The following is a 57,671-nucleotide window of genomic DNA, read 5'->3' as shown; positions in this document are numbered from 1 at the left end:
AGGTATGATTTAATGAAACGCTACTTTGATTTTTGGCACAAAAACCCCCTTCCTTTAACCCTTATTTTTTATCGTTTTTATGCTCGTAGTTAGCGTTGCATTGATTGGCTTGGTTTTGGCTATTTTTTTGACAACTTTCGTTGTTTTGATTTTTAGCATCACCTTTTTGATTGTGGTTTTGATTGTTGCAACTGTTACTCATTTTGTCTCCCTTAAATTAAAATAAAAACTAGATGCATTTTCGCATCTAGGTTTCCATTCTATACCTTTTTCCCTAAAAAAAGCTTAAATGGATTCTATTTGCAACGACTTCTTATCCTCACCGGCTTGCTGTGTTTTTAGGCGTAAAGTGGCGACCACAATGCATGCCGGTATGGTTACCCTATAAGCCGGCCCTGCAATATCAATCGCCGTCCATACGCCTGTAATGATCCAGCCAACAGGGCCTGTTAAAAAGCTCAGAGTTCTTGTAAGTGCTTGATTGCCCGCAAGCGATAAACCACGTCCTAGAATGGTTTTTGCGACCGCATCCGCAACAATGACAGCTAATTGATAAGATTTAAAGCCTCCCATTTTAAACAGCGTTAAAGCCGCTGCGCTTAAGGCTTGTCTGTTTAAATTGTCAGTGTTTTTTATGGACAATTCATCGCACATTTCTTTCACTTCTTCATCATCCATTTCTTCTAAGCTTCTTTCTAAGATTTTAGAAAGCATGTTTTGTTCAATTAAAGTCGTTTCAGTTTTCTTGTTGTAATTAACCTTTAATTTATCGCACACATCGCACAGGATCTCTTTGTATAAGACTCCTTCACCTTTAATGAAACTCGCAAAACTATTGCTCCCATAGTATTGCAACTCTTCAGCAATTCTTTCTGCGTATTTAGCGTAATCATCGCCATGCCTTTTGTATTCTATTGAACTCGTCAGTTTTTCATTGTGTCTCTTTTCGCCGTCTTTACCAAAAACAAGCACCTCAAACAAATCCAATAAGTCACTAGATTCCAATTGCTTTAAAAATTCCAAGTCTCTATCATATTTGTATGCCATATTATCCCTTTATATTGTTTTATCACTTGTTAAAAACGAACGACTTTTCGCACTCCATCGCTGTTTTTCTAAAGTGATTACTGATTTTAATATCATTTGTCTAAAACTATACTTAATATTCTAAAAAAGCTTAAACTCAAAAGCCCAACGCTCTTAGCTCTATAGATTTCATGCTTTAAAGCATCAATTCTTTTAAACACTAAAAGGGGGATTTTTATCCCCATTTTTTCTAACCTTTACTTTTTGCTCTTATACTCAAAGATTAATTAGGGTTAAGCGGTTTGGAGCGGTTGCTATCATTTTTTGTAATTCTTGTGGCTAGGATTTTTAGCATCAATTCTTTGGTTATTGCTTAATTGGTACCTCCTTTTCTAAGAAAAACAGCTAATAAAATAATGGCCGCAAAGAAAATAACTACACAAACAAAAATGCGAGTTGTACTAGCTTCATTAGAATTTGCTTTAGCGGTTTCATTAATAGATTGTTTCATATCATTAGCTTCATTTGTTTGTTGTGTTTCTTGGTGTAAAGATTTATCAGAATTTGTTTTAATAATGACATTGATAAGTTGTTCCATGTCTTTTTGTCTCTGATTCTCATGTATGACCAAACAACACCAAGTAGTCAATACTACCCATAAAAAATGACTCTAAAAGCAAATAAATACTGAATATAACTCCACCTTCTGGAAAAACAATAGCAAAAATATTATAACCAAGAATGATCCAAAGAATAAAGCTGAATACAACCGAAAAAATCCCACCTCTCAAGGAAAAGGCTACCCTATGGAAGAAACACAGCTAATGCATAAATCACAACTTACTCCTTTAGTTTTATTTCTACCGATCGCTCAAATTCCACCAAACCACTTTTTAGTGATTAGCGACTAGTGATTATTATCATTTTTTAAAATCATTAAATATAAAACACCCTCAATTCAGGGGTTTTTGAGCGAGTTTCTTGCTCAAAGAATCCAAGATAGCGTTTAAAAATTTAGGGGTGTTAGGCTCAGCATAGAGTTTGCCAAGCTCTATGCATTCATTGATGATGATGGGGTTTTGCGTGGGCGTGAAGCCAATTTCATACGCTCCTAAGCGTAAAATCGCCTTTTCCATGCTCCCCAATCGTTTGAAATCCCAGTCTTTTAAATGCGGTTCAATGAGAGCGTCGATTTCATTGATTTTTTCTAACACGCCGTTAAAAAGGCTTAAAGCGAAAGCAAGCTGGTTGTTTTTAATCTTTTTTTCTTCTAACATGCTGGAAGCGATTTTTTTAATTTCTTCATTACCGCTCTCAAACGCATACAACAATTCAACCACAGCCCCCCTGGCTTGAGTTCGTGTCGCCATTTTAACCCTTGAGAGTTTGGCACAAGCTCAATAATTCAATGAGGGTGCTCATCGCTTCAAAGCCCTTATTGCCGGCTTTACTGCCCGCTCTTTCAATCGCTTGCTCAATGTTGTCCGTGGTCAGCACGCCAAAGCTTACAGGCATGCTGTATTTTAGCATCGCGTTGGCAATGCCCTTAGTCGCTTCCGCGCTCACATAGTCAAAATGCGGAGTCCCCCCCCTAATAATTGCCCCTAAAACGCACACGCCATCGTATTTTTCGCTCTCTAACAACCTCTCTAAAATGAAAGGCAATTCATAAGCCCCAGGCACCAGTACGATGTCTAAAAGATCCTCATCGCCCCCATGCCTCTTAAAGCAGTCAATCGCTCCTTCTTGCAATCTGTCTGTGATGATGTGATTGAAGCGCGATGTTAAAATAGCGATTCTTTCATTCCCTTGTAATTGCAATTTCCCTTCTATGATTCGCATGAAATTCCTTTAAAATAAGTTTTGGATTTTTAACATGTCGGTTACTAAATGCTCTAGCTCGCCAGGTTTTAGCATGTTCGCCCCATCACTTAGGGCGTTTTTAGGATCAATATGCGTTTCGGCGAACAACCCATCAATCCCCACCGCAGCCGCAGCTCTGGCTAAAATAGGGGCAAAAGAGCTGTCTCCTGAACTTTTCCCATTCGCTCCCCCTGGCATTTGCACGCTATGAGTAGCGTCAAAAATCACAGGGGCAAACTCTCGCATGATTTTTAAGGAGCGCATATCCACCACTAAATTCCCATACCCAAAGCTGCTCCCCCTTTCACACAGCCACACGCCATTTTTTAATGCTGTTTCATAAGTGGGGCTTTGAATGCTACTATCTCTCGTTTTAAGGGCTTTTAAGACAGAATATTGCATGTCTTTTGGGTTCATGAATTGCCCTTTTTTGATATTGACAATGGCGTTAGTTTGGCTCACTCCTACAATCAGATCCGTTTGGCGGCACAAAAACGCTGGGATTTGTAAAATATCGGCTACCTTGGCTGCTGCACTTGCTTGATAGCTCTCATGCACATCGGTTAAAATTTTATAGCCAAATTCATCTTTGATGGTTTGTAACATTTCTAAGCCTTTTTCTAAACCAGGTCCTCTGTAACTCTCTAAACTCGTGCGGTTAGCCTTATCAAAACTCGCTTTAAAATAAAAATCCAACCGCTCGTCGTTGGCTAGGGGTTGTAATTTAATAGCGATACTTCTTAGATTTTCTAAGCTCTCAATGACGCATGGCCCGGCGATTAAAACGGGTTTAGGGGTTTTTGTTTGAGAAGTTTTCATGACTTTTCCTTTGTTTAATGGTTTCTTCAATCGGCTCAAAAAAACGGCTTTCAAAATTATGATTATAAATCCTGCCTGTTTCTATGATATAGCGCCAACCAAAAATTTTTAATTCGTTATTCGTTACTTTTTCTTGAATAAAATCATAGCTTAAAAGGTTGTTGAGTTGCAAGCACGCATTCAAACGCTTTGTAAGCCATGAACGCTTGGCAAAATGGTTGCTGAATTGTGGGTGGTCTTTTAATTCTTCTTTAATAGGTTCTAAAAATTGTATCCAGTTTGCAATGTAAGGGGTTTTAGCTTTGGTGGTTTCATCATGGATCAAATGAATGCTCCCGCAAGCCCCACAATCGCTATACCCGCAAATAATTAAATTTTGAACGCCCGCATGCATAATAGCGTATTCAATTTCATTTTCTTGAAATTCTAACGCTCCTAAAAACGCTTCCACTCTTTAACCCTTAAATCTCATGTGATTAAAATTTGTTTGTTTTTAAAACGCTTATCATAGCTAAAATTCTTCCATTTCTTTTTGTTATAATGGCGTTATTTTACACTTTAAAGGGCTTTCATGCAATTATGTGTCGCATTGGATTTAGAAAAAAAAGAGGACAATCTTTCTTTATTGCAAGAATTAAAGGGCTTAGATTTATGGGCTAAAGTGGGGCTTAGATCTTTTATAAGAGATGGGGCTGTTTTTTTAGATGAAATCAGAAAGATTGATGGGAATTTTAAGATTTTTTTGGATTTGAAGCTCTATGATATTCCTTATACTATGGCAAATGCCGCGCTAGAGTGCGCGAAATTAGAAATTGATATGCTCACCGTGCATTTAAGCAGCGCTAAAAGCGCGCTAACCATTTTAATGCAACGCCTAAACGCTCTTAAAAAACGCCCCTTAATCATGGGCGTGAGCGCTTTAACCAGCTTTAGCGAAGAGGAATTTTTGAGCGTGTATAACGCCCCTTTAAAAACGCAAGCGATCGCATTAAGCGCTATGGGTAAAGAGAGCGGGATTGATGGGGTGGTGTGTTCGGTGTTTGAAAGTTTAGCGATTAAAGAGGCTTTAGGTAAGGGCTTTTTGACTTTAACCCCTGGCATAAGGCTGGATAAAAACGATAAAGAAGATCAAGAAAGGGTAGCGAACGCTAAAGAAGCCAAACAAAATTTAAGCGATTTTATCGTGGTGGGCCGCCCCATTTATCAAGCTAAAGAGCCTAGAGAAGTGGTTTTAGAGCTTTTAAAGGATTGTTAAATGCGAGTGTTAGAAACGATTGCTGCTTTAAGAGAGTATCGTAAAAATTTGAAAGAAAGCGTGGGGTTTGTGCCGACTATGGGGGCTTTACACAAAGGGCATCAAAGCTTGATAGAAAGGAGTTTGAAAGAAAATTCCCACACGATTGTAAGCGTTTTTGTCAATCCCACGCAATTTGGGGCTAACGAAGATTTTAGCGCTTACCCGCGCCCTTTAGAAAAGGATTTGGCTTTGTGTGAAGGATCAGGCGTTAGCGCAGTGTTTGCGCCTAAAATGAGCGAAATGTATCCCTATGAAGCCAAGCAACGCCTAAAACTCTGCGCCCCTATATTTTTATCCCGCTCTTTAGAGGGAGCAATGCGTAAGGGGCATTTTGATGGGGTTGTTCAGATCGTGTTAAGATTGTTCCATCTTGTTCATCCCACTAGAGCGTATTTTGGCAAAAAGGACGCCCAACAGCTTTTAATCATCCAGCATTTAGTCAAAGATTTGCTTTTAGACATTGAAATAGTGCCATGCGAGATCGTGCGCGATAGCGATAATCTGGCTTTAAGCTCTAGGAATGTGTATTTGGATGCAACACAAAGAAAACAAGCCCTAGCCATTCCAAAAGCTCTAGAAAATATCAAGCAGGCCGTGGATAAGGGCGAAAAAGCGTGCGAAAAACTTAAAAAACTAGGGCTTGAAATTTTAGAAACCTTGGAAGTGGATTATTTGGAATTTTGTAACCACAAGCTAGAGCCTTTAACAATCATAGAGCCAACTAACACGCTGGTTTTAGTGGCGGCTCGTGTGGGTAAAACCAGGCTTTTAGATAATTTATGGGTGTAGTTTGGAATTTTTGTGGCGACCCTTGAAAGATTTGAACTTCCGTTTCCACCGTGAAAGGGTGGTATCCTTGGCCACTAGATGAAAGGGTCATTTTTAACGATTGACTATTATATTGGAAATAAAGCGTAGGAAATGATTTAAAAAGCGCTTGGTGGCGGAGCGGACGGGACTCGAACCCGCGACCCCCTGCGTGACAGGCAGATATTCTAACCAGCTGAACTACCGCTCCCTATCCAAACTCCATAGCCTAAAAATGCATGCTTTAGTCATGGTGGTCGCTATAAGACTCGAACTTATGACATCTACCTTGTAAGGGTAGCGCTCTACCAACTGAGCTAAGCGACCAAAATATTGAGATAAAATCCAACTAAACCCGTATAAAAGAGTGGTGACTCCTAGGGGATTTGAACCCCTGTAACCACCGTGAAAGGGTGGTATCCTAACCACTAGATGAAGGAGCCACGATGCTCATGGTGACCCGTGTTGGATTTGAACCAACGGCCCATTCCTTAAAAGGGAATTGCTCTACCAGCTGAGCTAACGGGTCTCACAAAAAAAGATAATGATACAATTTTTTTTAACGCTTGTCAAGAATAATTGAAAAATATTGCGGTTTTCATAGAAATGACACGCTCTTAAAACGGCATGGGTAACAGCTTTTGCTTGAATAAAAAACTTGGTTGCGCTTAATGCTATAAGGATCACAACAGACGCCATGCGTTCTTGTTGTTGGTTAGTATTGTTTTTGGGGTCTTAAAAAAGCTCTGTTTCTATCAAGATCTAACAAATATTATTGGGATTTAATGCTTTTTTGTTTAAAAAATTTCATTTTTAAAAAATGGTATTTTGTTTTATTGTTTTAGATCTTATTTTGTTGTAAAACGCATTTTCTTAAGTTTTATTTTATTTTCTTAAAGGGATAGGAATTGCTTTGAAACCATTCTCTCCCCTACACTCACAACTAAAATCACCCCAAAAAAGTGCTTTTTTTAAAAGATTATCGCTTAACTTAGTGTCAAGCTTCTCACTAGCTAATATAAAAAATGCTAAAAAGGATTTTGCATCAAAACCCACACAAAAATAAAAACTTAAAGATTAAAAAGCGAAAGTAGTGGGGATCAGCAAAAAGAAAAAGATCAAACCCCCCAAAAAGAGAGTTTAAAAAAAGAAAGGCTTTAAAAAAGAAAGGCTTTAAAAGAAATCCCTTAAAAAGGGAGTTTCACAAAAGCTCAATACGCAAACACATAGTTGAGATACACGCTATAAAGCCTGCGGTATTGGAGTTGAGTGCCTAGCAAAGAATAGTAATTTGTGTTGATCGTGGGAATCTTCACACCTAATTCCACGCCATGCTGAGCCGCATGATCGCTTGCTTTTTTCTTATTCCTAGCGAGGTTCATTCTCAAGCCCAAGTTGAATAAGAATTGGAAATTCGCCACATTCATTTTAGCGCTATAGAAATTATTGAATGTCGCTAAATTCACATATTGAGAATTAAGCCACGAAGTGCCGGCTAAGGCGATACCCCCAAACACCCCAAAAGAAATCTTGCTGTTTTTGGTGGCTTTATCATTGATAAAGTTATAGAGGACATCTGTTCCTACCCCATAAGTGAACACATCAGAGGCTGAATTGAAAAAGCTGGATTTGATATAAGCATGGTTGTAATCAAAAAAGCCGTAATATCTAGCCCCCCATCGTTTCTTTTCACCAAAAAATTGTTTATACCCTATTTGCACACCGATCCCATTCATCGCACCGTTGTTGGTTTGAGAGCTGATTAATCCAATGCGTCTGAAAGGATTATGCCCTAATTCTTGCGTGGCGTTTAATAATTGTGAATAAGCGCTTTGGTTGAGTTGATAAACGGTCTTTAAACCCTCGGGGTTATTAGGGTTAGTGGATTGGCTTATCAAATTTTTAAGGAATGGGGAATTAGGCGTGTTTGAAGCGGTCGTGGTGATGCTGTTATAAGTGTTGTTTAAATTGCTAAGGCTGCCTCTAAAATCAAGTATAGTGCGTGCAAGCAACTCAGATTGCTTTATTTGCTCGGCTTGAGTGCCAAAATGCGCAAGGCTGTTGTTTAGAGCAGTTATGGTTTCTTCCACATAGGCGCAACCGGCTCCCCAAGTGTTAGAAGTAACCCCTTGATCAGGTAATGTTCCACCCCCATTTCTGCAAGCTGCCAAGTAATCTGTGATAAAATGTTTTGGGATAGTGGCAAGATCATTTTTCATTTGATTGGCCAGACTGAGCATCTTGGCTTGCGCTTGCGCGTGATTGAGCATGTTTTGAGCGAAAGCCCTATTAGAAGAGATGTAAGGATTGAAATCTTGTGGCGCATTTTGATTGTTTTGCTGGTTAGTGTTAAGGCTTTGAGCTTGCGTTACGATTTCTTGGGCGTTTTTGATCATGCTAGTAACGGCACTAAACTCAGCGCTAAAGATTTGGCACGCATTCCCACTTTTATTGATATGCCATGGGCTACCATTACCCGGAGCGTTTTCATCATGCGTAGATCGCACTAAAGGGCATTGCGTGTTAAGGACATTCATGATATCTGCTGCTTGAGCTAAAAGATTTTGAGCGTTAACGGTGAATGTAAAGCTTTGTGTTTGTGTTTGTGTTTTTGGGTGGTTGCTACTACTGCTACCATTTTCATTGCAGAATTTATTCACACCGCCGTTGATATTTGCTGCTGTTTGTTTGCATTCATATGTGTACCTTACGGTTATTCCTGTGCCGTTTTGGTCTAAAACAGGAAACCCCTTTTGTTCTTTTAAAGCTTGTTGGATAGCTTGATAGGCTTTATTGAGTTTCTTGAATTCATCAATAGACATGGATTTACCAGGACCAGTCGCTTCAAAGCGGTTGCAAGTAATGCTCGTTGTTCCGCTTCCTGGTTGGTTATTAAAGACCACGCTGCCAGGCCCACTCCCTGTGCCGTTCCCATTCCCGCACATGATCGCATAGCCGATGACATTCCACAGCCCCACCGTCGCATTGAGCGCCAAATACACCGCTTGATACGCCGGAGAATTGTCTTTTTTGCCAATCAAACCCTGCGTGTTTGCTTTTAAATTATCGATCGCAGCATTGATTTCTGAAGGGTTGCTCGCATTCGTTACCGCCTGATTGAGATTGTTAAAATTGTTTAAAAGATTGCTCAAATTTTCATAAGTGTCTGAAAGTCTTTTCAATTCGCCGGTGTTTTTCACCATTTGAGTGGCTTCACCGATTTGATAGCCGGCGCTTATAAAAAAGCCGTTGTCTTCAGCGTTTAAAAGCGATGAAGCGAGAGAGAGAGAGAGTTAAAAGGGTTTTTTTCATAAATATTTTCCTTGAAATTAAAATAGTCAGGTGAGTTCCGTAAAAGAGCGAAATCCTATCACCTATCACAAGATTTCGTTAATATAGCATGAATTGATAAGATTTTTGCACTAATTTAGCGTTTTGTTGTTTCAAAAAAAAAAAAAAGGTTTTTTGGTGTTTTGGAAACATTTTTTAATATTAAAAGGGGGGTTAAAATTAGGTTTTGTCTTTTTGTTGTGCGTTTTATTTTTAAAATGAGCGGTTTTGGTAAATAAAAAGCCCCCCAAAAAGAGAGCTTTTATTAAGAAAAGCAAAGGGGGCTTACATCATGCCGCCCATGCCTCCCATACCGCCCATGCCACCCATATCAGGCATTGCTGGGGTTGCTTTTTCTTCTTTGATTTCATGCACGGTGGCTTCTGTGGTTAAAAGCAGGCTTGAAACCGAAACCGCATTTTGTAAAGCGATCCTTTCTACTTTTAAGGGGTCAATAATGCCTTCTTTAAACATATCCACATACTTGCCATTGCTAGCGTTAAAGCCAAAATGCCCTTCGTGTTTTTGCACTTCATTCACGACCACGCCGCCATCATAACCGGCATTGATAGCGATTTGAGCTAATGGGGCTTTAATGGCGCGCATGATGATCTCATAGCCCACTTTTTCGTCATCGTGTAAATTCAAATGCACTTTTTGAGCCGCGCGAATGAGAGCCGCACCGCCGCCAATAACAATGCCTTCTTCAACAGCCGCTTTAGTCGCGCTCAACGCGTCATCAACCCGGTCTTTTTTCTCTTTCATTTCCACTTCACTCGCAGCGCCCACTTTAATCACAGCCACACCGCCAGAGAGTTTAGCCAATCTTTCTTGCAATTTTTCTTTGTCATAATCGCTTGTCGTGCTTGCAATTTGGGTTTTGATTTGCGCGACTCTGTCTTTAACATCATGGCTATGGCCTTTGCCATCTACGATCGTGGTGTTGTCTTTGTCAATCACAATCCTTCCGGCTTTGCCTAAAAACTCCACTTCAGCGTTTTCTAAAGTCAAGCCTAATTCTTCGCTAATAACTTGACCGCCGGTTAAAACAGCGATGTCTTTGAGCATTTCTTTTCTTCTGTCCCCAAAGCCTGGAGCTTTAACCGCTGCGATATTCAACACGCCTCTTAATTTATTCACCACCAGAGTCGTTAAAGCTTCGCCCTCAATGTCTTCAGCGATGATTAAAAGCGGTTTGCCCTCTTTCATGGTTTTTTCTAGTAGCGGGAGAATGTCTTTCATGCTAGAGATTTTTTTATCCGTTAAAAGGATGTAAGCGTTATCCAATTGAGCGGTCATTTTCTCAGCGTTTGTTACAAAGTAAGGGGAGAGGTAGCCTCTATCAAATTGCATGCCCTCTACGACATCCAATTCATCTTCAATGCCCTTAGCTTCTTCAACGGTGATCACGCCGTCTTTACCCACTTTTTCCATAGCGTCAGCGATGAGTTTCCCGATATTGTGATCGGAGTTTGCAGAAATGGTCGCTACTTGGGTGATTTCTTCTTTACCGCCTACTTTTTTGCTCGCTTTTTTAAGCTCATTAATAATCGCTTCAGCGGCTTTATCCATGCCTCGTTTCACTTCAATAGGGTTAGCCCCAGCTGTGATATTCCTCAAGCCTTCTTTAAAAATGCTATAAGCAAGCACGGTCGCTGTGGTCGTGCCATCGCCGGCAGCATCAGCGGTTTTGCTCGCCACTTCTTTAACGAGTTGAGCACCCATGTTAGCTACCGGGCAACTTAATTCAATCTCTTTAGCCACGCTCACGCCGTCTTTGGTGATGCTTGGAGCGCCATAGCTTTTTTGGATCAACACATTCCTGCCTCTTGGCCCCATGGTTACTTTGACAGCGTCATGGAGTTGTCTCACGCCTTCAAATAAAAGGTTTCTTGCGCTATCTGAAAATTTGATTTCTTTTGCCATTTTGTATCCTTAATAATGATGTTTTTAGTGTTTTTTGTGATCATGACAGCAAGATTCATGCTCTTTAGCATGTTTATGGTCATGACTATTTGTATGACAACAAGAGCCTGAGCCCACAATGCCTAGAATGTCTTCTAGTTCTAGCACCATGTATTCAGTGCCGTCTAAAACGATTTCTGCACCTTTGTATTTGCCAAAAGCGATCACATCGCCTTCTTTAACGCATTTGCAACCCTCACTGATTTTATGGCTAACCGCTTTGACTACGCCCATTAAAGGCTTTTCTTTAGCGTTATCAGGGATGATGATGCCTGAACTGGTTTTGTTCTCTTCTTCAAGTCTTTCTACTAAGACCCTTTCTCCTAGTGGCTGAAACTTCATATTAGTTCTCCTAAGTTTTGATAAATAAAATAGAAATTTAGCGCTTAGTATTCTTAAGCGACATAACTATAGCGCATTTTTAGGGATAAGTCAAGCCATAAAAACAAAGCTAATAATATAATTATAAGGATTATTAAGTCTATTTGTATAAAGTTTCATTAGTTTAAAAATATAAGTATTAGAAAAGAGAGCGTTATCAACAAATCTCTTTTAAGATTTTATTTATTGAGTATAATTCATTCAAACAGCTTAAAATAAAAAAGCAAGATAAAGAAAGCAAAAAATGATTCTTAAAAGTTCCATTGATCGCCTTTTACAAACGATAGATATTGTAGAAGTCATTAGCTCCTATGTGGATTTGAGGAAATCAGGTTCTAATTACATGGCTTGTTGCCCTTTTCATGAAGAAAGGAGCGCGAGTTTTAGCGTCAATCAAGTTAAAGGGTTTTACCATTGCTTTGGGTGTGGGGCGAGCGGGGATAGCATTAAATTTGTGATGGAGTTTGAAAAGCTTTCGTTTGTGGAAGCACTTGAGAAATTAGCCCGCCGATTCAATGTGGCTTTAGAGTATGACAAAGGCGCTTATTACGATCACAAAGAAGACTACCACCTTTTAGAAATGGTGAGCTCGTTGTATCAAGAAGAGCTTTTTAACGCCCCGTTTTTTTTGAATTATTTGCAAGAAAGAGGGCTTAGCATAGAGAGTATAAGAGCGTTTAAATTAGGCTTATGCACGAATAGAATTGCTTATAGCATTGAAAATAAAGGCTTGAATAAGGATAAGCTCATTGAATTAGGCGTGCTGGGCAAGAGCGATAAAAAGGATAAAACCTATTTGCGTTTTTTGGATCGCATCATGTTCCCTATTTATAGCCCTAGTGCTCAAGTGGTGGGCTTTGGAGGGCGCACCTTAAAAGAAAAAATGGCTAAGTATATCAATTCGCCCCAAAACAAGCTTTTTGATAAATCCAGTTTGCTCTATGGCTATCATTTGGCTAAAGAACACATCTACAAACAAAAGCAAGTCATTGTAACAGAGGGGTATTTGGATGTGATTTTATTGCACCAAGCGGGTTTTAAAAACGCCATAGCCACGCTTGGGACAGCTTTAACGCCATCGCATTTGCCCTTGCTTAAAAAAGGCGAGCCAGAAATTCTCTTAAGCTATGATGGGGATAAAGCAGGGCGAAACGCGGCTTATAAAGCGAGCTTGATGTTGGCTAAAGAGCAAAGGAAAGGGGGGGTGATCCTGTTTGAAAACAACCTGGATCCAGCGGATATGATCGCTAATAATCAGATTGAAACCTTAAAAAATTGGCTATCGCGCCCCATGGCTTTTATTGAATTTGTTTTAAGGCATATGGCGGGTTCTTATCTTTTAGACGATCCTTTAGAAAAAGATAAGGCCCTTAAAGAAATGTTAGGGTTTTTAAAAAACTTTTCCTTGCTTTTACAAAGCGAATACAAGCCCTTAATCGCTACGCTTTTGCAAGCACCTTTGCATGTTTTAGGGATTAGAGAGCCAGCCTCTTTTCAGCCTTTTTACCCCAAAACAGAAAAACCCAATCATGCTCAAAAGTTTGTTAATGCTTCTAACGCACTCAGTTTGGAATTTTTAGAAAAATTAGTGATCCGCTATCTTTTAGAAGACAGAAGCTTGTTGGATTTAGCGGTGGGTTATATCCATAGTGGGGTATTCTTGCATAAAAAACAAGAATTTGACGCTTTGTGTCAAGAAAAATTGGACGACCCTAAATTAGTTGCGTTATTATTAGATGCGGATTTGCCCCTAAAAAAAGGGGGTTTTGAAAAGGAATTGCGTTTGTTGATTTTGCGCTATTTTGAGCGCCAACTCAAAGAAATCCCTAAAAGCTCGCTCCCTTTTAGCGAAAAAATGATCTTTTTAAAAAAGGCTCGCCAGGCCATTATGAAATTAAAACAAGGAGAATTAGTCGCCATATGAAACCAATAAAAGCTTTAGCCTTATTTAGTGGGGGTTTGGATAGTTTGTTGTCTATGAAATTACTCATTGATCAGGGCATTGAAGTAACCGCTTTACACTTCAATATAGGGTTTGGGGGGAATAAAGATAAAAGAGAGTATTTTGAAAACGCCACCGCGCAAATCGGGGCTAAGCTCTTGGTGTGCGATATTAGAGAGCAGTTTTTTAACGATGTGTTGTTCAAGCCCAAATACGGCTATGGGAAATATTTCAACCCTTGCATTGATTGCCATGCCAATATGTTCAGGAACGCTTTTTATAAAATGCTTGAATTGAACGCGGATTTTGTTTTGAGCGGGGAAGTGTTGGGGCAACGCCCTAAATCCCAAAGGAAAGAAGCGCTAAATCAGGTGAGGAAATTAGTCAGAGAAGTGGGCGAAGAGGCGCGTTTTGATCCCGTTTTAGACAGAACGCAAGCAAGCGCTAAAAAACCGCAATTTTTAGATGAATTGCTCTTAAGACCCATGAGCGCTAAACTCTTAGAGCCTACTTTTATGGAAAAAAAGGGCTGGGTTGATAGAGAAAAACTTTTAGATGTGAGCGGCAGGGGGCGGAGCAGGCAATTGCAAATGATCAAAGATTACGGCTTGAAATATTATGAAAAGCCAGGTGGGGGGTGTTTGCTTACGGACATTCAAGTGAGTAATAAGATTAAGAATTTGAAAGAATACAGAGAAATGGTGTTTGAAGACAGCGTGATTGTCAAAAACGGGCGTTATTTTGTCTTACCCAATAACGCTCGTTTGGTGGTGGCAAGGAATGAAGAAGAAAACCATAAATTAGACATTCAACACCCCTTAATGGATAAGATTGAATTACTGAGCTGTAAAGGCCCTTTGAGTTTAGTGGATAAAAACGCCAGCAAAGAAGATAGAGAATTGGCCGGCCGTATCGCTTTGGGCTATGCTAAGACTTTAAAAAATCAAGCTTACCTCATTCAAATAGGGAATGAAAAGCGCGAGCTTTACCCTTTGGATAAAGAGAGTGCCAGAGAGTATTTGTTCGCTTGAAAGGGAGTTTTTTGAGGGTTTTAGGGGTTTTCTTTTATGCTATAATGAAAAAAGCTCTAACCAGCGTTAGGCTGTTTTTTAGGAGGTTTGCATGCAAGAGTTTTTAGGTTTTGGTGTGGTGGGGAATTTTGCAGGGCACTTGGAACAAGCAGGCGAGAGTCATAGTTTTATTAACATGAAAAGCGAAGAAAAGGACGCTCCTAAGGGGTTATTCCCTTTTTATGTCCCGTATGAGAATTGCTATTTGGGGCGTTGTTGCATTGATAACCATAAGATTATTTTGCCTAATGATCCAAATTTAAGGGTGCAAGCAGAGCCAGAAATCGCTTTAGAATGCGATGTTAAATACGATGAAAAACATTTCGTTACCAAGCTTGTGCCTAATTTTTTCATGGCGTTTAACGACACTTCTGTGCGCAATTTAGACGCCACAAAACTCTCCCAAAAAAAGAATTTTTCACCAGCTTCTAAAGGCATGGGGCAGAAATTGCCCATTGACAGGTTTATTTATGGGGGGGTGTGTAACAATTTCTCTATCGCATCTTTTTTGAAATACAATAATGTTTGGCACATTTATGGGGAAAACAGCAAATTGCTCAAATACGAGTTTTTTTATCAAAAGCTTTTAGACTGGATCAAAGACCAACTAAACCACCAACAAGATAGCGATTCTTTAGAGGCTATAAGACCTTTTTTAGAGCGCCATAATTTCCCCACTAAAATGATTTTTGCGATTGGGGCTACCCCTTATATGCCCTTTGCACAAGAGCATTTTTTGCAAAAAGGCGATGAGGTGGTGATTGTGGCTTACAACCATTTGCAATATAGCTTTGAAAAGATTCAAAATCTCTTAGAAGAGGACGCCCTACAAACCAAAGAGCACACCAACCTTTCTTATGTCTATCAAATCGTAGAATAGTAAGGCTTTTATCTCTTTAGCTTTGCTTTTTTACCCTTTCAAAGATTAAATACACCCTTTTTGACCCCCTTTTAGAGAGTTTTTATGGTTTTTTTGAGATAATAAAGCGTTATAAAGTTAATTAAAATTAAACAAAAGGGTTTTGATGTCCGCTCATTTTTTAAAAATCATTTTTTTAGTAGGCATGTGCGTTTCAAGTTTGTTCGCTGAAGGGTTAGAAGGGTTTTTTAACGCCCTAGAAGCCCAGCTCAAAAGCCCCATCGCTAAGGGGATTTTAATGGTGATTTTCATAGGGATCGCTATTTATGTGTGGAGGAATTTAGACCGGTGGAAAGAGATTTTATTCACGATCCTTGGCGTGGTGTTTGGGATTTTTTTATTCTTTAAAGCCCCGAGCTTAGCGAATTGGTTTATGGGAATTTTTTAATGATTATCCTGTCAGCGAGCGTGAAGAATTTGCGTGAAATTTCGGTTAAAGAAAAATTTTTATGGCTGAACGCCAAGTCTTATTTGATTTCTGTTTTTGTGCCTTTCATTTTGCTCCCTTGGATTGATTTGTTGAGCGCTTTTTTATTGTATTTAGGGTTTTTAGCGCTCTTTAGTGTGCTGGAATTTTTTGATGAAGATATTGCAGATATTATTATTGCCAAAAGCAAAATAAAGACTAAAACCAAATGTTATAGAGCGTAGAATGTTAGAAAAGCTTTTAAGCGCTATCAAACAAAAAGTTTCAAACTATTTTTTAGGGGTTTTGCCTAAAAGCTATTCTATGAGCGAAGAAAACAACATTTTAGGCTTGTATGATGAGCATTTTTTACTCACTAAAAACGAAAACTTAGTGGGCATCCTCCGTTTAGAAGGGGTTAGCTACACCCATTTAAGCACAGATCAATTGCAAGATCTTTTCACCGAGCGCCAAATGGCGTTGGATTCTTTAGAAAAAGTCGTGGCGCGCCTTGTGGTTAAAAGGCGTAAAATGGATTACCAACAAAACATTCAATCTGATTCTAAATACTTGCAAGCGATTTTGAATCAATTTGAAAACAAAGAAGTGTATGAAAATCAGTATTTTTTAGTTTTAGAAAGCGCTCACTCTTTACAGGGCGTTTTAGAGCATAAGAAAAAATCTCTCATGCATGCCAATAGGGAAAATTTTAAGGACATTCTCTCTTATAAGGCGCATTTTTTGCAAGAAACTTTAAAAAGCTTAGAAATCCAGCTCAAAAATTATGCTCCCAAACTCTTAAGCTCTCAAGAGGTTTTGAATTTTTATGCGGAATACGTTAACGGGTTCGATCTACCCTTAAAGCCTCTAGTAGGGGGGTATTTGAGCGATAGTTATATCGCTAGTTCTATCACTTTTGAAAAAGATTATTTCATTCAAGAAAGCTTTAATCAAAAAACCTATAACCGCTTGATTGGCATTAAAGCTTATGAGAGCGAAAGGATCACTTCTATAGCGATCGGAGTGCTTTTATACCAAGAGACGCCTTTAGACATTATCTTTTCTATAGAGCCTATGAGCGTCAATAAAACGCTGAGTTTTTTAAAAGAGAGAGCCAAATTTAGCATGTCCAATCTCGTTAAAAACGAGCTGCTAGAATACCAGGAATTAGTCAAAACCAAACGCCTATCCATGCAAAAATTCGCCTTAAATATTCTTATCAAAGCCCCTAGTTTAGAAGGTTTAGACACTCAAACAAGCTTAGTTTTAGGGCTTTTATTTAAAGAAAATTTGGTGGGCGTTATAGAAACTTTTGGCTTGAAAGGGGGGTATTTTTCCTTTTTTCCTGAACGCATCCACTTAAACCACCGCTTGCGTTTTTTAACTTCTAAAGCCCTAGCGTGTTTAATGGTGTTTGAAAGGCAAAATCTAGGTTTTAAGGCTAATTCATGGGGGAATAGCCCTTTGAGCGTGTTTAAAAATTTGGATTATTCCCCTTTTTTATTCAATTTCCACAACCAAGAAGTGAGCCACAACAACGCTAAAGAAACCGCCAGAGTGAATGGGCATACTCTAATCATAGGGGCTACCGGGAGTGGTAAAAGCACGCTGATTAGCTTTTTAATGATGAGCGCTTTGAAATACCAAAACATGCGCCTTTTAGCATTTGATAGGATGCAGGGGCTGTATTCTTTCACAAAATTTTTTAAAGGGCATTACCATGACGGCAAATCTTTTAGCATCAACCCCTTTTGTTTAGAGCCTAATTTGCAGAATTTAGAATTTTTGCAATCCTTCTTTTTGAGCATGTTTGATCTTACCCCTTCAAGGGATAAAGAAGCCTTGGAAGACATGAATGCGATTTTGAGCGCGATTAAGAGCCTTTATGAGACCTTATACCCTAAAGCTTTTAGTTTGTTGGACTTTAAAGAAACGCTTAAAAGAACCTCATCTAACCAATTGGGCTTGAGTTTAGAGCCGTATTTGAATAACCCCCTTTTTAACGCTTTGAATGACGCATTCAACTCCAACGCTTTTTTAAATGTGATAAACTTAGACGCTATCACCCAAAACCCTAAAGACTTAGGGCTTTTAGCCTATTATTTGTTTTATAAAATCTTAGAAGAATCTAGGAAAAACGACAGCGGTTTTTTGGTTTTTTTAGACGAGTTTAAATCCTATGTGGAAAACGATTTATTGAACGCTAAAATTAACGCTTTAATCACGCAAGCCAGAAAAGCTAATGGCGTGGTGGTGTTGGCTTTGCAAGATATTTACCAACTCAGTGGGGTTAAAAACGCCCATAGTTTTTTAAGCAACATGGGGACTCTTATTTTGTATCCGCAAAAAAACGCTAGGGAGTTGAAACACAACTTCAATGTGCCTTTGAGCGAAACTGAAATTTCTTTTTTAGAAAACACCCCTTTGTATGCCAGGCAGGTTTTAGTCAAAAATCTGGGTAACGGAAATTCTAACATGATTGATGTGAGTTTGGAAAGCTTAGGGCGTTATTTGAAAATTTTTAATTCGGATTCTAGCCATGTGAATAAAGTGAAAGCGTTACAAAAAGACTACCCTATAGAGTGGCGTGAGAAACTTCTGAAAAGCTAGTTTTAAAAAGTTAGTTTTGTTTTAAAAAGTCAGTTTCAATACCATTTTGAAACACTCCTATTCAGATGGCTAAGGCACACAAGAAATTAGGGGACTCTGCTGTATTCCTACCCTGAAGCGTTACCCTAAAATCCCATTGCATAGGTCCAAATAAGAGCTTGGGGATCATTTTAGCCATAAAAAGCTTATGTTTTCATTAAAAATGCTATGATACGCTCAAATTAGTCAAGTAAAAAATGCCAATTAAAAGGGTTAGATTGAAAATATTCGTTCTGTTGATGTCGGTAATTTTAGGAGTATCATTAACAGGTTGCATAGGCTATCGTATGGACTTAGAACATTTTAACACGCTCTATTATGAAGAAAGCCCTAAGAAAGCTTATGAATATTCCAAACAATTCACCAAGAAAAAAAAGAACGCTCTTTTATGGGACTTGCAAAACGGCTTGAGCGCTTTATACGCAAGAGATTACGAGACTTCTTTAGGGGTATTAGATCAAGCTGAGCAACGCTTTGATAAAACGCAAAGCGCTTTTACAAGAGGGGCTGGTTATGTGGGCGCTACCATGATTAATGATAATGTGCGCGCTTATGGGGGGAATATTTATGAGAGCGTTTTAATCAATTATTACAAAGCGATAGACTACATGCTTTTAAACGATAGCGCGAACGCTAGGGTGCAATTCAACCGCGCGAATGAACGCCAGCGCAGGGCTAAAGAATTTTATTATGAGGAAGTGCAAAAAGCCATTAAAGAGATCGATTCTAGCAAAAAGCACAATATTAATATGGAACGCTCTAGGGTAGAAGTGAGCGAGATTTTAAACAACACCTATTCTAATTTAGACAAATACGAAGCTTATCAAGGCTTGCTTAATCCGGCAGTTTCGTATCTTTCAGGGTTGTTTTACGCTTTAAATGGGGATAAAAATAAGGGGTTAGGCTATCTTAATGAAGCCTATGGGATCAGCCAAAGCCCTTTCGTGGCTAAAGACTTGGTTTTTTTTAAAAACCCTAATAGAAGCCATTTCACTTGGATCATTATTGAAGATGGCAAAGAGCCACAAAAAAGCGAATTTAAAATTGATGTGCCTATTTTTATGATCGATTCGGTTTATAATGTGAGTGTGGCCTTGCCCAAGTTAGAAAAAGGGGAAGCGTTTTATCAAAATTTCACTTTAAAAGATGGAGAAAAAGTAACACCCTTTGACACTTTAGCCTCAATAGATGCGGTGGTCGCTAGCGAGTTCAGGAAGCAATTGCCCTACATTATCACCAGAGCCATTTTATCGGCTACTTTTAAAGTGGGCATGCAAGCGGTGGCGAACTATTATTTGGGGTTTGTTGGAGGGCTAGTCACTTCGTTGTATTCAGGTGTGAGCACCTTTGCAGACACCAGAAACACGAGCATTTTTGCCCATAAAATCTATCTTATGCGTATCAAAAATAAAGCCTTTGAAAATTATGAAGTTCAAGCTGATTCGATTGACGCTTTTTCGTTTTCATTAAAGCCTTGTAAAAGATCGCTTGAAAACCCCAAAGTCATTGACGCTAGGGAATTGCTTTCAGGGTTTGTAACAGCCCCACAAATCTTTTGCTCTAACCGCCATAATATTTTATATGTGCGCAGTTTTAAAAACGGGTTTGTTTTGAATCGTTTAAAATGATTTAAAAAACCCCCAAAGATAGTTTTTAAGTGTCGTTGGCATTAAACACAAACACGATATAATTATAAAACGATACGAAAACCTAAATTAAGGGGAAGTCATGGCTGATAGTTTAGCAGGCATTGATCAAGTTACGAGTTTGCATAAAAATAACGAGTTGCAATTGTTGTGTTTCAGGCTGGGTAAAAACAAGGATTTGTATGCGGTCAATGTTTTTAAGATCCGTGAAGTGGTGAAATACCATGGCAATCTCACTATCATCAGCCACGAAAACAATTCGCTTGTTGAGGGTTTAATCATCATCAGAGAGCTCACCATTCCCTTGATTGATATGAAAAAATGGTTTTATTATGACAGCCAAAACAAAAACAAGGATTTACGCCCTTATAGGATAGAAAAAGAAAAAGGCGAAGATGATATTGTTATGATTTGTGAGTTTTCTCGCTGGACCATAGGGGTTAGGATCTATGAAGCGGATAGGATTTTGAGCAAGAAATGGACTGAAATGGAGCAAAGTGCTGGGCTAGGGGGATCTGCTGGGAATAACAAACTCGTGAGCCGCACGCGCTATTTTGACGGGCGCTTGGTGCAAGTGGTGGATATTGAAAAAATGCTTATAGATGTGTTCCCTTGGATTGAAGATGAAAAACACAGCGATTTAGAGACGCTTTCTAAAATCCATTCTAACCAATGCGTTTTGCTTGCTGATGACTCCCCAAGCGTTTTAAAAACCATGCAAATGATTTTAGACAAGCTAGGCGTCAAGCATATAGATTTTATCAATGGTAAAACCTTATTAGAGCATTTATTCAACCCAACAACCGATATGAGCAGCATTGGTCTTATCATTACCGATTTAGAAATGCCAGAAGCGAGCGGTTTTGAAGTGATCAAGCAGGTTAAAAACAATCCTTTGACTTCAAAAATCCCTATCGTGGTCAATTCTTCTATGAGCGGTAGTTCTAATGAAGACATGGCTAGGAGTTTAAAGGCCGATGATTTCATTTCCAAGTCTAACCCCAAAGACATACAGCGAGTGGTTAAGCAATTTTTGGAATTAGCATGAAAAAATACAGCGCTATCCCCACCCCTTGCTATGTGCTAGAGAGCGAACGCTTGGAAAAAAACGCCAAGATTTTAGAAATCGTGCGCCAACAAAGCGGGGCAAAAGTCTTGCTCGCTTTAAAGGGGTATGCGTTTTGGCGTGAGTTTGGAATTTTACGGCCAAAATTGAACGGGTGTTGCGCGAGCGGTCTTTATGAGGCTAAACTCGCTTTTGAAGAATTTGGGGGGCGAGAGAGCCATAAAGAAATTTGCGTTTATAGCCCGGCTTTCAAAGAGGCTGAAATGAGCGCAATTTTACCCCTAGCGACAAGCATTATCTTTAACTCTTTTTACCAATATGCTACCTATAAAGACAGGATTTTAGACAAAAACAAGCAATTAGAAAACTTGGGCTTAAGCCCCATTAAAATGGGTTTGAGGATCAACCCTCTCTATAGCGAAGTAACTCCAGCGATCTATAACCCATGCTCTAAAGTGAGCCGGTTAGGGATTACGCCTAGCGAGTTTGAAAAAGGGGTTAAAGAGCATGGGTTAGAGGGGGTGAGCGGGTTGCATTTCCATACGCATTGCGAGCAAAACGCTGACGCTTTGTGCCGGACTTTAGAGCATGTAGAAAGGCATTTCAAGCCTCATTTAGAAAATATGGCGTGGGTGAATTTTGGTGGGGGGCATCATATCACTAGGAGCGATTATGATGTGAATTTGCTCATTCAAACGATTAAAGATTTTAAAGAGCGTTATCATAATATAGAAGTGATTTTAGAGCCTGGGGAAGCCATAGGGTGGCAATGCGGGTTTTTAATCGCAAGCGTGATAGACATCGTTAAAAACGATCAAGAAATTGCTATTTTAGACGCTTCTTTTAGCGCTCACATGCCCGATTGTTTAGAAATGCCTTATCGCCCTAGCATCCTTAAAATCTCTGTAGAAAATGATGAAGAGCTTATTGAAGTTGAAAAGGGCGAAAATCAAGGGGCGTTTTCTTATTTTTTAGGCGGTCCTACTTGCTTAGCGGGGGATTTTATGGGGAGCTTTAGCTTTGAGACGCCTTTAAAAAGGGGTGATAAAATCGTGTTTCAAGACATGCTCCATTATACGATTGTCAAAAACAACTTGTTTAATGGCGTGCCACTGCCAAGCCTGGCTAAACTGGATCAACAAGGGTTTAAAATCCTTAAAAACTTTTCTTATGAAGATTATAAAAACAGAAATTAAAGCTTTTGATTAAGGCTTTTTAGGGCTTGTAAAAAGACTTACGCACAACATTCCAATGCCAAGTCCGGCCAACACTGCGCCAATGGTGTGCATGTCTAAATAAATGCGAGCGAGCATGGTTAAAGGGACCAGGGGCAAGAGCCACAAGTATTTTTTAAAAGAATAACGGCACATTAAAAACGCTACCGCCAAACCCACCATAGACGAATGCCCGCTTGGCATGTTGAAATTACCCCCATAAGGGCGCTCGCCCAAACGCTGATTGTTGATCGTTACATTGTTTAAGGCTCTTTTGGTGGTGTGCGTGAGAAGGGTTGTAGCGATAGAGGCGTTAGCGACTTGGAAAAGCCCTATCGCATCTCTTTGAATTAAAGGGATAGCCACAGATAAAATCGTAGGGATAAAGCGCGCGTAATGCTCGGTGAAATGAAACACTAAAGGCACGCTTTTGTGTTTAGGGACTTTAGGGAAAGGCGCAAAAATGCCTGATAAAATCAAGCCCAAACTGAGTGTTAACAAAGTTTTAGAAAAGCTTTTAGGAAGGCTTTCACAAAATTTTTGTTTAAATAAGAATCTTTTCATGCGTGTTATTTTACTCTTTTTTGTGTTTAAATAAATCTAAAGAAGGGCGATAAACAGTGCTAGGGGTTTTAAAATCTTCAAACACCCCTAAAATGCTATGGAAAATAACATTTTGATTGATTGGGGTTTGGGTTTGAATCATGGAATGCGTCTTTTTAAAAAGATCGTTGGCATAAATAATAAAGGGGATCTCGTATTGTTCTTTGGGGGCGATGCTTTTAGGAATGCCATGCAAATAGAACGATCCTTCGCCCAAGCTTTCGCCATGATCGCTTAAATAGATCATTAAGGCGGGCTGCTTGGCGTTTTCAAGCATGCTAATGATTTTGTCTAACAGATAGTCGTTGTAAAAAATGGTGTTGTCATAGGCGTTAATCAAGCTTTCTTTGGAGCAAGAAGACAAATCAGCGCTTGAGCAATAGGGCTTAAACACTCTAAAATTTAAAGGCACTTTATTGTCATAGTTTGGGCCATGCGAGCCTGCAAGGTGTAAGATGAGCAAGACATTTTCATTAGAGTGTTCTTTTAAAAGATTAGGCAAATTATAGAGTAAGGATTCATCATAAGGAGCGATCGCTTCACAATTGGGGCATTTTTGGATCAATTCATAGTTTTTAAGATAGCTTGTAACCTTAACATTCTTTTCGCCATCGTTCGCGCTATACCAAAAGACTTTGATACCGGCTTTAGTCAGGTAAGTTGGCAAGTTTTCATAAGCGTTCAAGCTGTTTTTAAAAGAAGAATCTAAAATGCATTCCAAACTCGCTGTCGTGTAAGTGGCGCAAGAAGTGGCGTTAAAAAGAGTGAGTTCATTATCAGTTAAACGCTTGCTTAATCTTGGGGTGGTGGGTTTTTTATAACCATAAAGGGCGTAATTATGCTTCCTGGCACTTTCGCCAATGACTAGCACCACAAACGAATGAGAATGATTGGGTGAAAAAAGAGGGAGCGGCTTGATAGTGGGGGCGAAAAATTTAAGAGCACTCACTCTAAAAGCGTTCACGCTATAAGCGAAGGGCAAAATTAAGCCCCCTATGAATTTCGCATGCTTGTCAAACCATAGCCAATTTTTAGCGTTCATTAAAGCGCTAGCGATAAAGACAAACACTAACGCCAAGATCGCTAAAAAGGGCGCTTTTTTAGAAGAATTTTTAAGGGGGATCTTATAGATAACATAGCCAGGCAACACCCCAAAAACAACGATAAAAATAAATAATTTAACGCTCAAAAAGCCTAAAAGCTCATGCGTATTGGTGTTTAAGACATTGCCCATCATGCTCTTATTTAAAAACACCTTATAAGTGCTAATGAAATAGAAAGCGATGGAATTGAGCAGACTAAAAACAATCGCACTCAAGCGCATCAAATAAGCAGAGATCAAGCCTAATGCCAAAAAAAGAGTGCCATTAACGCAAAAAAGTGCAACAACCATCATGGCTATAAAACTAACATGGTTGCTTTCTTTATAAATATAAGCAAACAAAGGGGAATGGTACAAAACGCCAAAAATAAGGCTATAAAGCAAACCGGCTTGCAAACAACTCAGGGGCTTTAAAAACTTCAGATGGAATAATGATGCCAAACACACCCCTTAAAATCAATCTTGAGATTATATCGTAGGTATGGGGATTTTATGGTTTATTTTGCTTAAGAATAAAATCAAAAAACTTTGTTTGGTAAAAAAGGAGAGATTAAAAAAGTAAGATGAGAAAAGACCCCCACAGGGGGGGGGGAGTTAGTTTGCCTCCTCCTTATTTGCCTTCTCCTTTCTATCTAACTCGGCTAAATAATCATCAACCTCTTTAGTTGTCGCTAGACCTAAAGACAGCTCAATGTCTTTTAGTAAATTTTCACCAAGACCCGCACAGCTTAAGCCGTATTTATTGATACCGCCATCGCATAAGAGTTGTGCTATAAAATACGCCTCGTTTTTGTTTCTAGGTAGAATGTTAGCCCACACTCCACTAGGAGATAAGTCCCCAAGTTCATCACTATATTCGCCCTGTCTTAAAGCATACTTATGGATTACATGACAGAATAAAGTAGTCCCTACCCTATCCATCCAAAGTCTCACAATCGCCAGCTGTCTCACTACGATTATCAATCAAAGCGCGCCACTCCGCATCGCTATGTCTGTTTAAGTTTTTCGCATGAGCAAGAGCGGTAATAATGATAGCGGTCATTTGACTACCTGCACCATTAAAAAACATCGGCGACATTAAAATACCAAGTCTGGCTTTTCTCTCCGCTAGTGTGTAGTTTTCAATTAAAGCCTCACAGCTAGTAATTCCACTCTCTCTAAAACCGAAAGCGAGTTTAAACTTGTCCTCTTTTGGCTCTTTTGGAGCAGAAGTCCTTTCCTTGACACTCGGTCCGCTAGTAACGATTTTAAGCCTTTTAAAAGGTCATCTGCGCTTTTTTCAGCCGATTTTACAGCGTCCAAAGGCACTTTATTGAACCATTTTAAGAACTTTTTGCTATTGAAAGCGTATGAGGCTTCGTTGCCTTTTTCGCTTCTTAAGGTTACACGATTAAACCCAATACTAATGACTTTAGCCTCCACCACTTTGTCGTTGATCGTGGCTTTGACTAACGCGCCTACTTTTAACTCATTTTCATTTTGAAAACCCATCAAATACTCCTTAGATAAAAATTTTTAAAATCCGCTATAACCATCCGTTTAATATTCTTTATCTTTTTAGCATGGCGTTGTTTCTCCTTGTTGTGGTTTAAAAACAGACCCTTTATTTTTGAGTAATCGCATCATTTAATGTCTTTTAAAAGAGCGTTTTTAAAAGCTTTAATCGCGCTTCCACCCACTAATTCAGCGATACGATAGTGTGCGATTAAAAAGTCTAATAATTTTTCACTCCTTTTTTGAATCTCTACAAGCCCAAAAGATGCGCTTTTAGCCACTTCTTTTTCACTATAAGAGCCTTTGAGGTATGCCTTTCTTTTTTCATCAAAAGGTTTGTTGCTTAAAGAGCTGTTAGCGTTTTTAGGGATTAAGAGCAAGTTCCCTAAAGCATGCACGATATGGGGATTTTTAGCCCAATCTTTTTCTTTAGCGCTATAGCCTTGATCGGGTTTTTGGGGTAGGATATGCTCAATGCTTTCTATACTGCCATCAAAATTCAGAGTCGTTTCAGGGTCATGGCGCAACTCGTATTCATAAAGCAAGTAATTCAGCGCCTTGCCCCACCTATACCATTTTTCCGTATTCTTTTTAGAATGGATGCTCTCTTCAAGCCATTCTAAAGCGCTGTTTTTTGTCTGTTGAAAAAACTCTTTTCTAGCGCTGGAAGATCTCTAATAGCGATATTTTCTTCCCCATTTCTATACGCTTTAAACGCTAATCCAATCCATTCATTTTTAGCCGTATTTTTGCCAGCAACCCCATAGATTAAAAACCCGAAACGCTCTAAATATTCCAATAAGCCCTCTAATTCTTTGGTGGTATAAGGTGGTTTGTTAGCGCTTCTTCCAACAAGCTGTATGGTTAAAAGAGAAAGCAATAAGGACAGAAAAGCGTTATCATTCAAGGCGTTTAAGCGCCGCATTTTGTCTAACAAGCCGCGCATTTTAGGCGTGATTTCAATCTCAAGCTTTTTATTGTCATCAAAAATAAGAGCGATAGATTCTTCATCAAGCGTGTGCAAGAAATTCCAAACTTGAGAAGAATAAGAAAGATAAAACAACAACTCACCTGTTTTGTCGTATTCGTCATTAAAGTTGGTGTTGTCGGTGTATCTTGTATGAGCGCTAAACTCCATCTCCAACAGCCTTTCTTTAAACTTACCGCTATTCTCGCCATAATAATACGCCACAAAATGCTTTAAAAAACCCTCTCAATGAGCGTCTTCAAATTGCCTCAAATGGTAATAAATCCTAGTGTAGGTGTCATTGATTTCTTGTTGGAGCTTTTCTGATTTTTTCCTGTTACAAATCTTGTGCGCTACAAAATGCAAGCGGTTTTTAAACAATTCCAGAGTGGATAGATCTTTACCACGATTGTTGATCGTTTCAAAAGAGCTGAATGGATCGATTCTGTTATCGTTCAATTCCACCACACTAAAAAGCATTTTCTTTATAAGGGCGTCAAACATCCCTTCAAGCGTTTCAACAGGCGTATCGCTGATTTTGTCTTTAAAAAACGCATAAGCGTCAATCAGATTTTTCGCATAAAAAGAAGTTTGAAACCTTTCTAAATCCTTTTCTTCTTCAGCGATCGCTCTGAAAGCTTCGCTCAAACCATAATATTTATAGGACAGAACGGGTTCAAGGTTGATTAAAGAATACTTCGGGTCTTTGTGTTGAGTGGTTTTTGCTAAAAGACCCAGTAAAATCAGGCTTGTAGCCAATCGTTGCTAGCCGTCTATGATTTCAAAAGCGCTGTTTTCAAACTCATTTTCAGACTCTCTTAAGGTTAAGCTATGCATGTAATGGAATTTATCCCCCAGTTTGGACACATGCTCTAAATCGTTCCAAAAATCCTTTAATTGCCTTTTTTGCCATGCATACCCCCTTTGATAGCTGGGGATTCCAAACACGCCTTTTTCAATCACTCCCTCTAAATCCAATAATTCCATTAAAGTCCTTTCTTAATGATGGGTTTATGGGTAAAAATCCATACCCCTTAATTTTTGCGCTCAATCAATTTTGGTTGTCCAAGTCGGGTGCTGCGCGTGAAATGCCAAGTGTTTTTATTGACTAATTCCTCGTATTCCTGGCTCCCTTTTTGAGCGCAAACGCTCTCAACCTTTAACGCTCCCCCTTCATCAACCCCGATAGTGTCATGGTCAATCTTTAGGGCAAAAACACTCCGTTGGACTTCAGCCCCTCTAGTCGTTGAATCCTCATTCACAATGCCAATGATATAATCCGCTTTACGCATGAGTTCAAAATGCTTGTGCTGGGCTGCTTTGTTTCTTCGCGAGCGGAAATAGCCCAAAGTGCATTCATCGCACCACTCTTTAAAATCCTCATTTCCTGGAATGGTTCCTCTGTAGGCTTCTGAAACCATGCACAACAACAAATTGTATTTTTCATGCGCTTTTAAATCTTCTAACTGAGCCATCATTTCTCCTTTGAATTGAACTCGGTAAGCCCCACTGATTTAAAAATGGGGCTTATGGAATCCAATGGTTTAAAGATGTTATGCGGGTTATTGCACGGGTTAATGGAAGGGGGAATGATAAAAAGCAGGGGATTTTTAAGTCGGTTTTGGTAAAAGTTATAAGAATAGGGTAGCGTTGCTTGATGGCTTGGATGGTTGGATGCCATTTCTACCCCTTTTTAAAAAAAAGATGACATGGGGTGTTGTGTCTAGCGGTATTTAATCAATGGTTAATGATGCACTTTATCTTATAATGCGTTTATCTTAAAGCTTTATTTCTACCCCCCCATTCCAATCATTTCCAATAACTTTTACCCATTTCTTTCAAATCCTAAAAACTTTAAGCAAACTTTAAGCATTGCATGTCTATAATTACATTTCGTTTTTAAAGACAAGCTTTAAAAAGTTCTTTAATTTGAAACAACTCAAACAAGTTATATATAGAAGCCAAAAAGCTTTTAAAAGATAAAAAGCCCATTAGCTGATACAACTTGGCGGTTAAAAAAGATTAGGAATCAAGCATTTTCAGTCTTCTTTAAAGGGTTTAACATCAAGAACGATTATAGCAAGTTTTTAAAGAAAAACGAAGTTATTTGATTTAACATTGTTAATAGCCTATGTAAAAGTAAAGTAAAACTACAATAACTCTGTCTTATATTCATTAAGGCAGTGGTAGCGCTGAAGAATATTCGTGCAATTGTCGTTATTCATTATAAAAGGGCGGGTTTTAAAGGATATTTTAAAATTTAAAACAAGCTTTTAAGAGCAGATGGCGGATGCCTTGCCAAAGAGAGGCGATGAAGGACGTACTAGACTGCGATAAGCTATGCGGAGCTGTCAAGGAGCTTTGATGCGTAGATGTCCGAATGGGGCAACCCAACTAATAGAGATATTAGTTACTCTTTAAACAGAGAGCGAACCTAGTGAAGTGAAACATCTCAGTAACTAGAGGAAAAGAAATCAACGAGATTCCCTAAGTAGTGGCGAGCGAACGGGGAAAAGGGCAAACCGAGTGCTTGCATTCGGGGTTGAGGACTGCAACATCCAAGAAAACGCTTTAGCAAAATTACCTGGAAAGGTAAGCCATAGAAAGTGATAGCCTTGTATGCGACAAGGCGTTTTTAGGTAGCAGTATCCAGAGTAGGCCAGGACACGAGAAATCTAGGTTGAAGCCGGGGAGACCACTCTCCAACCCTAAATACTACTCTTTGAGCGATAGCGAACCAGTACCGTGAGGGAAAGGTGAAAAGAACCGCAGTGAGCGGAGTGAAATAGAACCTGAAACCATCTGCTTACAATCATTCAGAGCCCTATGATTTATCAGGGTGATGGACTGCCTTTTGCATAATGATCCTGCGAGTTGTGGTATCTGGCAAGGTTAAGCGGATGCGAAGCCGTAGCGAAAGCGAGTCTTAATAGGGCGAATAAGTCAGATGCTGCAGACCCGAAGCTAAGTGATCTATCCATGGCCAAGTTGAAACGCGTGTAATAGCGCGTGGAGGACTGAACTCGTACCCATTGAAACGGGTTGGGATGAGCTGTGGATAGGGGTGAAAGGCCAAACAAACTTAGTGATAGCTGGTTCTCTTCGAAATATATTTAGGTATAGCCTCAAGTGATAATAAAAGGGGGTAGAGCGCTGATTGGGCTAGGGCTGCTCGCCGCGGTACCAAACCCTATCAAACTCCGAATACCTTTTATCGTATCTTGGGAGTCAGGCGGTGGGTGATAAAATCAATCGTCAAAAGGGGAACAACCCAGACTACCAAATAAGGTCCCTAAGTTCTATTCTGAGTGGAAAAAGATGTGTGGCTACTCAAACAACCAGGAGGTTGGCTTAGAAGCAGCCATCCTTTAAAGAAAGCGTAACAGCTCACTGGTCTAGTGGTCATGCGCTGAAAATATAACGGGGCTAAGATAGACACCGAATTTGTAGATTGTGTTTGACACAGTGGTAGAAGAGCGTTCATACCAGCGTTGAAGGTATACCGGTAAGGAGTGCTGGAGCGGTATGAAGTGAGCATGCAGGAATGAGTAACGATAAGATATATGAGAATTGTATCCGCCGTAAATCTAAGGTTTCCTACGCGATGGTCGTCATCGTAGGGTTAGTCGGGTCCTAAGCCGAGTCCGAAAGGGGTAGGTGATGGCAAATTGGTTAATATTCCAATACCGACTGTGGAGCGTGATGGGGGGACGCATAGGGTTAAGCGAGCTAGCTGATGGAAGCGCTAGTCTAAGGGCGTAGATTGGAGGGAAGGCAAATCCACCTCTGTATTTGAAACCCAAACAGGCTCTTTGAGTCCTTTCAGGACAAAGGGAGAATCGCTGATACCGTCGTGCCAAGAAAAGCCTCTAAGCATATCCACAGTCGTCCGTACCGCAAACCGACACAGGTAGATGAGATGAGTATTCTAAGGCGCGTGAAAGAACTCTGGTTAAGGAACTCTGCAAACTAGCACCGTAAGTTCGCGATAAGGTGTGCCACAGCGATGTGGTCTCAGCAAAGAGTCCCTCCCGACTGTTTACCAAAAACACAGCACTTTGCCAACTCGTAAGAGGAAGTATAAGGTGTGACGCCTGCCCGGTGCTCGAAGGTTAAGAGGATGCGTCAGTCGCAAGATGAAGCGTTGAATTGAAGCCCGAGTAAACGGCGGCCGTAACTATAACGGTCCTAAGGTAGCGAAATTCCTTGTCGGTTAAATACCGACCTGCATGAATGGCGTAACGAGATGGGAGCTGTCTCAACCAGAGATTCAGTGAAATTGTAGTGGAGGTGAAAATTCCTCCTACCCGCGGCAAGACGGAAAGACCCCGTGGACCTTTACTACAACTTAGCACTGCTAACGGGAATATCATGCGCAGGATAGGTGGGAGGCTTTGAAGTGAGGGCTTTGGCTCTTATGGAGCCATCCTTGAGATACCACCCTTGATGTTTCTGCTAGCTAACTGGCCTGTGTTATCCACAGGCAGGACAATGCTTGGTGGGTAGTTTGACTGGGGCGGTCGCCTCCTAAAAAGTAACGGAGGCTTGCAAAGGTTGGCTCATTGCGGTTGGAAATCGCAAGTTGAGTGTAATGGCACAAGCCAGCCTGACTGTAAGACATACAAGTCAAGCAGAGACGAAAGTCGGTCATAGTGATCCGGTGGTTCTGTGTGGAAGGGCCATCGCTCAAAGGATAAAAGGTACCCCGGGGATAACAGGCTGATCTCCCCCAAGAGCTCACATCGACGGGGAGGTTTGGCACCTCGATGTCGGCTCATCGCATCCTGGGGCTGGAGCAGGTCCCAAGGGTATGGCTGTTCGCCATTTAAAGCGGTACGCGAGCTGGGTTCAGAACGTCGTGAGACAGTTCGGTCCCTATCTGCCGTGGGCGTAGGAAAGTTGAGGAGAGCTGTCCCTAGTACGAGAGGACCGGGATGGACGTGTCACTGGTGCACCAGTTGTTCTGCCAAGAGCATCGCTGGGTAGCTACACACGGATGTGATAACTGCTGAAAGCATCTAAGCAGGAAGCCAACTCCAAGATAAACTTTCCCTGAAGCTCGCACAAAGACTATGTGCTTGATAGGGTAGATGTGTAAGCGCAGTAATGCGTTTAGCTGACTACTACTAATAGAGCGTTTGGCTTGTTTTTTGCTTTTTGTATAAGATAACGACAACAAGTGCGGATAAGTTACCACTGCCTTACTGAGTGTAAGAGAGTTGGAGTTTTATAAAGACTTTTATGGGATTAAATTTTAATCAGAATGAGATTCTGTCTCAATGGTTTAACATTAAGGGCTATTAACTACCTTCTTTGTTAAAAACAGCTCCCCATAAAGAGAAAGGGGAGTTAAGGGTAAATGCGCTTTATCTTTAGCTCCCTTTTCCTTGTGCCTTTAGAGGAGAGGAACTACCCAGTTAACCATTCCGAACCTGGAAGTCAAGCTCTTCATCGCTGATAATACTGCTCTTTTCAAGAGTGGGAATGTAGGTCGGTGCAGGGATAGGGAAATGTTTTTATTCTTGCTTTTTATCTGATTTCATTATTGATTGATTGTTTTTGTTTGTTTGGTGGGTTTAGGGTTTTATTGTTTTATTGTTTTTATTTAAAGTTTTTTAGGGGTTTAAGAAAACGAGTTTGAAAACAAAATAAAACCTGAAGCGATAAAATTTAAAATCCAATTTTTTAGAAAGTTTTATTGTTTAGAGAATGTAATTATTCATGAAGCTCTTATCTGAGCTTCTTTTTAAAGGAAGTTTATGAAGTTTTTTAAAATCCCTAAACCGCACTTAAATTCTAAAGAGTGCCAAGAAATGTTTTTAGGGTTTTATTCCGCTGGTGTTGCTTTCTATTTCTTTTGTTTTTAACTTTTTTAGTTGGGGTTTTTTAGGGTTGGTATGGGGTTGTGTTTGAGGTATGGGGTTGTGTTTGAATGGTTTTTGTGTTTTGGATTTTTAGAACAGATCTATAAAGAAAACTTTTTTCATCAAGTTTCTTTTTTAAAAAAGCCTAAAAATTTCTTAAACATTTCTTTAGGATCGAATGTGTCGCACACCTTGCACCCATACATACCAATTAAAATCACAAGCCAGCTCACATACACCCAGCTCATCAAAAACCACAAAATAGAAACACTCCCATAAAGCTCATGGTAAGTGCGGTTATACAACACATAATAAGTGAAAGCCCATTTCAGCACATGCCAAGAAACGCTCGTAAAAAACACCCATAAAAACACCCAAAAATAATGTTTAAACACCTTATTCGTAGGAATGGTAAAAAGGATCAAAAAAAACGCATAAGTGCCTATCCATCTTAAAACATGCAACAAACTTGAATTTTTATCTTCAAAAAACACTTGGATCTTAATGTCAAAAAACACCACCAAAGGCAGAGCGAATAAAAACACTAAAGTCGTGCCAAAACCCCAAAATAAAAAGATTTCTTTGCCCTTAAAATGCGCATAATCTCTGGGCTTTGCATCAAAAATTTTTGACGCGATGGAGCGGTAATTTTCACAAAAAAGCACCAACGCCACCACAATAGACACTTCTTCAAGCGTGCCTAAGGCTATGTCTGTTTTTTTAAAATTTTCTAAAAAATCTTTAATTGCGCCAATGAGTTTAGGGGCGTTAGGGAAAATCAAGGCTTCCATTTCACCACTGTGCGCTTGCATGTAACTAGACACAAAAAGACTGAACACAAACAATAAAATAGGCGATAAAGACAAAATCGTATAAAAACTCAAGCTGGAAGCGTAGTAAAACAATTCGCTTAAGCCCAAAAAGGCGTTTTTCAGACGCTCGGGGAAAATCATTCTAAGAAGGCGCAAAAACCCTCTAACGCTTTTAAAAAGTTCTCTCATTAATGACAGCTTGTCGCCATTGTCAAGCCATAAGAGAGCAGTTTTTCTATATCTTTTTTAGGGGCTTTGCCTTTGGTGGTTAAATAATCCCCTAACACCACCGCATTGATGCCGTATTCAAAAAGCTTGGCTTCCTTTTCATCGTTATCTTTAAACACTACTTCACGCCCTCCAGCCACCATAAGCCTAGCGTTAGGCAAAAACTCTTTAGCCAAAAGCACGCATTCTAGGGCTTCATCCGCACTTAAAGTCTCTGCATCAATAGGCAATACCGGGTTTTTAATGAAAAAATTGATCGGCGTGGTGTGTGGGGAGAGCGAAGCTAACGCCCTAAGCATTTCAATCCTGTCTTCCCAGCTCTCATTAAGCCCAAAAATCCCCCCACTGCACAAGCCTAACCCCGCCCTTAAAGCGTTTTCGCATGTGATAAACCTTTCTTCCCATGTGTGCGTGGAACAAATTTTAGGGAAGAAATTTTGCGAAGTCTCTAAATTATGGTTATAGCTATGAATGCCCGCATCTCTTAAAAACTCTAATTGCTCCAAATCCGCGCGCCCGCAGCATGCGATTAAATGCAAGCCTAATTCTTCTTGATTGATGGCTTTAGCTAATTTGGCGATATATTCGCATTTTTCATCGTCTAATTCGCGCCCTGAAGTCACCAGACAAAACCCTAAAGCCCCTAATTCTCTTAACGCTCTAGCCTCTTGTAAAACCACTTTTTCATCTTTGAATTTATAGCGCTTAATCGCTCCTTGGTGGTGTGAGCTTTGCGTGCAATAAGCGCAATCTTCCTTGCAATCCCCACTGCGCACATTGGAAATAGAACATAAAAAAATCTCTTGCATCATCATTCCTTTGTTTTAAAAAAATTGGTTTTTTTAGACTGATTATAGCAAAGAAAAAGAAGCGCTTTTGATTTTAAGGGCTTTATTCCATTAAATATTAAAACTAAAGCTTTATTTGATTTTAATTTAATTGTCCGCTCACGCTTTTAAAGTCAATCTCAAAACTTTACGCTATAATTTTCCCACTTTTTCATTAAGGGATTTTATGCAAGATTTATTCACTCAAGGTTACCCTCCCCCAATCAGCAAAAAAATCTCACACGCCCAATAACGCACCCCATAATGAAGGAATAGAGCTACCCACTCACATCACAAGCAATTTAAAAAAAGAGCTTAGAGATTATCAAAAGCAAGCGATACACCATTATTTAGAAAAGCGGCGATCCAACCCCTTTCAAAAGCATTTCATGTTTGAAATGGCAACCGGTAGCGGCAAAACCTTAGTGATGGCGGGTTTGATTTTAGAATGCTACAAGCAAGGCTATCAAAACTTTATTTTTTTTGTGAATAGCACCAGCATTTTAGAAAAAACGAAACTGAACTTTACAGACAGCGCCTCATCAAAATACCTTTTTAGTGAAAATATCAATATCAATGATGAAAACACAGAAATTAAAAGCATCAATAATTTAAACGAGAGCAATAACGGCACTATCAACATTTATTTCAGCACCATTCAGGGCTTATTTTCATTACTCACTAAAGTTAAAGAAAACGCTATCACCATAGAGGATTTAAAAGATCAAAAATTAGTTTTTTTAGCGGATGAAGCGCGCCATTTAAACACAGAGACTAAAAAGAAATTAAGCGATGCAGAAGAAAAACGCAATTGGGAAAGCGTTGTGAAATTAGCCCTAGAACAAAATAAAGACAATTTATTGCTGGAATTTAGCGCCACTATCCCTAATGAAAAAAGCGTTAAAGACAAATATGAAAACTTAAAGGCGATCACTTACACCTTAAAAGAATTTAGCGAGGATAAATTTTGCAAAAACATCTACTCCCTTTCTTATGAAAATAAAGAATCAGAAACGCGCTTTTTAGGGGCATGCGTTTCAAGTTTGTATAAAGAATTATTAGCCCAACACCATAATATTGAAAACTTTAAACCATGCATTTTGTTTAAAAGCGAGAGGATTGAAGATAGTAAGGAAAATCAAAAGCGCTTCAACGCCTTTTTAGAAAATTTAAGCCCTTTAGATATAGAAAATTTTTTCAATCACAGCTGCAACGCTTTTTTTAAAGACGCTAAAAACTTTTTTGACAAGCAAAATTACACCCCTAATCTTGCCGCATTCTTGCAAACGAAATTCAAAAAAATCGTTCAGATTAACACCAATAACGAAAAAGAATTAGAAAAGGGCATGCTTTTATTGAACTCCCTAGAAGACAGAGACAACCCTAAGAGAGTGATTTTTAGTGTGGATAAGCTCAATGAAGGCTGGGATGTGTTAAATTTGTTTGACATTGTCAGGCTTAAAAATAAAGCCATTCAAAAAGACACCATTAAAGACGCCCAGCTCATAGGGCGAGGAGCGAGATACTACCCCTTTAGCTATAACGATTTCAAACAGAGCCGCATAGAGTTTTACCAACGCAAGTTCGATCTTTCCCACCCCTTAAGCGCGCTAGAGAGGTTAGACTACCATGCCATTTATGACAGCGAGTTTATCGCTAAATTAAACAACGAGTTACAAGATTTAGGAGGATTTGTAAATGAAAAACAAACTATCCCTTTAACGCCCACCAAGCATTTCAAATGCTACTATGCAAGCAATACAAAAGACAAAAAGAAAAACTTATTGAAGGATTATACAGACCCTGTTGCAGTCAAGCTCCAAAGTTTGCAAGTCCCCTTATTTGGCTTTAGTGTGTATGAAAAGAAAGTGGATTTTAAAGAAAATAAAGGCGATAAAACTTATTATAATCCCATTGTCTTAAATAAGATCCCCCTAAATTATTTTTTAAAAGCCATTAGTGTAAAAAACCTGGATTTCAAAACGCTTAAAGAAGCCTTTAAAAAACATCCCTTTAACAATAAAGTGGAATTTATAGAGCGGTATATCTCTCCATTAACAATAAACTTTCATAAAAAACAAAAATTTGACGACAACAAAACGCTTTTAGAACTCGCTGTTTATATCGTTGAAAATTTAAAAGACACGCTTTTAAAAGAGCAAGATCAATACGAAGTGAGCGTGTTAGAATTAAAAGAATTTGAAACGCATAACAGAAGCCTTAACGCTAGCGAATTTGAAAAAGACATTCCCCCCTATGAATGGCTGCTTTTTAAGGACATGAGGAAACTAGACAGCGAGTTAGAAAGGGAGTTTTTAGATTACATCAACGACCATAAAGAGATTTTAGACAAAAAATTCAAAGAATGGTGCGTTTTAAGGAACGACCATTTCACTGAATTAAAAGTTTTTTGCAACATAGAAGGCCCTTATCACGCACAAGGTTTTGAACCGGATTTTATCCTTTTTGCTCAAACGCATGAAGATGAATTTTTAGGCTTCACTTGCTATATGGAAGTTAAAGGCGAACATTTAGAGCCTTCTAACGCTTGGAAAAAAGAATTTTTAGAAAGGTTAGAAAACACCACGCTTAAAAGCCGTAACAAAAAATTAGATTTAAAGGGCTTGCCTTTTTTCACGCTCCCTAACAAAGCGATCACAGAAGAATTCCAAAACGCTTTTGACAAAATCTTTAAGGACCATTCATGTTAAACTTACTCAAAAACTTAATCGCGCATTTTGAAAGCGAAGAACGCTTAGAAACTTTAATCTTACAGATGAATGAAAAGCTTTTAGAATTCATGCTTTCAAACCCGAACGCTAACGATTATAAAAAACACTTTTTTAAAACAATCGCTAATTCGCTTGTATTCAATCAAAAAGCGTTACTAGAATGTTTAACAGCAAAAAAATTAGAAAACTCTTTCACACGATTTGCAAATAAAATCGGCTTATATTTACAAGGGCGTCCGATAAAATCCAACGAACTGGTCGTTTTGAATTTCCCTTTTAAAGACAATGTTCTATTGGGCAACGCTAAAGATGACAGCACCAAATCTAAAGAGTGTTTTTACCATGAGATATTGCATAAAAAAGCAATTGACACGCTTTTACACAAAAAAGCGCTGTGCCGTTTTGAAATGCATGGAGAAGGCGATTTAGAAAGTGCTTTAAAAGACAGAAACACAAACTACCTTATCAAAGGCAATAATTTGATCGCTCTTCATTCTTTAAAAAAGAAATTCGCTAAACAAGTCAAATGCATCTACATTGACCCTCCTTATAATACCGGTAACGACAGCTTTAACTACAACGATAATTTTAACCACAGCTCTTGGCTAGTGTTTATGAAAAACCGCCTTGAAATCGCTAGAGAATTTTTAAAAGATGATGGCGTGATTTTTATCCAATGCGACGACAACGAACAAGCTTATTTAAAAGTGTTGATGAATGAGATTTTTCTTAGGGAGAATTTTGTTGGGTGTATTAGTTGGAAACAATTTCATTCAGTTAAAAATGATGCTGCTAATTTTTCAAAAAATATTGAATACATACTATGTTATTGCAAAAATTTTTCTAAAAACCTTATTAGTAATGAGCCGTTTGATAAATCAAATTTGTATAAATTAAAAGATGAAAATGGTTTCTACAAATTAGACCCTGTGTGGGCAAAAAGTGGTAATAATTTTAGCCCTTATACTTTTCTAAATGGTAAAACTTGGTCTCCCCCTAGCGGAACTTTTTGGCGTTATTCAATAGGGCACATTAAAAGATATGGAACAAAATAATAGAATAGTTTTTAATGGTAAAAATCCTATGGCTAAACGCTATCTTTCAGAAGTAGCCGAAGGTAGAAAATCTTCAACTTTTTGGGACGGATCAGAAGTTGGTTATAATCTTAATGGAGATGCTGAAATAAAGCAACTATTTAATGGAAATAAAATTTTTAATAACCCCAAACCCGAAGCCCTAATTTCAAGAATTTTAGAAATTTCCACCAACGAAAACGATCTCGTGTTAGACTTTTTTGCCGGGAGCGGGACGACTTGCGCGGTGGCGCACAAAATGAAACGCAGATACATTGGCATCGAGCAAATGGACTATATAGAAACGATCACCAAAGAAAGGTTAAAAAAAGTCATAGAGGGCGAGCAAGGGGGCATTTCTAAAAAATGCGATTTTAAAGGGGGTGGGAGTTTTGTGTATGCTGAATTAAAAGAAGTGAATTTAGAGATTAAAAAACAAATCCTTAACGCTAAAAGTGCTAACGAATGCCTAAAAATCTTTAACGATCTGAGTGAGCGCATTTTAAAACGCTCAGATTGTAAAATTAATGAAATCCATAGCGAAGATTTCCAAAATTTAGATTTAAACGAGCAAAAAAAGATTTGTTGTAATCTTTTAGACGCTAATGAAGACTATTTAAGCGTGGGCGATATGGACGAATACGCATGGGGGATAGATGAGATCACTAAAAAATACAATGAAATTTTTTATTCTTTGTGATCATTTAACGCGCACCGCTTAACGCATCAAAACGCTATGCGCTAGGCTATTTAGCGGGTAAAAATAAACTATTAAAAAGATTATTGTAGTATTCAAGCCAATCAAAAAGGAGCAAAACATGAAAACCTTTAAAAACCTGCTCTGTTTTAGCCTTTTCGCTATGAGTTGGCTCCAAGCGGACATGCTGGATAATTTCACTAATGCGATTAACAGCTACACCGCTAAAAAGCTTAATGAAATCAAAAATCAAGTAAATAGTGCTAACCCCACTAAGACCTATGCTAATGGCATGCTCACTGACATTGATTGTAAAGTCTTAAAAAATAACTTTTATTCGGTGTGTTATTCTAGCGAGTTAAAAAACCCTATTTATGGCGTGAGCGTGTTGTTTGGGGATTTAGTGGATAAAAATAATATTGAAAAACGCTATGAGTTTAAAACGGACACACGATTAGCAAAATACCAACAAGCCACGACACAAGATTACACAAGAAGCGGTTTTGATAGGGGGCATTTTGTGGCGAATGACGCTTCTTTTGATTTTGCGTCTAACCCTTTAAGAGAGACTTACAGAATGACTAACATCACCCCTGAAGCCAAAAACACCAACAGGCATTCTGTTTTGTTAGTAGAAAAAGAGGGCCGTAATTTGGCTAGGAAATACCATCAAGTTTTAGTAGAAGAACTCACCATCATCAAACAAGGTTATAGGACTTTTAGCTCTAAAAATATCGCTATCCCTAGCGGATTTTGGTACCACTATGATATAAGCTTAACGGATAGCTATGAAAACGCTAAAAGCGAATGTTTTTATATCCCTAATGACAACCAAAAGTATCCCTTACAAGCAATGAGAAGAGATTGTAAAGAATATGAGCGAGTGGAAAAGCAAGTGGTTTTTAAGAACAATAAAAACGCTGAATTGAATGAATTGTCTAAGTATCTTAACAACGCTAAGAAGTATTAAAACCGCCCTTAAAATGCCCATAAAAACACCGGTATTTTTGATAAAAAGGTTTAAGAAATCACATTCCTAAACGGCTAAAATTTGTTTTTTGTTGGAAGCGATAAGGACTTCATAGGTATTGGCAAAAAAAATGGGATAAAAACTATTATTATATTACAATTGTGGAAAATACAATAATAGATCCGGATTTAAGATAATTTCTTATAGTTGTTTGCTGATTTGCTAGATCAAGCCATGCTATCCGTATGAAACAGCCTATAATCAATAAAGACAATCCAAAAATACCCCTTACATGAACTCCTGGAGTTTGTTCGCTTGTGCCATCCATTCTGCAAGGCTTTCATAATCGTTATTTTCTATCCAAGCCTTAGCTTGCACGATTTCTTTTTCGCATTTTTTAACCGCTTCTAAGACATTGTCTCGGTTTTGTTTGAAAATATCTTTCCACATTAAAGGCGAGCTTTTAGACAAACGGCTCATATCCCTAAAACCCCCACCCGCTAAGGATAGAATCATCTCTGGGTCATTTTGCTTTAAAACGCTATTAGCTAACGCATAGCTCAAAACATGGGGTAAATGGCTGATATAAGCCACATGGGCGTCATGCTCGTTGGATTTCATTTTGATCAAGCGCGCTTTAATGCCTAAAAAGATTTCTTTAGCGATCTCTACTTGCTCAGTCCCTGAATCTTCTAAATCGCACAATATCACAAGAGCATTTTCATATAGCCCCTTAACGCTCGCTTTAGGGCCATAAAACTCTGTCCCGCACATGGGGTGCGCGGCGATGAAATTCTTACGAATGCTTTTAGGAATATTGTGAATGATTTGTGCTTTAGCGCCCCCTAAATCAATAATCGTTGTGCTTTTTTTAACGGGAGTCATTTTTTTCAAACATTCAATGATGCCCTCAACCGGAATGGCCAAAAAAATCACATCGCATTCTAAAATCTTTTCAAATTCCACGCATTCATCTACAAGCCCCAAAGTCAAAGCCAATTTAGCATGCAAAGCGTTATGATCATAGCCTATGACGCTTTTAAAACGCCCCAATTCTTGTAAGGCCAGCCCCAAACTCCCCCCCATAAGCCCTAAACCAATAATGCCTATTTTCATGTCAAATGTTAAAGTAAAGTTTTTTCTAACACTTCAGCGATGTTTTTCACCGCAACGATATTTAAATTCTCTCGTACTTCAGCAGGGATTTCATCTAAATCCCTTTCGTAATTTTTGACAGGAATGAGAGCGGTTTTAATGCCGGCTTTAAAAGCGGCAATCAATTTTTCTTTCAACCCTCCTATGGGTAAAACTTCCCCGCTCAAAGTCAATTCGCCTGTCATTGCCACTTCGCTTCTTGTAGCCCTATCGCATAAAATGCTCGCCATCACGCTCGCCATAGCGATCCCAGCACTCGGACCGTCTTTAGGCGTAGCCCCCTCAGGGACATGCAAGTGCAAATCATAAGCGTTATAGACTTTCAGCGCTTTTTTCTTTTTCTTGCCCTCTGCATCTTTAGGGGTTTCGCTAGGGATTGTAGGCGCTTTTAAGGTTTCGTTATCCAATAAGACTTTGACAACAGAAAAAGCAATAATGGCGGATTCTTTCATCACATCGCCTAGGCTCCCTGTGAGTTTCAATTCCCCCTTGCCTCTAATCTTAACCGCTTCAATTTTAAGCACATCACCGCCTACTGGAGTCCATGCCAAACCATTGATAATACCGATTTTATTTTCTTCATCTATGGGGTCAATTTCAAACACCATGCGTTCTAAATATTCTTTAAGGTTGCTGGGCGTGATAGAGACACAGAAATCTTTGTTTCCACCTCTCTTTTCGTTTTCTTCATTTTCGCTTTTTTTATCTTCGCCTTTTTTGGTTCGCCCTTTTTTGTGCGGATTGTCTTCTAGGTATTTTAACGCCACTTTACGCATAATCGTTGCGATTTGTCTTCGTAAATCCCTAACGCCCGCTTCTCTGGTGTATTTTTCAATAATGAGTTTCAAACACTCATGGCTAATCTCAACTTCGCTAGGCTTTAAGGCGTGCTTTTCTAATTCTTGGGGGATGAGATAGTTTTTAGCGATTTCTTCTTTTTCATTAGGCGTGTAGCTGGACACGCTGATAAATTCCATTCTGTCTCTTAAGGGGGCTGGGATCCTGTCAATATTATTAGCGGTAGCGATAAAAATCACTTGCGATAAATCAATGCTAAAATTCGCATAATGATCCCTAAAAGCGGCATTTTGCTCAGGGTCTAAGATCTCTAATAAAGCGCTCGCTGGATCACCCCTAACGCTCCTATCCACCTTATCAATTTCATCTAAAACCATGACCGGATTCATCTTTTTAGCTTCAATAAGCCCTTGGACAATGCGCCCAGGCATTGAGCCTATATAAGTGCGTCTGTGCCCTCTTAATTCATTCACATCTTCTAAGCCCCCCAAAGCGATCCTGACTAAAGGGCGTTCTATCGCTTTAGCAATGGAATTAGCTAAACTCGTTTTACCCACGCCAGGAGGCCCATAAAAGCATAAAATCGTGCCTTTAGCTTTGTCCTTTTTTTCTTGCTTTTTCTTGTGGCGCATTTCTAAAAGCTGCATGGTGGCAAAGTATTCTATAATACGCTCTTTAGGCCTTTTTAAGGAATAATGATCGTTATCTAATTGCTCTTTCACATGCTTAATGTCAAGCGCTTTTTTTTTATATTGCCCAAAAGGCACATCCAGCATGGTTTCAATATAATTTTGTAAAGTCGCACTATCAGAGCTATCCGCATGGGTTCGGCTTAGTCGGTCAATTTGCTTTTTAATCTCCTTAAACGCTTCTTCTTTTAAAAAAGGCTTGATGCTTTCTAGTTTTTGGTAGTATTGGTTTAAATCCTCATCTCGTTGTTTGTCTGTGCCAAGCTCTTTTTGGATTTGTTTGAGCTGCTCTTTTAAGAAATATTCCTTATTAGTTTGCTCCATTTTTTGATGGACTTTGGACTTGATTTCTTTTTGGAGTTTTTGGGTTTTAGTCTCTTCTATCACAATATCAATCAAATCCAACAAGCGCTGTTCGGTGTTGTTGCTGGCAAAAAGAGAATACGCTTGATCTTTTTTCAAATGCAAGGCCGCTGCGATTAAATCAGCGATGCGGTTAGGATCGTCATTGTCTTCTAAAGCCTTGATTAAATCCGGGGGAAAGAGTGAGCTGACATTGGCTAGAGTGATCACTTTTTCTTTTAGCACTTCCACGATAGCTTGAATGTTTTCTTTATCGTATTCTAAATATTCAATAGGGCTTATTTGGGCTTCTAAAAAGCCTTGCTCGTTTTCTTTAGCAGGCTCTAAAATGCGCCCCTTAGCGATGCCATTAAAGAGCAATTTCACGCGCCCATTAGGCATGTTGGCTTCACGCATGATAGATCCAATCACCCCCACATCATAATAAGGGGCTTCATTGTCAGTCAATTTGTCTTTTTGGCATGCAATAAAGACTAATGATTTATTGTTTTTAGCGTAAGCTAGCGCCTTGATGCTCGCATTATTTTGCAAAAAAATAGGGGCTATCATAAAGGGGTATAAAAAGGTGTCTTCTTCTACCAATAAAGGCAGAATTTTAGGAAAATCTTCAGTCATTTTTCATCTCTCTGTTATAATTTGCATGGTTTGAAATATCCTACCAATCAAAAATTAACACATACCAAGGCATGTGCGATGGTTTGGGTTTAGTCTCTTTTTCTAAAGTCTCATCTATTCTTTCTAAATAGCGTTTCACACCCTCAGGCTTGTGGCGTTTTTTATAGACATTTGCGATCGCGCGATTGAGCTCGTTTTGCCCTAAAATGAATTTGATTTGCATGTATTCTACATAGGGGCGGTAACGGCTGTTAGGGTATTTTTCTATAAATTCGCCTAAACTCACAATAGAATTAGAGATAAATTCCTGGTCTTTAGAATGGTTTTTAAAAGCGTAATAATGCGATTGCAATTTTAAAAAGGTCAAATAATCCACATTGTCTTTCGTCCCAAAGCGCTTGATGTATTCATCAAAGTAAAAAGACGCTAAAACATACTCTTTCTTTTTCATGTGCGCTTGCCCTAAAGCGAGCATGGCCTCTGGGACAAGGGGGGAATTGATGTGTTCGCTTTGTAAAGAAGAATAGTAATTGTCCGCTGTTTCTAAATTAGCAAAAAGGATTTCTCTCAAAATCCCTTGATACCAAAAGATCGCCGGTTTGTTGTATTCGTCTTTTTTTTTCTTTTTGTTCGCACAACCGGTGCCTATAACAATCATTGCTATTGTGATAAAAAGGAAAGTTTTAAAATGTTTTAAACGCATGCCACTTGTCTTATAAAATTAAATTTTTGAATAACTCATGGTTATTTTTTCTTATCTTTCTTATTCTTCCCACCTTCTTCCCACCGAATAGTTTAAACACTATTTCTCCAATCAAGCACACCGTGCCAAAAATGTTCCACCCGTTGCTGTAATTAGATTTACTAGGATTATTTTTCTTGATTTGTGGTTTTATTTTACCCATTTCTTACTCCTTGTTATATTTTATAATCATTTAGTTAAAACTTCCATCATGGTTTGAGTTATTGAGATTGTACCCAAAAACTAGCAAAAATTGATTTTACCAAAATTGTTTGATATAATACAGAGTTTTTAGTTTAAAAATCATTGAGCGCTGGTTTTAAGGCGGTCTCTATTCTTTAAGGAGAAGATTTTGTGCTTTTTTAAAGGGAATGCAATCGCCTATGATTTTTGATGTGAAAGCGCCTATATTAGGGTTTGAAACTATTCATAAAATGCGTTTGCAAAAGATTGATGAAATCTTTTTGCGTTTGAATAGTGCCGAAGATGATTTTGTGGTGTCTTTCACGCTGGTTAATCCCTTTGCTTTAAGAAAATACGAATTTGAAGTGCCTACCCCCTTAAAGATCCTTTTAGAATTAGAGGGAGCAAAGAGCGTTCTAGTCGCTAATATCATGGTCGTTCAAACCCCCATTGAGCGTTCCACCGTGAATTATTTAGCCCCTTTAATTTTCAATTTGGACAAGCAACTCATGGGGCAAGTGGTTTTGGATTCTAACAAATACCCACACTACCATTTAAGAGAGAATATTCTAAGCCACACGCATGAATGACACATGAGCGGTGCATGAGTGGTGCATAAGCGGTGTTTGAATAAAGCGTTTCTTTAAGCTTATGGCACAACGCATTGGTGTTTTTGCAAATACAAGCGAGCGGTTTTCTTATGGTATAATAGCAGTTATTTTTTAGAATAACCAACGCTAAAAATAGCGCTTTAATTGAATCCAAAACAAGGAGTTTATTTTTATGGAATCAAGCCGTCAAAACTTACAATCTCAATTTTTTATAGAGCATATCTTACAGATTTTACCTCACCGCTATCCCATGCTATTGGTAGACAGAGTAGTGGATCTAGAAGCCAATAAAAAAATTGTCGCTTATAAGAATATCACTTTTAATGAAGATGTGTTTAATGGGCATTTCCCCAATAAACCCATTTTCCCGGGCGTTTTGATCGTAGAGGGCATGGCGCAAACGGGAGGGTTTTTAGCCTTCACTAGCTTGTGGGGGTTTGACCCTGAAATAGCCAAAACAAAGATCGTGTATTTCATGACGATTGACAAGGTTAAATTCCGTATTCCTGTAACCCCAGGCGACAGATTAGAATACCATTTAGAAGTCTTAAAGCATAAAGGCATGATCTGGCAAGTGGGTGGCACGGCTCAAGTGGATGGCAAAGTGGCCGCTGAAGCCGAATTGAAAGCCATGATCGCAGAGAGAGATTAAAAATGAGTAAAATTGCAAAAACAGCCATTATCTCTCCTAAAGCAGAGATTGGCAAGGGCGTAGAGATTGGGGAATTTTGCGTTATTGGGGATCATATCAAGCTCAATGATGGCGTGAAACTCCATAACAATGTAACCTTACAAGGGCATACTTTCATTGGAAAAAACACCGAAATTTTTCCTTTTGCCGTGCTAGGCACACAGCCTCAAGATTTAAAATACAAGGGCGAATACAGCGAACTGATTGTTGGAGAAGACAACCTTATTCGGGAATTTTGCATGATAAATCCCGGCACGGAAGGGGGGATTAAAAAAACCATTATTAGGGATAAAAACCTGCTCATGGCTTATGTGCATGTCGCTCATGATTGCGTGATTGGCAGTCATTGCATTTTAGCTAATGGCGTAACTTTAGCAGGGCATATTGAAATAGGCGATTATGTCAATATTGGCGGTCTTACAGCGATCCATCAGTTTGTGCGTATCGCTAAAGGGTGCATGATAGCCGGTAAGAGCGCTTTAGGCAAAGATGTGCCGCCTTATTGCACCGTAGAGGGCAATCGCGCTTTTATTAGGGGGTTAAACCGCCACAGGATGCGCCAATTGCTAGAGAGCAAGGATATTGATTTCATCCATGCACTTTATAAGAGGTTGTTCCGCCCTGTCTCCTCCTTGCGAGAGAGCGCTAAATTAGAGTTAGAAGAGCATGCCAATAACCCTTTTGTAAAAGAGATTTGCTCTTTTATTTTAGAGAGTTCTAGGGGCGTGGCGTATAAGTCAAGCGAATATTCTAGCGAAGAAAAACAAGAGGAATAACATGAACGAAACGCTTTATTGCAGTTTTTGCAAAAAACCAGAATCAAGAGATCCCAAAAAACGCCGCATTATTTTTGCGAGCAATCTCAATAAAGATGTGTGCGTGTGCGAATATTGTATAGATGTGATGCATGGGGAATTGCACAAATACGACAGAATGGATTCTTTATTCGCGCTCAAAAGAGATCGATTGAGAAGAATGGAATCAAGCGCTCATGAAGAAGAGTTTTTGCTCTCTCACATTCCAGCCCCTAAAGAGCTTAAGGCGGTTTTAGATAATTATGTGATAGGGCAAGAGCAGGCCAAAAAGGTTTTTTCCGTAGCCGTGTATAACCATTACAAACGCTTATCTTTTAAAGAAAAACTCAAAAAACAAGACAACCAAGACAGCGATTTAGAGTTAGAGCATTTAGAAGAAGTGGAGTTGAGCAAGTCTAATATTTTATTGATCGGCCCTACAGGATCGGGCAAAACTTTAATGGCGCAAACTCTAGCCAAGCATTTGGATATTCCTATCGCTATTAGCGATGCGACCAGCTTGACTGAAGCGGGTTATGTGGGCGAAGATGTGGAAAATATCCTTACAAGATTGTTGCAAGCGAGCGATTGGAATGTTCAAAAAGCCCAAAAAGGCATTGTGTTTATTGATGAGATCGATAAAATCAGCCGTTTGTCAGAAAACCGCTCTATCACTAGAGATGTTTCTGGCGAGGGCGTTCAGCAAGCGTTGTTGAAAATCGTTGAAGGCTCTTTAGTGAATATCCCCCCCAAAGGCGGCAGAAAGCACCCTGAGGGCAATTTCATTCAAATTGACACGAGCGATATTTTATTCATTTGTGCCGGAGCGTTTGACGGGTTAGCGGAAATCATTAAAAAACGCACCACGCAAAATGTGTTGGGTTTCACTCAAGAAAAGATGAGCAAAAAAGAGCAAGAAGCGATCTTGCATTTAGTCCAAACCCATGACTTGGTTACTTATGGGCTTATCCCTGAGCTTATCGGCCGTTTGCCGGTTTTAAGCACGCTAGATAGTATCAGTTTGGAAGCGATGGTGGATATTTTACAAAAACCTAAAAACGCCCTAATTAAGCAATACCAGCAACTTTTCAAAATGGATGAGGTGGATTTAGTGTTTGAAGAAGAAGCGATTAAAGAAATCGCTAGACTCGCTTTAGAGCGAAAAACTGGGGCTAGGGGCTTGAGGGCGATCATTGAAGATTTTTGTTTGGATATTATGTTTGATTTACCCAAGCTTAAAGGATCGGAAGTGCGTATCACCAAAGATTGTGTTTTAAAACAAGCTGAACCTTTGATCATTGCTAAAACGCATTCTAAAATGCTTCCTTAAAAAATACGCTTATAAATTTAATGATAAAGGATTAGAAAGGGCATGATTTTTAGCAAATTAATCGGTTTGTTTTCGCATGATATTGCCATAGATTTAGGCACGGCTAACACGATTGTGTTGGTCAAAGGGCAGGGCATTATTATCAATGAGCCTTCTATTGTGGCGGTGCGCATGGGGTTGTTTGATTCTAAAGCTTATGATATTTTGGCAGTGGGGAGTGAGGCTAAAGAAATGCTAGGTAAAACCCCTAACAGCATCAGAGCGATTCGCCCCATGAAAGATGGCGTGATTGCCGATTATGACATTACCGCTAAAATGATTCGTTACTTTATTGAAAAAGCGCACAAACGAAAGACATGGATTCGCCCGCGCATCATGGTGTGCGTGCCTTATGGATTGACAAGCGTGGAAAGGAATGCGGTTAAAGAGAGCGCTTTAAGCGCTGGGGCTAGAGAAGTCTTTTTGATTGAAGAGCCTATGGCAGCCGCGATTGGAGCAGGCTTGCCGGTGAAAGAGCCTCAAGGGAGTTTGATCGTGGATATTGGCGGCGGCACGACTGAAATTGGCGTGATCAGTCTTGGGGGATTAGTCATTTCTAAAAGCATTAGAGTGGCCGGGGATAAATTGGATCAAAGCATCGTGGAATATATCCGCAAGAAATTCAATCTGTTGATAGGGGAACGCACCGGCGAAGAGATTAAAATTGAAATCGGTTGCGCGATCAAATTGGATCCGCCTCTCACGATGGAAGTGTCAGGGAGGGATCAAGTGAGCGGGCTATTGCACACGATTGAATTGAGCTCTGATGATGTGTTTGAAGCAATTAAAGATCAGGTGAGAGAAATCTCTAGCGCTTTAAGGAGCGTGCTTGAAGAAGTGAAGCCGGATTTGGCTAGAGACATTGTGCAAAATGGCGTGGTGCTTACCGGCGGTGGGGCTTTGATTAAGGGCTTAGACAAGTATTTAAGTGATATGGTTAAACTCCCTGTGTATGTGGGCGATGAGCCTTTATTGGCCGTAGCCAAAGGCACAGGAGAAGCCATACAGGATTTGGATTTACTCAGCCGTGTGGGTTTTAGTGAATAATGCATGCGTTTTTATTTTAAATTCCTTTGGCTTTTAGGGATTTTTCTTATTTTTTATTTTTTAGATTTTAAGGGCAGTTCTTCTTATATCAGCGACAGGATTAAAAATGCCTTGATGGGCGCTAAAAACAGCTTATTGGACAACATTCAAGCGTATTTTTTTCAAGCCAAAAACATTAAGGAATTTCAAAAAGAACGCTTGATTTTAGAAGCTTTAAAACTAGAAAACGCTGATTTGAAAGAGCGTTTGAACAGCGTTTATCCTTTAGAAAAGCCAAAAATGATCTATACCCCCACTTTTATGACTTCATTCATCAGTTTAGAAGACACGCACAGCGTTTCTCTCAACCCTATCATGAATTTAGAAGAAAATAAGATTTATGGCCTTGTCTCTCACAATCAAGCCATAGGCATTGCCGTGCTAGAAAAAGGGCGCTTGAACGGGTTTTTGAACGCTCACAAGCGGTGCGCTTATAGCGTGATGATAGGCAAAAATCAAGTGTTAGGCTTTATAGGATCTAATTTCAAGCAAGAATTAGTCGTGGATTTTATTGTCCCTAACGCTGAAATCAACATAGGCGATCAAGTGCTAACGAGCGGGCTAGACGGGATTTTTGGAGCGGGGGTGTTTGTGGGCGAAGTTTCAAGTATTGAAGATCATTACACTTATAAAAGTGCGGTGTTGAAAAACGCTTTTTTAAGCGACGCCAAACTTTTAAGGCATGTGTTTTTAAGCGATGTGAAAAACTAGCGTTACATTCAAGGCTAATTCAAGCGGATCTTTTAACCCCTTTCAATCAATTTAGGCTATAAGGTTAGAAAAAAATCTTTTAATTTATCTTTTTTAATCCAATAATCTCTATAGTTCTCCCCCACATCATCCTTATTTCCATAAAATTTTAAAACCACTTTGATTTTGAAATGGGGATTGTCTTTAGAGTTAAAAACCCTATCTTTAAAAAGGTTTTTATACGCATCTGCTTTGCGTTCGTATTCAGTGTGTTTGGTCCCTTTAGGATCAATGAAACAAATGATTTGCGTGTCGCCTTTTTGGAGCCAAAAGATAAAATCAGGGAAAAAGCGCCTTTCTATAATGTGTTCTCCTATATAAGGGATAAACAAATTGTCTAAGCTCTCATCAATCTTGCTGAACGCCCAAAAATCATATTTTTCTCGCAGCGTTTCTATAGCTTCTTGTTGTAGTTCTTTTAAAAAATCAATTTCACTTTCTACTTTAACCACATGCTTAAGCCAATCGCAGTTTTTAGCTTTAATTAAAGGGGTGTAGTAATGCTCTTTGAGTTTTAACAGCTCTGCATCATCAACTTTAAAGGTTTTGTCCTGTTTGTGTTTTTCTGTATCATAAGGATCGATCTCGCCTTGTGCGATTTTTTCTTTTAGAGTTTCTCTATCCAAAGGCGCATACTCTTTCACTTCTTGGATGGTTTTAATCAACGCTTCTTTTTTGCCCGCTTTAACTTTGATCCTTTTAAAGTGCACGATTTTCTCACTATCTAGGGTGTTAAACTCATCTCTAGGCACTTTTTGATTGGGGTATAGCTTGCCTTTAATTTCAGAAATCATGTAATCTAAATCTTTATAATGCCAATTTGATACCTTTTTAAAATGTGCTTTTTGTATCATTTCTTTTAACTGCTTGTAATCTTTAGGGTCATAAATTTCATGCTTTAAAATAAAATGCTTTTCGCTCATCAAATTAAAATACTCTTTTAAATCCTTAAAATTTTCTTTGCTCATTTTAAACGAAGCACTCTCAGGAAGTTTAAGAGCGCTTGTTTGTTCTTTTTTGTAGCAAGGCACGAATAATGCGTGTTCCATGAGCGTTTTTTCTAATTTGATTTCACGCCAAGAACCTCTATCCTCACCCCTATTTTCGCTCTCTTTTTGGATCTTTAAAATCGCTTTAAGGCTTGCAGAATTAGTGGGTATCACGAAAAGCGTTTCTAGCATTGCAGCGTTTGGTTTTAAGGCTTTTTTAATGGAATGATCGATCTCTAAATACGCTAACCTCTGGCGTTGGTTTTTGACGCTTTCAATCCTTACGCCCCTGCCAAAAGATTGTTTCACCAGCTTTTTAGCGTCATCATAAAGCCCTATATTGAGGAATAAAATCACGCTAGGCCTTGTGCTATCCCACCCGGTTTCAAAAGTGCGAGACCCCACTAAGATATTGATACTGCTTTTATCAATTTGGCTGAAATAGCTCTCTTCTTTAAAGCTCAAATTCTTGCTCACCACCTTCACGCTCTTTAATTTTTCATGGATCCATTCGGTAATATCGCCTATTCTAATCAAGCAAAAGACTTTATCGCTTGTGTTGAGCTTGAAAGCGATTTCTTGGTTGTTTTTAGGGTTAATAATTACTTCAATATGCCCGTTGCTGGCATAAAAAACTTCTTCTTTTAAGCCTTTAAAATCCATATTTCTTAAACTCTCTTTAAAAACCTGAACCTTATAGTCTTTATCTTTGTCATCGCTAAAAAGAAATTCCGGATCTTTTAATTCCTCTAATAAATCTTCTTTAGCCTTTATAAAATCGCTTCCATCGTCATTTTCAATCACGCGCGCTAAAGTTTTAAAAAAGATTTCCGCATCGCTGTTTTGAACATTCACAGAATGCGTGAACACGAGCATTAAAGGGTCATGAAAATAGCCTTCTATTTTATAGCGTTTTTGCATGCCTAAAAGCAATAACGCTTTTAAAAGAGCGATTTCTTTTTCCCTGTCGTTTAAATCTTTTAATGTTTTAAAAGCGTTTAAATTGTTCTTCTCCAATAAAACAGACTCTTTACCATAGCCAAGCTTCACCCACTCGCCCACGCTTAAATTATACACCGAAGTGATGAGATCGCTTTCTTCGGTGAAAGTGGCACTGAAATTGAATAAAAACCCTTTTAAAGACAGCAGACTAAAAATAGCCTGTCTTTTGCTCTCAGACTTGTTCCCCTTATGCGCTTCATCTAAAATCACATAGTTTTCCCCATTATCCCAATAATCCTTATAATTCAAAAGGTTTTCCTTGCTTTCTTCATCGCTCATCAAATCCGCGCGGTAGTAAAAAAGAGCGATTTTTTCAAAAAAACCTTTTGGAGCACGATGGAAATCTTTATGGGTAATGCTTTTAAGGTTTTTGAAATCAATTTGCTTGGAAAAGTCCTTACCCCGGTTGTATTTTTCAATTTCTTTTTCAAATTGCTTGATCAAATTTTCATTCGCGCTAAAAAACATGATATTTTTCTTAGGGATTAAATCCATTCCCATAGCCACGCTTAAAAGTTCTACAAGTTTGATAATGACAATCGTTTTACCGCTCCCTGTGGCCATGTAAAAGGCTAAGCGGTTGATAAAATTTTCAAAACTCACGCGATGATTTTCTACCTTAAAATAACCCTTTAACAAAGGATTGGGTTTTTTGTCAGTGAAATCGCAATTAGCGAATGAATAACACTCTTGATAAAACGCGTAAAATTCTTTTTTGTTTTCTTTAAAATCTTTAAAATAAGCGACAAGCATTCTAAAAGCGTTGATTAAAGCTTGCTGTTGGTAATCTAAAAGCTCTTTATTACTATCAAAGCTTTTAAAGTCTAACCTTTCTAACGGCTCGTTAATCTTATTAGTGTTGAATTCATCTTCAGCGAGTTTTTGAGCGACAAAAATTTCATTACCCCTTAAATCTTGTTGTTTTTTCTTTGCCATTATTCTTCCTTACCAACTGAGCGCTTCTTTTAAGGCTTTTAAGATCGCTACTTCTTTATCGTTCCCTTTAAATTTCACCACCTTTTCATTAAAAAACTCCACTCCAACCCCCCATAAATTTTCTAAAGTCTCTTTAATATCCACGCCCATTTTTTCTAGCGCATTTAAATTGAGCGTGTAAGATTCGTTTGCGCGTTCCACTAAATCGCTGTATTGTTCATCATAAGCTAAGGGTTTGTCATTGTCTTCATACTTGATTTTTCTCAAAATCTCTTCATAGCTTTTCCAACGCATAAACTTTCACCACCCCACCTCCATTAAATTCTTTAGCCACACCGCTTTTAAAACCGCCTATGACTTTTTTGATGCGCGGCACAATCACGCTGTCAAAATGCTCCCCCATTTCAATACCGATATACTTCCTGTTGAGTTTGTGCGCCACCGCGCAAGTCGTCCCGCTCCCAGCAAAAAAGTCTAACACGAGATCGTTTTCTTGGGTAGAGATTTCTAAAATTCTTGAAATTAGGGCTTCGGGTTTGGGGTTATTAAAAATCACTTCGTTTTCAAAAATAGCTTTTATTTCACTTGTTCCGCTTGTATGTAAGTCCATAAAATTGGTATCTACCATTAATTTTTCTCTCGGTTTAACCCAATATTCTATAGTGTTATGGTTATTTTTTCTTACAAAATCTAGTTCATTGCCAAGTGATTTATGATACTCATAATACTTTTTTAAATTATCAAAATTAGAATTTAAAAAGTCTTTGTAATTTTGCAATGCTTTCAACCCTTTTTCTTTGCTCCATTTCCATTGACCTTTTGCAATATTAACTCCATCTATTTCATAACGCATAGTAGGTCTATCCATATTAGAGTATAAACCTGCCCAAATACCTTCTTTTTGTTTTTCGTTAGCATCTTTAACATATGGATTAACATAATAAAAATTATCACTCTTTTTATAAACTAGAATATACTCAAAAGCTACATTTAGCGATTTGACTTGGTTAAATTGTGAATTTAAGCTTTTAGTTCCTCTTTTTACTACCAAGCAATTTGCAAAGTTATCACCCCCCCCCCCCATTAAAGACTTCGTCCATGAGCGCTTTTAAATAAGCCTGTTCGTTGTCATCAATGCTCACAAACATCACGCCTTTGTCGTTCAATAAGCTGTGCGCAAGCTCCAAGCGGTTATCCATCATGCACAGCCAGCTAGAGCGCTTGAAATTGTCCGCATAAATGAATTCATTGTTTTGCGTGTTGTAAGGTGGATCAATGTAAATGCAATCTATTGTTTCTTTATAGCGGTTTTTAAGAGAGTTTAGGGCTTGGTAGTTTTCGCTTTTAATGAGCGTGCCATTGATTTCATTTTCATTGAATTGGCTTTTAATCTCTTCTTCTAAATCTTTAAAATAGATAGTGTCTAGGGGTAAAAACTCATTTTCTGCAAGCCCTAAAAAATTGTCTGTGGTTTTTAAATTCAAGCCTTGCCATTCTTGGAGTTGTTTAGGGTAGTTTTTGTGGCTTGTGATTTTATTCAAATCGTAGTTTTTAGCTTTCAATCTGTCCAGGCTTACGATGAAATGCGAGTTTAATACAAAGCGTGGTTTGTTCCAAATCTTACAAAGTTCGTTTTCAAATTCGCTCACTAATGAAATCACTTCCAACGCCACTTCCTTAATGGTGTTGATTTCACTGAGGCGTTTGTCATCAAATGCAGTCATTTCTTTAAAAAGGTATTCAAACAAATACAAATCCAATTGCTCTTTTAAAAACCCTAGCGCATTTTTATGGATAAAATAATCCATACTGCCTTGCTTTTTGAATTTTACAAACGCTTTTTTTAAAACTTCTTCATCAAGTTCAATACCTTGACTGGAACATTCTTTTATAATTTCACTTATTTTTGTTTGATTCCCCTTACTGCTGAGAGTAACGCTAAAATTTAGGGTGTTGGTTTTTATGTCTATATTCTTTAGATTAAAGACTAAATCTATTTTTTCATTATTCTTTTTACTTTCTAATGAAGAAGCGTCAAAATTAAAAAGAAAATTTTCCCATTCAAAGCAAAAATCCTTATAAATCGTTTCGCTTTTCACATAATAAAGATCTTTGGTTTTATAAAATAAAGCGGTGTCTTTTTTAAGAGAGCATTTTTCATAATCGCTTTTAGTATAAAGGCTATCATAAAGGGGCGTGTCGTTGAAATAAATCCCTCCATTAGCGCTCAAATAACGCTTGAAAAAGCTATAGAGTTTGTCAAACAACTCTTCTTTGAGATCGTTGTTATTCTGGCATTTTAATTCAATGAGTTTTTCTAATTCTTTTTTTTTGCTTTGATAATACTGGCTCTTAGCCTTCATGAGATTGATTATGCCGTTTTTCACCGCTTTAGCGTTAGGTTCTAAAACGCTTTCTTGTCTGTCTTCAATCTTAACGCCTATAAAAAGGTTTTCTAAAACTTCATAAAATTGCGCTTCGTTCGTTTTCATTATGATAACGCTCCTTAAAAAACACATATTATAACGATGATTACCTTATTAGAAGTTTAGCAGGCATGTTATGAGAGCGCTAATTTCTAATCCATTTAAAAGAGCGTGAATTTGAAAAGAGTTCATGTAATGGCTCAGTGAAAAGCAGGTTTTTATGCTTTTACAATCTCAATGCTTATTCTCTAAAAACTTGCAACGCAATCAAACTCGTTCAAAATAGGTCATTTCTTTAAAATCAGATGGCGCATCTTCTTTCAAAAGATGAGGGGCAAAATGTTTGATGGTATCAATAATATCTTGCGGATTCACAACATCCACTGACGGGTGCGGCATAGTCATGGCTTTGAACATCCAGCTCTTAGGCCTAGAAATGATTTTTTGAAAATCCCTTGGATAGATCATGTGGATATTAGAGCCAATTTTCTTTGGGTAGGGGTGGAATCTTGGGCTTGAGAGACCCGAAGAGACTATGAACGCATAAGGGATTTTCAAACAAGCGGCTAAATGCGTGATGGAAGACTCATTGCCCATCACAAAACTAGCGTTCTTTAAAAGATGGAGGTATTCTATTAAGCCGGTTTGGTTGACTAAAGAAACGGCATTTTTGTGGCGTTTTAAAATGGAACTGGCAAGCTTTTCATCTTCTTTAGAGTTCCCGCAAAGAATGAGTTGGTAGCTAGGATTTAAAAAGTAGATCATCTCATCAAAGCGTTTATACACTCTAAAGCTATCGCTAGCTCCGAGATTCAACACGCCATAAGGTGGTTTTAGAATATCCTTAAACTTTTCACATTCAAAAGCGATGGGGAGTTTTAATTCAAGTTCAACAAACCCTATATCCACGCCTTTAAAATGCTTAAAAAAAGATTGAAAAAAATCTTGATTGGAATCATAGAGAAATTGGGGCACTTCTTTAGGATAGAACAAATGCGTATAAAAGCTTTTTCTAACTTCCCCTCTTTTTCTATAATCAGTCCTAAAGAAAGATTCTATTGGGTGGGTGCAAAAAACCCCCACTTTATTTTCGGCAATTAAGTGCTTTATAATAGCGTCTTCTTTAGTCAGAAAATAAAACATAGAACTATTAATGCATATCTCGTAGCTTTCTTTTCTTAAATGAGAAACATCTTCATAGCGTTTTCTCATGAATTTTGGGAGAAAAAATAACAATTCTTTTAATTTTGAAAGGCGTGAGCCACTAACGCCAATCCGCAAGTATTTTTCCCAATAAATGTTGTCTAAAAAGATAAACTTATCTATATATTTGGAATCGCAATGGGTTGCTATATCCTTGACAGTAGCGTTTCCAATAAAGGTGATTTCATGATCTTCAAAATATTTTTTAAAAAGAGGTAAAAAATTGCGATAGAGTGCATAATCCCCCAAGAGATCTAGCCGGAGAATGCATAAGGTTTTTTTACGAATGGGTGGAGGAGCAGGCTTTGTAAGGGTGAGCAATCTGTCTAGTTGGTTTTGGATGCGAATAAGGCTGTCTTTTTGAAAGCCATAACGACTGCTAAAGAACCTCCTAATAACAGGAATCTTTTGAATAAGAGGCGTTTTTGCAATGGTTGCAACCATCAAAACGAAAGCTATATAAGGGCAATAATAAAGATAAGATAATTTTGATTTTAAAAACAAAGAGAGTAAAGATTTCAAAAATAGCTCCTATTTTTAGCGCTCAATAGTGTAAAATTCACGCAAACCTTAAGAATAAACAAAGGTGTAATTATAGCAAAAAGTCTTTTATCAAAGCTGCATCTAATTAAATTTTTGTGTGAAAATCAATCAGTTTAATAAAGTGTGAAGCAGTCCAAACAACGCTCTTTATTATTCTAACGCCGTTGTTTCATCCTTACTTTTAGGGTGGCTGATTAGATAAGGGGTGTAAGTAGAGGTTGTGATTATGCAATTAGGTCTGTTCCAAATAAAATTGCGCTCCGTTCGTTTTCATTATAACGCTCCTTTAAAAACATAAAGAAGCATTATAACAAAGCCCGCTCATTAAGCGCTACAATAACCCCATGCAAAAAAAGATTTTTTTACTAGAAGACGATTACCTTTTAAGCGAGAGCGTTAGGGAGTTTGACTTATTGAAAATTTAGATTACCTTACTCTGACTCATTTTTTTTAAAATACCCCTATTTCATTGTAGAATTATCTCTGTGAAACCCGTTGAAGTTTAATAAAAGGTAAAAATAAGATTGAATATCAATAAAGTGTTTTATCATAGCAGCACCAACATGAATGAAGTGCCAGATAATAGCGTGGATTTGATCATCACAAGCCCGCCTTATTTCAACATCAAAGATTACACGAAAAATGGCACACAAGACTTGCAGCATTCAACCCAACATGTTGAAGATTTAGGGGCGTTAGAAAAATATGAATATTATCTTTTAGGTCTTTTAAAAGTTTGGCTTGAGTGCTACAGAGCGCTAAAACCAAATGGCAAGCTATGCATTAATGTGCCTTTAATGCCCATGCTTAAAAAGGTTTTAAACACGCACTATAACCGCCATATCTTTGATTTGCATGCTGATATTCAGCATTCCATTTTATATGATTTAAACAACACGCTAGAAAACAAGCCTAAAATGTTCTTGCTAGATGTCTATATTTGGAAACGCGCAAATC

General features: G+C 38.6%; 42 protein-coding genes, 5 tRNA genes, 2 rRNA genes, 1 other RNA gene and 7 pseudogenes (1 of these 57 only partly in view). 24 read left to right on the top strand and 33 right to left on the bottom strand.

Features of this window, described 5'->3' with window-relative positions:
* Window positions 1-61: 61 nt before the first annotated feature.
* The 7 genes and pseudogenes from AA974_RS07950 to AA974_RS06445 form a co-directional block, all read right to left on the bottom strand.
* Complete coding sequence (locus tag AA974_RS07950; protein ID WP_196207226.1) at window positions 62-202, bottom strand: hypothetical protein; 141 nt, start codon at window positions 200-202, stop codon at window positions 62-64.
* 83 nt (window positions 203-285) lie between these two features.
* Window positions 286-1,047: a YaaW family protein gene (locus AA974_RS06470; protein WP_064433870.1), complete on the bottom strand. Its 762-nt coding sequence runs from the start codon at window positions 1,045-1,047 to the stop codon at window positions 286-288.
* Window positions 1,048-1,399: 352 nt separating this feature from the next.
* Entirely contained in the window at window positions 1,400-1,624 is a 225-nt protein-coding gene (locus AA974_RS08125; protein WP_230380945.1) for a hypothetical protein, read from the bottom strand.
* Window positions 1,625-1,979: 355 nt separating this feature from the next.
* Complete coding sequence (nusB, locus tag AA974_RS06460; RefSeq protein WP_000235739.1) at window positions 1,980-2,396, bottom strand: transcription antitermination factor NusB; 417 nt, start codon at window positions 2,394-2,396, stop codon at window positions 1,980-1,982.
* Window position 2,397: 1 nt separating this feature from the next.
* The gene (ribH, locus tag AA974_RS06455; protein WP_064433869.1) at window positions 2,398-2,868 is read right to left on the bottom strand and encodes a 6,7-dimethyl-8-ribityllumazine synthase; all 471 of its coding nucleotides are present in this window, start codon (window positions 2,866-2,868) and stop codon (window positions 2,398-2,400) included.
* 9 nt (window positions 2,869-2,877) lie between these two features.
* Entirely contained in the window at window positions 2,878-3,708 is an 831-nt protein-coding gene (gene kdsA, locus AA974_RS06450) for a 3-deoxy-8-phosphooctulonate synthase (protein WP_064433868.1), read from the bottom strand.
* Window positions 3,680-4,117 (bottom strand): annotated as a pseudogene (locus AA974_RS06445) (carbonic anhydrase); the annotation flags it as partial. The pseudogene AA974_RS06445 and the gene kdsA, both read right to left, overlap by 29 nt.
* Window positions 4,118-4,279: 162 nt before the next feature.
* Here AA974_RS06445 and pyrF point away from each other — a divergent pair.
* Window positions 4,280-4,963: an orotidine-5'-phosphate decarboxylase gene (gene pyrF / locus AA974_RS06440; RefSeq protein ID WP_064433867.1), complete on the top strand. Its 684-nt coding sequence runs from the start codon at window positions 4,280-4,282 to the stop codon at window positions 4,961-4,963.
* Window positions 4,964-5,794: a pantoate--beta-alanine ligase gene (panC, locus tag AA974_RS06435; protein ID WP_064433866.1), complete on the top strand. Its 831-nt coding sequence runs from the start codon at window positions 4,964-4,966 to the stop codon at window positions 5,792-5,794.
* Between the two features lie 13 nt (window positions 5,795-5,807).
* On the opposite strand, the gene AA974_RS06430 is transcribed toward panC, so the two are convergent.
* From AA974_RS06430 to groES, 8 genes and pseudogenes are all read right to left on the bottom strand, one after another.
* Window positions 5,808-5,883, bottom strand: a tRNA-Glu gene (locus tag AA974_RS06430).
* 63 nt (window positions 5,884-5,946) lie between these two features.
* Window positions 5,947-6,023: transfer RNA gene (locus tag AA974_RS06425), tRNA-Asp, on the bottom strand.
* A gap of 40 nt (window positions 6,024-6,063) precedes the next feature.
* A tRNA-Val gene (locus tag AA974_RS06420) sits at window positions 6,064-6,139 on the bottom strand.
* A gap of 41 nt (window positions 6,140-6,180) precedes the next feature.
* Window positions 6,181-6,255, bottom strand: a tRNA-Glu gene (locus AA974_RS06415).
* A 10-nt stretch (window positions 6,256-6,265) separates the two neighbouring features.
* A tRNA-Lys gene (locus tag AA974_RS06410) sits at window positions 6,266-6,341 on the bottom strand.
* A 682-nt stretch (window positions 6,342-7,023) separates the two neighbouring features.
* Window positions 7,024-9,124: pseudogene (gene sabA, locus AA974_RS06400) on the bottom strand (Hop family adhesin SabA/HopD).
* A gap of 303 nt (window positions 9,125-9,427) precedes the next feature.
* A complete protein-coding gene (gene groL, locus AA974_RS06395) occupies window positions 9,428-11,068 on the bottom strand; it encodes a chaperonin GroEL (RefSeq protein WP_001040316.1) in 1,641 nt (546 codons plus the stop codon).
* A gap of 24 nt (window positions 11,069-11,092) precedes the next feature.
* On the bottom strand, window positions 11,093-11,449 hold the full coding sequence (gene groES, locus AA974_RS06390) for a co-chaperone GroES (RefSeq protein WP_024774040.1): 357 nt from the start codon (window positions 11,447-11,449) through the stop codon (window positions 11,093-11,095).
* A gap of 283 nt (window positions 11,450-11,732) precedes the next feature.
* On the opposite strand from groES, the gene dnaG reads away from it, so the two are divergent.
* The 6 genes from dnaG to AA974_RS06360 all read left to right on the top strand — a co-directional run bounded on the left by dnaG (window position 11,733) and on the right by AA974_RS06360 (window position 18,435).
* Complete coding sequence (gene dnaG / locus AA974_RS06385) at window positions 11,733-13,412, top strand: DNA primase (protein WP_064433864.1); 1,680 nt, start codon at window positions 11,733-11,735, stop codon at window positions 13,410-13,412.
* Window positions 13,409-14,461, top strand: a complete 1,053-nt coding sequence (locus tag AA974_RS06380; RefSeq protein ID WP_064433863.1) for an MnmA/TRMU family protein — start codon at window positions 13,409-13,411, stop codon at window positions 14,459-14,461. Before dnaG ends, AA974_RS06380 begins: the two co-directional genes overlap by 4 nt.
* 91 nt (window positions 14,462-14,552) lie before the next feature.
* Window positions 14,553-15,380 (top strand): DUF5718 family protein, encoded by an 828-nt coding sequence (locus tag AA974_RS06375; protein WP_064433862.1) that lies wholly within the window; start codon window positions 14,553-14,555, stop codon window positions 15,378-15,380.
* Window positions 15,381-15,525: 145 nt separating this feature from the next.
* Window positions 15,526-15,807: a TrbC/VirB2 family protein gene (locus AA974_RS06370; protein ID WP_001272686.1), complete on the top strand. Its 282-nt coding sequence runs from the start codon at window positions 15,526-15,528 to the stop codon at window positions 15,805-15,807.
* Window positions 15,807-16,070: a hypothetical protein gene (locus AA974_RS06365; protein ID WP_000584970.1), complete on the top strand. Its 264-nt coding sequence runs from the start codon at window positions 15,807-15,809 to the stop codon at window positions 16,068-16,070. Before AA974_RS06370 ends, AA974_RS06365 begins: the two co-directional genes overlap by 1 nt.
* Before the next feature lies 1 nt (window position 16,071).
* Window positions 16,072-18,435, top strand: coding sequence for a VirB4 family type IV secretion/conjugal transfer ATPase (locus AA974_RS06360; protein WP_064433861.1), 2,364 nt, complete (start codon window positions 16,072-16,074; stop codon window positions 18,433-18,435).
* Between the two features lie 55 nt (window positions 18,436-18,490).
* Here the strand turns inward: AA974_RS06360 and ffs are convergent.
* Window positions 18,491-18,588, bottom strand: an RNA gene (gene ffs / locus AA974_RS06355) — signal recognition particle sRNA small type.
* Between the two features lie 173 nt (window positions 18,589-18,761).
* Between ffs and AA974_RS06350 the strand changes: the two genes are divergently transcribed.
* The 3 genes from AA974_RS06350 to nspC all read left to right on the top strand — a co-directional run bounded on the left by AA974_RS06350 (window position 18,762) and on the right by nspC (window position 22,382).
* The gene (locus AA974_RS06350) at window positions 18,762-20,102 is read left to right on the top strand and encodes a COG3014 family protein (RefSeq protein ID WP_064433860.1); all 1,341 of its coding nucleotides are present in this window, start codon (window positions 18,762-18,764) and stop codon (window positions 20,100-20,102) included.
* A 100-nt stretch (window positions 20,103-20,202) separates the two neighbouring features.
* Window positions 20,203-21,168 carry a chemotaxis protein CheV1 gene (cheV1, locus tag AA974_RS06345; RefSeq protein WP_064433859.1) on the top strand — a complete coding sequence of 322 codons (966 nt, stop codon included), beginning with the start codon at window positions 20,203-20,205 and terminating at the stop codon, window positions 21,166-21,168.
* Entirely contained in the window at window positions 21,165-22,382 is a 1,218-nt protein-coding gene (gene nspC / locus AA974_RS06340; RefSeq protein WP_064433858.1) for a carboxynorspermidine decarboxylase, read from the top strand. Before cheV1 ends, nspC begins: the two co-directional genes overlap by 4 nt.
* 9 nt (window positions 22,383-22,391) lie before the next feature.
* Here nspC and lpxE read toward each other — a convergent pair whose 3' ends face one another.
* The 6 genes and pseudogenes from lpxE to AA974_RS06305 all read right to left on the bottom strand — a co-directional run bounded on the left by lpxE (window position 22,392) and on the right by AA974_RS06305 (window position 28,247).
* Window positions 22,392-22,964, bottom strand: a complete 573-nt coding sequence (lpxE, locus tag AA974_RS06335; RefSeq protein WP_064433857.1) for a lipid A 1-phosphatase LpxE — start codon at window positions 22,962-22,964, stop codon at window positions 22,392-22,394.
* 10 nt (window positions 22,965-22,974) lie between these two features.
* A complete protein-coding gene (gene eptA, locus AA974_RS06330) occupies window positions 22,975-24,546 on the bottom strand; it encodes a phosphoethanolamine--lipid A transferase EptA (RefSeq protein WP_064433856.1) in 1,572 nt (523 codons plus the stop codon).
* Window positions 24,547-24,699: 153 nt separating this feature from the next.
* Window positions 24,700-25,596: pseudogene (locus tag AA974_RS07720) on the bottom strand (hypothetical protein).
* 131 nt (window positions 25,597-25,727) lie between these two features.
* Window positions 25,728-27,553, bottom strand: a pseudogene (locus tag AA974_RS08120) (DUF262 domain-containing protein).
* Window positions 27,554-27,600: 47 nt separating this feature from the next.
* Entirely contained in the window at window positions 27,601-28,041 is a 441-nt protein-coding gene (locus tag AA974_RS06310; protein WP_064433854.1) for a hypothetical protein, read from the bottom strand.
* Window positions 28,041-28,247, bottom strand: coding sequence for a hypothetical protein (locus AA974_RS06305; RefSeq protein WP_064433591.1), 207 nt, complete (start codon window positions 28,245-28,247; stop codon window positions 28,041-28,043). Before AA974_RS06305 ends, AA974_RS06310 begins: the two co-directional genes overlap by 1 nt.
* Window positions 28,248-28,829: 582 nt before the next feature.
* Between AA974_RS06305 and AA974_RS06300 the strand changes: the two genes are divergently transcribed.
* Window positions 28,830-31,717: ribosomal RNA gene (locus tag AA974_RS06300) — 23S ribosomal RNA — on the top strand.
* A gap of 234 nt (window positions 31,718-31,951) precedes the next feature.
* Window positions 31,952-32,069, top strand: a 5S ribosomal RNA gene (rrf, locus tag AA974_RS06295).
* 483 nt (window positions 32,070-32,552) lie between these two features.
* Here the strand turns inward: rrf and AA974_RS06290 are convergent.
* Window positions 32,553-33,431: a YihY/virulence factor BrkB family protein gene (locus AA974_RS06290; protein ID WP_064433853.1), complete on the bottom strand. Its 879-nt coding sequence runs from the start codon at window positions 33,429-33,431 to the stop codon at window positions 32,553-32,555.
* Complete coding sequence (locus AA974_RS06285; RefSeq protein WP_001155620.1) at window positions 33,431-34,279, bottom strand: biotin synthase; 849 nt, start codon at window positions 34,277-34,279, stop codon at window positions 33,431-33,433. The genes AA974_RS06290 and AA974_RS06285 overlap by 1 nt, the downstream gene beginning before the upstream one ends.
* Before the next feature lie 130 nt (window positions 34,280-34,409).
* On the opposite strand from AA974_RS06285, the gene AA974_RS08115 reads away from it, so the two are divergent.
* The 4 genes and pseudogenes from AA974_RS08115 to AA974_RS06270 all read left to right on the top strand — a co-directional run bounded on the left by AA974_RS08115 (window position 34,410) and on the right by AA974_RS06270 (window position 39,769).
* Complete coding sequence (locus tag AA974_RS08115; protein ID WP_080471058.1) at window positions 34,410-34,550, top strand: type III restriction endonuclease subunit R; 141 nt, start codon at window positions 34,410-34,412, stop codon at window positions 34,548-34,550.
* Window positions 34,492-37,008 carry a DEAD/DEAH box helicase family protein gene (locus tag AA974_RS06280; protein ID WP_328287325.1) on the top strand — a complete coding sequence of 839 codons (2,517 nt, stop codon included), beginning with the start codon at window positions 34,492-34,494 and terminating at the stop codon, window positions 37,006-37,008. Before AA974_RS08115 ends, AA974_RS06280 begins: the two co-directional genes overlap by 59 nt.
* Window positions 37,002-38,802, top strand: a pseudogene (locus AA974_RS06275) (DNA methyltransferase). The gene AA974_RS06280 and the pseudogene AA974_RS06275 overlap by 7 nt, the downstream one beginning before the upstream one ends.
* A gap of 118 nt (window positions 38,803-38,920) precedes the next feature.
* Window positions 38,921-39,769, top strand: a complete 849-nt coding sequence (locus tag AA974_RS06270; RefSeq protein ID WP_064433851.1) for a DNA/RNA non-specific endonuclease — start codon at window positions 38,921-38,923, stop codon at window positions 39,767-39,769.
* Between the two features lie 288 nt (window positions 39,770-40,057).
* Here the strand turns inward: AA974_RS06270 and AA974_RS06260 are convergent, their stop codons facing one another.
* Genes AA974_RS06260 through AA974_RS08110 form a run of 4 tightly spaced genes read right to left on the bottom strand, consistent with a single transcriptional unit; the run spans window position 40,058 to window position 44,294 of the window.
* Window positions 40,058-40,885 carry a prephenate dehydrogenase gene (locus AA974_RS06260; RefSeq protein ID WP_064433850.1) on the bottom strand — a complete coding sequence of 276 codons (828 nt, stop codon included), beginning with the start codon at window positions 40,883-40,885 and terminating at the stop codon, window positions 40,058-40,060.
* A gap of 8 nt (window positions 40,886-40,893) precedes the next feature.
* Window positions 40,894-43,389, bottom strand: a complete 2,496-nt coding sequence (gene lon, locus AA974_RS06255; RefSeq protein ID WP_064433849.1) for an endopeptidase La — start codon at window positions 43,387-43,389, stop codon at window positions 40,894-40,896.
* Between the two features lie 40 nt (window positions 43,390-43,429).
* A complete protein-coding gene (locus tag AA974_RS06250) occupies window positions 43,430-44,092 on the bottom strand; it encodes an outer membrane protein assembly factor BamD (RefSeq protein ID WP_064433848.1) in 663 nt (220 codons plus the stop codon).
* 10 nt (window positions 44,093-44,102) lie between these two features.
* On the bottom strand, window positions 44,103-44,294 hold the full coding sequence (locus tag AA974_RS08110; RefSeq protein WP_064433847.1) for a hypothetical protein: 192 nt from the start codon (window positions 44,292-44,294) through the stop codon (window positions 44,103-44,105).
* 220 nt (window positions 44,295-44,514) lie between these two features.
* On the opposite strand from AA974_RS08110, the gene fliW reads away from it, so the two are divergent.
* Window positions 44,515-44,904 (top strand): flagellar assembly protein FliW, encoded by a 390-nt coding sequence (gene fliW, locus AA974_RS06240; RefSeq protein WP_064434083.1) that lies wholly within the window; start codon window positions 44,515-44,517, stop codon window positions 44,902-44,904.
* On the opposite strand, the pseudogene AA974_RS08260 reads toward fliW, so the two are convergent.
* Window positions 44,862-45,049 (bottom strand): annotated as a pseudogene (locus tag AA974_RS08260) (flavoprotein oxidoreductase). The gene fliW and the pseudogene AA974_RS08260 sit on opposite strands and share 43 nt — an antisense overlap.
* Before the next feature lie 48 nt (window positions 45,050-45,097).
* Here AA974_RS08260 and fabZ point away from each other — a divergent pair.
* Genes fabZ through mreC form a run of 5 tightly spaced genes read left to right on the top strand, consistent with a single transcriptional unit; the run spans window position 45,098 to window position 49,576 of the window.
* Window positions 45,098-45,577, top strand: coding sequence for a 3-hydroxyacyl-ACP dehydratase FabZ (gene fabZ, locus AA974_RS06235; RefSeq protein WP_064433846.1), 480 nt, complete (start codon window positions 45,098-45,100; stop codon window positions 45,575-45,577).
* 2 nt (window positions 45,578-45,579) lie between these two features.
* Window positions 45,580-46,392, top strand: a complete 813-nt coding sequence (gene lpxA / locus AA974_RS06230) for an acyl-ACP--UDP-N-acetylglucosamine O-acyltransferase (RefSeq protein ID WP_064433845.1) — start codon at window positions 45,580-45,582, stop codon at window positions 46,390-46,392.
* A 1-nt stretch (window position 46,393) separates the two neighbouring features.
* On the top strand, window positions 46,394-47,740 hold the full coding sequence (gene clpX, locus AA974_RS06225) for an ATP-dependent protease ATP-binding subunit ClpX (protein WP_064433844.1): 1,347 nt from the start codon (window positions 46,394-46,396) through the stop codon (window positions 47,738-47,740).
* A gap of 42 nt (window positions 47,741-47,782) precedes the next feature.
* Window positions 47,783-48,826, top strand: a complete 1,044-nt coding sequence (locus AA974_RS06220) for a rod shape-determining protein (RefSeq protein ID WP_000577745.1) — start codon at window positions 47,783-47,785, stop codon at window positions 48,824-48,826.
* A 3-nt stretch (window positions 48,827-48,829) separates the two neighbouring features.
* The gene (gene mreC / locus AA974_RS06215) at window positions 48,830-49,576 is read left to right on the top strand and encodes a rod shape-determining protein MreC (RefSeq protein WP_064433843.1); all 747 of its coding nucleotides are present in this window, start codon (window positions 48,830-48,832) and stop codon (window positions 49,574-49,576) included.
* A 56-nt stretch (window positions 49,577-49,632) separates the two neighbouring features.
* On the opposite strand, the gene AA974_RS06210 is transcribed toward mreC, so the two are convergent.
* The 4 genes and pseudogenes from AA974_RS06210 to AA974_RS06200 all read right to left on the bottom strand — a co-directional run bounded on the left by AA974_RS06210 (window position 49,633) and on the right by AA974_RS06200 (window position 56,693).
* On the bottom strand, window positions 49,633-52,542 hold the full coding sequence (locus AA974_RS06210; RefSeq protein WP_064433842.1) for a DEAD/DEAH box helicase family protein: 2,910 nt from the start codon (window positions 52,540-52,542) through the stop codon (window positions 49,633-49,635).
* Between the two features lie 9 nt (window positions 52,543-52,551).
* Window positions 52,552-53,626 (bottom strand): annotated as a pseudogene (locus AA974_RS08200) (DNA methyltransferase).
* A complete protein-coding gene (locus AA974_RS08195) occupies window positions 53,610-55,034 on the bottom strand; it encodes a DNA methyltransferase (RefSeq protein ID WP_080471056.1) in 1,425 nt (474 codons plus the stop codon). The pseudogene AA974_RS08200 and the gene AA974_RS08195 overlap by 17 nt, the downstream one beginning before the upstream one ends.
* Window positions 55,035-55,235: 201 nt before the next feature.
* On the bottom strand, window positions 55,236-56,693 hold the full coding sequence (locus AA974_RS06200) for a glycosyltransferase family 9 protein (protein WP_064433841.1): 1,458 nt from the start codon (window positions 56,691-56,693) through the stop codon (window positions 55,236-55,238).
* 545 nt (window positions 56,694-57,238) lie between these two features.
* On the opposite strand from AA974_RS06200, the gene AA974_RS06195 reads away from it, so the two are divergent.
* Window positions 57,239-57,671, top strand: partial view of a DNA-methyltransferase gene (locus tag AA974_RS06195; protein WP_064433840.1) — the 5' portion only. It continues 431 nt past the right edge of the window; only the first 433 of its 864 coding nucleotides appear in the window; its start codon is at window positions 57,239-57,241; its stop codon lies off the right edge, out of view.

The sequence above is a fragment of the Helicobacter pylori genome, from assembly GCF_001653475.1.
In the GTDB taxonomy this organism is placed as follows: domain Bacteria; phylum Campylobacterota; class Campylobacteria; order Campylobacterales; family Helicobacteraceae; genus Helicobacter; species Helicobacter pylori_CM.
Note: the sequence above shows the minus strand (reverse complement) of the source record. Positions and strands in the feature narration are given on the sequence as shown.

Coding starts and splice junctions, on each gene's coding strand:
- AA974_RS07950 (WP_196207226.1), bottom strand. CDS start 202: ATGAGTAACAGTTGCAACAATCAAAACCACAATCAAAAAGGTGATGCT.
- AA974_RS06470 (WP_064433870.1), bottom strand. CDS start 1,047: ATGGCATACAAATATGATAGAGACTTGGAATTTTTAAAGCAATTGGAA.
- AA974_RS08125 (WP_230380945.1), bottom strand. CDS start 1,624: ATGGAACAACTTATCAATGTCATTATTAAAACAAATTCTGATAAATCT.
- nusB (WP_000235739.1), bottom strand. CDS start 2,396: ATGGCGACACGAACTCAAGCCAGGGGGGCTGTGGTTGAATTGTTGTAT.
- ribH (WP_064433869.1), bottom strand. CDS start 2,868: ATGCGAATCATAGAAGGGAAATTGCAATTACAAGGGAATGAAAGAATC.
- kdsA (WP_064433868.1), bottom strand. CDS start 3,708: ATGAAAACTTCTCAAACAAAAACCCCTAAACCCGTTTTAATCGCCGGG.
- pyrF (WP_064433867.1), top strand. CDS start 4,280: ATGCAATTATGTGTCGCATTGGATTTAGAAAAAAAAGAGGACAATCTT.
- panC (WP_064433866.1), top strand. CDS start 4,964: ATGCGAGTGTTAGAAACGATTGCTGCTTTAAGAGAGTATCGTAAAAAT.
- groL (WP_001040316.1), bottom strand. CDS start 11,068: ATGGCAAAAGAAATCAAATTTTCAGATAGCGCAAGAAACCTTTTATTT.
- groES (WP_024774040.1), bottom strand. CDS start 11,449: ATGAAGTTTCAGCCACTAGGAGAAAGGGTCTTAGTAGAAAGACTTGAA.
- dnaG (WP_064433864.1), top strand. CDS start 11,733: ATGATTCTTAAAAGTTCCATTGATCGCCTTTTACAAACGATAGATATT.
- AA974_RS06380 (WP_064433863.1), top strand. CDS start 13,409: ATGAAACCAATAAAAGCTTTAGCCTTATTTAGTGGGGGTTTGGATAGT.
- AA974_RS06375 (WP_064433862.1), top strand. CDS start 14,553: ATGCAAGAGTTTTTAGGTTTTGGTGTGGTGGGGAATTTTGCAGGGCAC.
- AA974_RS06370 (WP_001272686.1), top strand. CDS start 15,526: ATGTCCGCTCATTTTTTAAAAATCATTTTTTTAGTAGGCATGTGCGTT.
- AA974_RS06365 (WP_000584970.1), top strand. CDS start 15,807: ATGATTATCCTGTCAGCGAGCGTGAAGAATTTGCGTGAAATTTCGGTT.
- AA974_RS06360 (WP_064433861.1), top strand. CDS start 16,072: ATGTTAGAAAAGCTTTTAAGCGCTATCAAACAAAAAGTTTCAAACTAT.
- AA974_RS06350 (WP_064433860.1), top strand. CDS start 18,762: ATGGACTTAGAACATTTTAACACGCTCTATTATGAAGAAAGCCCTAAG.
- cheV1 (WP_064433859.1), top strand. CDS start 20,203: ATGGCTGATAGTTTAGCAGGCATTGATCAAGTTACGAGTTTGCATAAA.
- nspC (WP_064433858.1), top strand. CDS start 21,165: ATGAAAAAATACAGCGCTATCCCCACCCCTTGCTATGTGCTAGAGAGC.
- lpxE (WP_064433857.1), bottom strand. CDS start 22,964: ATGAAAAGATTCTTATTTAAACAAAAATTTTGTGAAAGCCTTCCTAAA.
- AA974_RS06310 (WP_064433854.1), bottom strand. CDS start 28,041: ATGGCTCAGTTAGAAGATTTAAAAGCGCATGAAAAATACAATTTGTTG.
- AA974_RS06305 (WP_064433591.1), bottom strand. CDS start 28,247: ATGGCATCCAACCATCCAAGCCATCAAGCAACGCTACCCTATTCTTAT.
- AA974_RS06290 (WP_064433853.1), bottom strand. CDS start 33,431: ATGAGAGAACTTTTTAAAAGCGTTAGAGGGTTTTTGCGCCTTCTTAGA.
- AA974_RS06285 (WP_001155620.1), bottom strand. CDS start 34,279: ATGCAAGAGATTTTTTTATGTTCTATTTCCAATGTGCGCAGTGGGGAT.
- AA974_RS06270 (WP_064433851.1), top strand. CDS start 38,921: ATGAAAACCTTTAAAAACCTGCTCTGTTTTAGCCTTTTCGCTATGAGT.
- AA974_RS06260 (WP_064433850.1), bottom strand. CDS start 40,885: ATGAAAATAGGCATTATTGGTTTAGGGCTTATGGGGGGGAGTTTGGGG.
- lon (WP_064433849.1), bottom strand. CDS start 43,389: ATGACTGAAGATTTTCCTAAAATTCTGCCTTTATTGGTAGAAGAAGAC.
- AA974_RS06250 (WP_064433848.1), bottom strand. CDS start 44,092: ATGCGTTTAAAACATTTTAAAACTTTCCTTTTTATCACAATAGCAATG.
- AA974_RS08110 (WP_064433847.1), bottom strand. CDS start 44,294: ATGGGTAAAATAAAACCACAAATCAAGAAAAATAATCCTAGTAAATCT.
- fliW (WP_064434083.1), top strand. CDS start 44,515: ATGATTTTTGATGTGAAAGCGCCTATATTAGGGTTTGAAACTATTCAT.
- fabZ (WP_064433846.1), top strand. CDS start 45,098: ATGGAATCAAGCCGTCAAAACTTACAATCTCAATTTTTTATAGAGCAT.
- lpxA (WP_064433845.1), top strand. CDS start 45,580: ATGAGTAAAATTGCAAAAACAGCCATTATCTCTCCTAAAGCAGAGATT.
- clpX (WP_064433844.1), top strand. CDS start 46,394: ATGAACGAAACGCTTTATTGCAGTTTTTGCAAAAAACCAGAATCAAGA.
- AA974_RS06220 (WP_000577745.1), top strand. CDS start 47,783: ATGATTTTTAGCAAATTAATCGGTTTGTTTTCGCATGATATTGCCATA.
- mreC (WP_064433843.1), top strand. CDS start 48,830: ATGCGTTTTTATTTTAAATTCCTTTGGCTTTTAGGGATTTTTCTTATT.
- AA974_RS06210 (WP_064433842.1), bottom strand. CDS start 52,542: ATGGCAAAGAAAAAACAACAAGATTTAAGGGGTAATGAAATTTTTGTC.
- AA974_RS08195 (WP_080471056.1), bottom strand. CDS start 55,034: ATGAAAACGAACGAAGCGCAATTTTATGAAGTTTTAGAAAACCTTTTT.